A 55587-nucleotide genomic window follows, 5' to 3' on the forward strand; every position below is an offset into this window, starting at 1 on the left:
CAGGCCGACAAACAACTTGATCATGGCGTGTGATTATCCCGATGCCGCTCGCACTGCGCAGGGGTCGCGTGCAGGCACAAAAAAACCCACCGCAGGGGTGGGCCATGCAGGAGCGCGCGGCCGCGGCCGCGCTGCATCACCACATCACTTTTTCTTGCCGGCGGGCTTGGCGGGCGCGGCCGCGGGGGTCTCGGCACCTTCGGCCGATGCCTCATCAGGAATGACTTCCGGCAGCTTGATCGAGACCAGAGACGGGTTCTTGTTGGAGCCGTGGATCACCGCCTTGATGCCCACGGGCAGCTTGACGGCCTGCAGCGTGAGCACCGACTTGGATGTCAGGCCGCTGAGGTCGACGCTGATGTGTTCCGGCAGTTGCGAAGGCATGCAGACCACGTCCAGTTCGTGCAGCAGCGGCGTGACGGTGCAGCCTTCGGTGACCACGGCAGGCGATGTTTCCAGGCCTTCGAAGTGCAGCGGCACCTTCATGTGGATGCGGGTCTTGTCGTCGACGCGTTGAAAATCGACATGCAGGATCTGCTGCTTGTAGGGGTGGTACTGCACATCGCGCAGCAGCACTTTGCTGGTCTGGCCCGCAACTTCCATCTCCAGGATGGAGGAGTGAAAGGTTTCCTTCTGCATGGCGTGCCACAGCGCGTTGTGATCGAGCTCGATCATCTGCGGTTGACCGCCCGCACCGTAGACGATGCCGGGCGCACGGCCGGTAACGCGCAGACGGCGGCTCGCACCCGTGCCTTGCATGTTGCGCTCAAAAGCGACGAATTTCATGGGATGACTCCAGTAGTTGGGCGGCCGCGACCAGCCTGCCCGCCTGTTTCAAAAAAGGATGGCGTGCACCGTGCGCGCAATCCGTGCTGCCTCGAGAGCGATTAGCTGAGCTCCGAGAACAGACTCATCACCGACGCTCCACTGGCGATGCGCTGTATGGTTTCGGCAAACAGCGGCGCAACGGAGAGTTGGCGAATCTTGGTGCAACCGCGGGCGGCTTCGCTCAGCGGAATGGTGTTGGTGACGACGACTTCGTCGAGTACGTCGCCCTGGGCAATGCGCTCGATCGCCGGGCCGGAAAAAATCGGGTGCGTGCAGTAGGCATAGACCTGCTTGGCGCCACGCTCCTTGAGCGCGCTGGCGGCTTTGACCAGCGTGCCGGCGGTGTCGATCATGTCATCCATGATCACGCAGTTGCGTCCGTCGATGTCGCCGATCACGTTCATCACCTCGGAGACATTGGCCTTGGGGCGGCGCTTGTCGATGATGGCCAGATCACAGCCGAGCTGCTTGGCGAGCGCCCGCGCGCGCACCACGCCGCCCACGTCGGGGCTGACGACGATCAGGTTGTCGTGCTTCTTCTCGTTCAGGTCGCGCAGCAGCACCGGCGAGGCGTAGATGTTGTCCACCGGAATATCGAAGAAGCCCTGGATCTGGTCGGCGTGCAGGTCCATCGTGAGCAGGCGGTTCACGCCCACGGCCTGCAGCATGTTGGCAACCACCTTGGCCGAGATCGGGACGCGCGTGGAACGCGGACGGCGGTCCTGGCGGGCGTAGCCGAAATAGGGGATGACGGCGCTGATGCGCTCGGCCGAGGCGCGCTTGAGCGCGTCGACCATGATGAGCAGCTCCATCAGATTGTCGTTGGTGGGCGCGCAGGTGGACTGCACGACGAAGATGTCGCGCGCGCGCACGTTTTGCTTGATCTCGACGGTGACTTCGCCGTCGGAGAAACGCCCAACCTGCATGGCACCGAGGTTGATGCCGAGGTTTTTCGCGATCTCGGTCGCAAGGCCCGGGTTTGCATTGCCCGTGAAAACCATGAAATCGGTGTGAGAAGCTTGCACGGTCGTCTCGAATGTCTGGCGGCGGGCAGTGCAACGGGCTTGGTGGTTGGCAGGGGAGGAAGGATTCGAACCCTCGCATGCCGGAATCAAAATCCGGTGCCTTGACCAGCTTGGCTACTCCCCTACACAGGCCGCGCGCATGCTGCGCCCGGCCTTGCAATCATTCATCCCTAACCCAGCCGACCAGCGGATGAAGCCCGAGATTCTTACACACTTTGATGCTCCAGTTTGCCGGTGCATCCGCAACATCGATCGTGTGTGTCATTGGCGCAAACACTGCGCTGCCAGAGCCGGTCATGCGCCCTGCCAAACCCTTGACTGCAAGCCATTGCACGGCTTTTGCAATATCGGGGCACAGCAGCTGCGCTACCGGCTGCAAGTCGTTTCTGCCAAAACCAAACGGCTTGCGTGCCTGCTCTCCAACGAAGCCAGCGATTGTAGCAGCTTGTGTTTCACGCTGAAGCGCCGGGTGGCAAAAAATCGCTGCGGTTTCCAATCCCGCTTCCGGCTTGACGATGATGAATGGCGAGGGCACGGCCAGCGTCTCGGGCGCCAGCGCCTGCAGCTCATCGCCTATGCCCTGGACCCAGGCGTTGCGCCCGCCGATGAAAAACGGCACATCGGCGCCCAGCGACACCGCCAGCCGGTGCAAATCGGCCCGGGACAGGCGCAGATCCCACAGCCAGTTGAGCGCCAGCAGCGTGCTGGCTGCATCGGAAGAGCCACCGCCCAGGCCGGCCTGGGCGGGCAGGCGCTTTTCAATGGCGATATGCGCGCCCAGCGCGCAGCCGGTGGCGGATTGCAGCGCGCGGGCGGCGCGCAGGCACAAATCGTCTTCAGGCAACGGGGTGCCGAGGTCTTCGCGGCTGAGCTGTCCATCGCCACGGCGCTCGAAATGCAGGGTGTCGCACCAGTCAAGCAGCATGAAGACGGATTGCAGCAGGTGGTAGCCGTCAGGACGCCGTCCGGTGACATGCAGGAACAGATTGAGCTTGGCTGGTGCCGGCACATCGTGCAGGGAGATCATGGCGCGACGCTTGTCAGCCTAGAAATGGCAGTTGGATGCGCCCGCCAGTGCCGTTGGTGGCGTGCCAGGCAAGGCGCGACGACGACGCAGGCTATTGCCTGCAAGGAGAAGCAACGCCGCATGGCGCGGCAACAGTGGTGCTGACGGGTGCGTAGCGCTTTCACTCAGGCGGTGAACGCGATCGAAGCCAAAAAATTCAGCATTCATGCGGGTTGTCCAATGATGACAAGCGGTCAACTGCCGTTTCTAGGGTGAGGGTTCGAGCACGATGCGCAGCACGGCCCGGGGCAGCGGCTGCAAGCGGATGGCAACGATCCGCCCCGAGGCCAGAGCGCTCAGGTCTACGTGCCAGCCGGTGGTTTGCGTTTCGCGGCCGTGCAACCATTCAAACCATGCCGCGACCGGCAATTCGCTGCCGGTGAGCTCGCGGGTGAGCGCGGCGAGTGAAGCCGACCGGTGCTCCGCCTTGCCGTCGTTCAGGATGGCAAGCCCGGGCTGCCAGGTCAGGCGCGCCAGCACGTTGCCCAGCGGATTGAACAAGGTCAGCGCGCCGCGGCTGGCATCGCCCTGGAGCTCGAATGCGGCGGAGAACGATTGCGCGGAGCTGTCCTCCACCTGCAACGCCAGCCGCCCGCGCCAGGTGTCGTCGCCTTGGGGCAGTGTGCGCGCAGGCTGTGCGCAGGCCGCCAGCAGCAGACTGGCGCCAAGGAGCAGCCAGCGGCGCCGCTGCGCTGGTGCAGGAGCCGTCAAAGACGGACCCCGAAGCGCTTGAGGGTGCTGTTGAGCGTGGCGTTGTCGCGCTTCAGACGCAGCCCGGCGCGCCAGGCATCGCGCGCACTCGCGTGCTCGCCCAGCTTCCACAGGACCTCGCCCAAGTGGGCGGCAATTTCCGGATCGGGCTGCTTGCGCATGGCTTCACGCAGCAGTTCCAGCGCGCGCTTCGGATGGCCCAGGCGATATTCGACCCAGCCCAGGCTGTCGGTGATGAATGGATCACCCGGCGCGAGCGCGAGCGCCTGTTCGATCAGCGATTTGGCTTCCTCCAGGCGCAGGTTGTGGTCGGCCAGTGAAAACCCCAGGGCGTTGAGTGCCTGCGGGTTCTTCGGGTTGCGCGCGAGGATGGAGCGCAATTCGCGCTCCATTTCGTCCAGCCGGCCAAGCCGCTCGGCCAGCATGGCTTTGTCGTACAGATAGTCGTCATTGTCTGGCTGCAATTTCACCGCACCGGATTGCGCCTCATAGGCGCGATCGATCTGCCCAGCCTCGCGCAGCACGATGGCTTCGCTCTGCAGCTTGTCGGCGGCCTGCTTGTCGTCTGCGGCCGGCATGTTGCGCACCAGTGCCAGTGCTTCACCCAGGCGCCCCTGACGCACGAGGAGGAGGGCGCGTCGTGTCTGCACATTCAGGCGCGTACCGTCTTCGTCCGTGAGACTGAGCCAGTGCTCGGCCTGTTTCAGATCGCCACGCGACTGGGCGATCTCCGAGCGCAGCAGGTACATCTGCCGGGTTTGCGCCTGCACCTGCTCGGATGCCGGCAATTGCTGGTAGAGCTCGGCAAAATGGTTGAGCGTCGTCTCGGCGGCATCCACCTTGCCCGCCTGCAGCTCCAGCGTGCTTTGCAGCAGCCACGCCTGGGCGTTGTCGGGTTGCTCGGACGTCACCGTGCGCATCTGTACCAGCGCCTTGTCGTACTGGCTGGTCTCGGAGAGATAGCGGGCATAGCCCAGGCGGACCTCCGCCAGCGGGTGTTCGTCGAGATAGGGCTTGAGCAGTGGCTCGGCCTCGGTCACTTTTTCATCGAGCAGCTGCAACACGAATGCCGCCATGGCGTCGTTTGCGGGGTCCATCTTGTGTGCAAGCCGGGCCGCCACGAGCGCGCCCGGCTTGTCGCCCGCCGCCAGCCGCATGCGGCCGGTCGTGGTCCAGGCGTTGGCACTTGTCGCGGGCTGGTCCTGCAGTTCGGTCAGGGCAGCTTCCACCACGCGCGCAGCCAACTCCTTGTCGCTGGCGTGCGCGTAGAGCAGGGGTATGGCGTTGATGACGGCAATCTTGCTGCCTTCGGGGGCATTGGCCAGCTCGCGTGCCAGTGGCTCGCTGCTGTCCTGGATGCGATTGAGTGCCACCAGTATGCGCAGCACGAAGCGGTTGGCATCGCGTGATTCGGGATCGGCCTGATGCCAGGCTTGCGCGGCCGTCAGCGCCGATTGGGCAGAGCGCGACTGCAACGCGATCTCCGTCGCGCGGCGGTAGAGCTCGCTGCTGTGGCTGCGCCGTGCGGCGTCCAGCATGAGGGCGTAGCCCTGGCCGGGGTCACCGCCGCCCACGGCGAGCTCGCCGACCAGCACTTCGTAGAAGAGTTCGGCGGTGGCGGCGGCAGAGACGGCTTCGGCCTTCTCGGCTGCCTGCAGCGTCTTGCTGGCGTCGGGGCCTGCATCGGCGGGAACGGTCGCCCAGGCAGGTGCGGTGAACATCGCGAGCGCGGCCGCTGCGACAAGCAAGAGGGGGGATGCGAGGCGAGATGTGCGCAGCATCGGCCCATAATAATCGAAGGTTTGCACCGCTTGCGCCTGCGCCAACGCCGTGTAACGCGTTCTTTCCACTCTTGCCCTGCGGCGCTCTGCCATGCCTGAACTCCCGGAAGTTGAAGTCACCCGCCGCGGGTTTGCCGATGCGATTGCGGGCGCACGCATCGGCGCCCTGACGATGGGTAAACCCCTGCGCTGGCCGCTGGGGGTAGAGTCGGCCGTGCTGGTGGGTGAACGGGTGCTGCGGGTCAGGCGGCGCGGCAAATACCTGCTGGTGGATCTGAGTACTGGCATGTTGCTGATCCATTTGGGGATGTCCGGCAGCCTGCGCTTTGCGCCAGCATTGCCAGCGCCGGGGGTGCACGACCACTTTGAGCTGCAAACCGATCGCGGCGTGCTGCGACTGCACGATCCGCGCCGTTTTGGCGCGGTGATCTGGGTGCAGGGTGAGGACGCACCGCTGGCGCGCAAGTTGCTGGGGCATCTGGGCGTTGAGCCCTTGTCCGGCGATTTTGATGTCGTCGGCTTTGCGGCGGGTCTCAAGACCAGCCGCCAGGCGATCAAACAGGTCTTGCTCGCAGGCCATCTGGTGGTGGGCGTGGGCAATATCTACGCCAGCGAGGCGCTGTTTCGGGCGCGCATTCGCCCCACGGCGATGGCGGCGCGCTTGGGGCCGGCGCGGGTGCGCCGCCTGCATGCAGCCATCCGCGAGGTGCTGGGGGAGGCGGTGGAGCTGGGCGGCAGCACCTTGCGCGATTTTTCTGGCGTGCAAGGGCAGGCGGGGCATTTTCAGCTGGCTGCCCAAGTGTATGGCCGTGCTGGCCAGCCCTGCGGCGTATGCGGCGCGACGATTCGCCTGCTGCGACAGGGCCAGCGCAGCACGTTTTTCTGCCCGCGTTGCCAGCACCCATGAACCTGCCGCCCGGTTTTGCCCAGCGCGTGACGCGTTGGCAGCAGGCGCATGGGCGTCGGCATCTGCCGTGGCAGGGCACGCATGATCCCTATCGCGTCTGGCTCTCGGAGATCATGCTGCAGCAGACGCAGGTGGTGACGGTGCTCGGCTACTACGCGCGATTTCTCGCCCGCTTTCCCGATGTGCAGGCGTTGGCGGCGGCCACGCTTGCGGATGTGCTGGCGCTGTGGAGTGGCTTGGGCTATTACAGCCGGGCGCGCAATCTGCACCGCTGCGCCCGGGAGGTGGTGTCGCGGCACGCGGGCCGGTTTCCGGCAAGTGCCCTGGCGCTGGCGGGCTTGCCGGGCATAGGACGCTCCACCGCCGGCGCCATCGCTGCCTTCTGCTTTGGCGAGCGCACGCCCATTCTGGATGCCAATGTGCGGCGCGTGCTCACGCGGGTACTGGGGTTTGATGCCGACCTGGCGAAGGCGGCCAACGAGCGCCAGCTGTGGGAGTGGGCTGAGCAACTGTTGCCGCCCGCGGGGCGTGAGCGGGATATGCCCGCCTACACCCAGGGGCTGATGGATTTGGGTGCGACGGTATGCCTTGCGCGCAACCCCGCGTGCGAGCGCTGCCCTCTGATGGACATTTGCGCTGCACGCCTGGCGGGCAACCCGGAGCGCTACCCGGTGCGCACGCGCAAGGTGGCGCGGCGCGGCGAAGACTGGTGGCTGCTGTTGCAGATCGATGCCGGCGGACGCTGCTGGCTGGCACCACGTCCATCGCGCGGCATCTGGGCGGGCCTGCATTGCCCGCCTGTCTACACGCAGCGCGAGGCGCTGGATATGGCGTTGCAGGGAGCGCATGCCGAAACCTGGCCCAGCTTTACGCATGTGCTGACGCATCGCGAACTGCGCCTGCATCCGTTGCTGCTGCGCACCGAAACGCCAAAGGGCGAAGGCGCCTGGTTTGGCTCCGACCAGTGGCAGGCACTCGGGCTGCCGGCACCTCTGCGTAAGCTGCTGCAGCAACTGAGAATTAACTGAATTGATAGCTGAATACGCTTGCCGATATTGCGCTGCGGCACAATTCAATCCAATTCCCGGTGGCGTTTGAGTGTCGACCATTCGGCTGAAAAATACTCCGCCAATTGCTCGACCAGATAGACCGAACGGTGCTGTCCGCCGGTGCAGCCTATGGCCACGTTGACATAACTGCGGTGGTTGTGCGCCAGGGGCGCGAGCCAGCGTGCGATGAACTGCTGGATGTCCGCCTGCATCAAGCCGACCTCGGGCTGGCGCAGCAGAAAACCCATGACGGGTGCATCGCGCCCGGTGAGCGGGCGCAGCTGCGGGTCGTAGTGCGGGTTGGGCAGCATGCGGACATCAAAGACGTAGTCGGCATCCAGTGGCACGCCGCGTTTGAATGCGAACGACTGGAACACCAGCGTCAGCCGCCCCGGCGGCACGGCCATGATTTTTTTGACATAGGCCAGCAGATCCGCATTGCGCAGCGTGCTGGTGTCTATCACCAGCGATTGCTCGCGCAGGTCGGCCAGCAGTTCGCGTTCCAGCCGGATGCTTTGCACCAGGGCTTGGCGCCCGTCCTGCAGCTCTTCCTTGGAGAGTGGATGGCGTCGGCGTGTCTCGGAAAAACGGCGCACCAGGGTGTCGGTGCTGGCTTCAAGGAACAGCGACTGAATCTTCACGCCGCTCTTGCGCAGCTGCTCCAGTTGCGCGGGCACCAGCGGCAGCGCGGTGGCGCTGCGCACGTCCATCGCAAGGGCCACGCGATTGGCATGCTGCTGGTGTTCAAGCTGGGCAAATGGCAGCAGCAGTTCGGGCGGAAGGTTGTCGACGCAGTAGTAGCCGGCATCCTCCAGCGCGTGCAGTGCCAGCGATTTGCCTGAGCCGGACATGCCGGTGATAAGTACGATTTCCAGCGCCATGGCGTCAGGGCTCCACGGTGGTGCCCAGCATCTCCGTGGCGTGGGCGAGGGTGGCGGGTGAGAGCTGCTCTCCCCCCAGCATGCGGGCGATTTCCTGCGTGCGCTGCGGGCCTTGCACCGGCGCCACGCTGCTGGTGGTTTGCGCATGGGTGCTGTGCTTGGCGACCACCCAATGCTGATCACCACATGCGGCTACCTGGGGCAGGTGGGTGACGGCAAGCACCTGCCGGTCGCGGCCGAGCTGGCGCATCAGGCGCCCCACCGTTTGCGCCACGGCGCCGCCGACGCCGGAATCGACCTCGTCAAAAATGAGCGTCGGCACCTCGCCCAGCCGGCTGGTGGTGACGGCAATCGCCAGCGCGATGCGCGAGAGCTCACCCCCCGAGGCGACCTTGCCTATCGGCCGGGGCGTCATGCCTGGGTGACTGGCCACCAGAAACTGCACCTGATCCATGCCATGCGCCCCGGGTTCGGTGGCCGAGAGGGTCACTTCAAACCGCCCGCCCGCCATGCCCAGCCCTTGCATGGCCTGCGTGATGGCCGACGCCAGCAAGGGCGCGGCCTTGGCCCGGGCGCGAGACAGCGTGCGCGCAGCCTTGTCATAGGCGCTCTGATGCGTGTGCTCCGCGGCCTCCAGTGCTGTCAGATCCACTGCAGCATCGAGCTGTTGCAACGACAGCTTCCAGTCTGCCAACACACCTGGGAGCTCCTCGGGTGCACGCCGGTAGCGGCGCGCCAGTTGCAGCCACAGGGACAGGCGCTCATCGAGCTGCCGTATGCGTGCGGGATCAGGGTCGGCATGGCGCAGGTAGCCCTGCAGCTGGTGTGCCGCATCCTGCGCCTCGGCGATGCTGGAGGCGAGCGTGGTGCACAGGCTGGCAAACGCCGGCTCCACCTGCGCGTGATGCAGCACTGCCTGCTGCGCATGGGTCAGGCTGCGCAGGGCGCCACCTTCATCATCGCCGCCGTGCAAGGCCTCAAGAGCCACCTGCGCGGCGGCAAGCAATGCTTCGCTGGCGGCCAGGCGCCGGTGCTCCTGGTTGAGCTCGTCCCATTCGCCGTCAACCGGCGCGAGTTTGCCGACTTCATCGATTTGCCACTGCAGGCGCTCGCGCTCCTGCTGCAACGTGCCTTGCGCTGCCCGTGCCTGTTGCAACTGCGCTTGCGCGCCGCGCCAGGCCTTGTGCAGCAGTGCCAAGGGGGCACTGTCAACGCCCGCGTAAGCGTCCAGCAGGCCGCGCACGGCCTCGGCGCGCGTCAGGCTTTGCCACGCATGCTGGCCGTGGATATCGATCAGCATCTCGCCCAGCGCCCGCATCTGCGTGGCTGTGGCGGGCACGCCATTGATCCAGGCGCGGCTTTTTCCCTGCAGGTCTATCGTGCGGCGCAGCAGCAGGCTTTCCTCGGTCGGAAAGCCTGCTTCTTCCAGCCAGGCGGCGGGCGCGCCAGCGGGTGCATCGAATTCGGCGCTCAGGTCGGTGCGGTCCGCGCCCTCGCGGATCACGCCGGTGTCCGCGCGTGCGCCGAGCACGAGCTGCAGGGCATCGATCAGGATGGATTTGCCGGCGCCGGTCTCGCCGGTCAGTACCGTGAAGCCGTCGTTGACCTCCAGTTCAAGTGTGGTGACGATGACGAAGTCGTGCAGGGCAATGCGACGCAGTGCCATGTTCAGGCGCCTCCTTCATTCCAGCTCAATTTGTTGCGCAGCGTGGCGAAATAGCTCCAGCCCACCGGGTGCAGAAAGCACGCGCTGTAGGGTGAGCGGTGCACGACGACGCGGTCGCTGAGCTTGAGCGTGGCCAGTGATTGCATGTCGAAATTGGCACTGGCATCGCGCCCGTTCACCAGCTCGATCACCACCTCGCTGGCATCGGACAGCACGATCGGGCGGTTGGTCAGCGTGTGTGGCGCAATCGGCACCAGCACCCAGCCGGGGATGGACGGGTGCAGCATGGGCCCGCCGGCGGAGAGCGCGTATGCGGTGGAGCCGGTCGGCGAGGCGACGATCAGGCCGTCGGCCCGCTGGTTGGCGACGAAGCTGCCGTCGACTTCCACACGCAACTCCACCATGCCCGAGGTCGAGCCACGGTTGACCACCACATCATTGAGCGCCAGTGCCTCATAGACGCAATCGCGCCCCCGAAGTACGCGGCCGTGCATCAGCGGGCGCACGTCCTCTTCGTACTCGCCTGCGAGCATCGGGGCCAGGATTGCTTCGTAGTCCTGCAGCGCGATGTCGGTGATGAAACCCAACCGCCCCATGTTGATGCCCACCAGCGGTGTGCCGTGGCTCGCCAGGCGCCGGCCGACACCCAGCATGGTGCCGTCGCCGCCCATGACCAGCCCCAGGTCGCAGTGCCGCCCGATCGCATCCAGATCGCGCGTGGCGTAGCCGCGCAGGTGGGTGTGCGCCGCCGTCTCGCTTTCCACCGTCACTTCGCAGCCCTGCGCCTGGACGAAGGCCGCAATGGCGCGGATGGACTGGCACAGGTTCGCCGGCGCAGCGCGCGCGCGCGAGGCCTGGTACTTTCCGATGACCGCAACCCGACGGAAGATGGACGACATGGCGTGATTACATCATCAAGGCGGCTGCCATCAAGGTGATGGCAGCGCTGGCAATGTTACGCGTTGTCCTAGAATGTTTTCATGCTGGACGAGCGCGCAAGACTTCTGCTCAAGGCGCTGGTGGAGCGCTACATCGCCGATGGGCAGCCCGTGGGCTCGCGCACGCTCTCGCGCGCGTCGGGGCTGGAGCTTTCGCCTGCAACGGTGCGCAATGTCATGTCTGATCTGGAGGAGCTGGGCCTCATCGTCAGCCCGCACACATCGGCCGGGCGCGTGCCCACCGCCAAGGGCTACAGGTTGTTCGTGGACACCATGCTCACGGTGCAGCAAAAGGGTTTGCCCGAGCTGCAGATCAAGCCCGAGCAGCCGCAGAAGGTGATAACGCACGCGGCTCAGATGCTCTCCAGCCTGTCGCAATTCGTGGGTGTGGTGATGGCGCCGCGCCGAGCCTCGGTCTTTCGGCACATCGAGTTTCTGCGCCTGTCCGAAAAACGCGTGCTGGTGATCATCGTTTCGCCCGATGGCGACGTGCAAAACCGCGTGATCTTCACCGAATCCGACTACACCCAATCGCAGTTGGTGGAGGCGGCCAACTTTCTCAATGCCAACTACAGCGGTCTGGCCATGGAGCAGGTACGCGAGCGGCTCAAGACCGAGGTCGATAATCTGCGTGGCGAGATTGCCCAGCTGATGCAGGCGGCGGTGAGCGCCAGCAGCGAAGCGCTGAGTGCGTCGCAGGACGAAGTGGTGATCTCGGGCGAGCGCAACCTGCTGGCAGTGAGCGATTTTTCCAGTGACATGGACAACCTGCGCCGCGCGTTCACGCTGTTTGAGCAAAAGACGCAGATTCTGCGGCTGCTCGACATCTCCAGCCGTGCTGAGGGCGTGCGCATCTTCATCGGCGGCGAGAGCCATGTGGTGCCGTTTGAAGAGCTTTCAGTGGTGAGCGCGCCGTATGAGGTGGATGGCAAAGTGGTCGGCACGCTGGGTGTAATCGGCCCCACGCGCATGCCCTACGATCGCATGATCCAGATCGTCGACATCACGTCCAAACTGGTCTCCAACGCCCTGAGCCACCGCGCATAGCCTCTACAATGCGCGCGGTCCGCGGCAGGCGGGCGAGCATGCGGGCCGTTAGCTCAGTTGGTTAGAGCAGAGGACTCATAATCCTTTGGTCGTTGGTTCAAGTCCAACACGGCCTACCACCCATCCCTCTCCATGCAGGACACCGCCGCTGCGACCGCTGAAGAAACCCCTGCTCAGCAGAGCCAGGCTGGCGCTGGAGAGCTGGCGGTGCAGCTTGCCAGGGCTGCGCTGGGGCCAGTGGGTACGGAACACTACCTCAAAGCGTTTGATCGTCTGGATGCGACGGGGCGGTCGGTCCTGTCGTGGAACTGGGCAGCGGCCTTGGGCGGACCGGCGTGGCTGGCGTTTCGCGGCCTGTGGCGTTGCTTGCTCATCTATGGTTTGGTTCTGGTGGCAGTGGTTGCAGCGTTGGCGTTTGCCAGCAGCCAGGCCTTGTTGCCAAGTGCCGTTGCTGGCGGATTGACGCTGGCGATGCTGTTTGCGGGCGCCGTGGGTCTGGGGCTGAGGGCCGATACGCTGGTGCATAGCCAAGTGCAGCGACGCATTCAGTCGGCGGTGGCTGCAGCGCCCACCATCCAGCAGGCCATCGAGATGCTGGGCAAGGCGGCACCGGGCAAGGCCAGGCTGTGGCTGGTGACGCTGGTGGCCCTCGCATGCGTTGCCGCTCTGGTGCTGGCAGCCTTGGCCTGGCGTGGCGATGCCTTGGATGGGAATGCGCCGTTGCGCAGCAGCGAGTCCGTGTCCGGGCCGGTGGGCTCGCTGGTGGATGCGGCGCCGCATGCACAAGAGCCGCCGCCCAAGCCGGAGCCCGCACCTGTGGTTGCCGAGCTGCCGGAGCAGGACGAGGCGCAGGCGCAAGCGGTTCAGGACGATACGGAGGCCGTGCTGGCGGCGCTGGCCAAGCCGGATGGGGCTGCCACCGCTGCCGAATCGGCAACTGCAGCGGCGAAGGCTGCAGCGGCGGCTGCAAGCAAAGATGCGGCTGCCCGGTCGCCGGCGCGCGCGGCGGTGGCTGAAAAGCCCAAGACTGCCGCGGCCGGGAAGGAGCCTGCCCGTTCCGCCACCGTCACTGCTGCCAGCGGACGCAAGCTCTACATCAACGTGGGTATTTTTGCCGATCCGGCCAACGCCCGCCGTGCCAATGATCAGTTGCGCAAGGCAGGTTTGCCTTCTGCCGTCGATACCCTGGAGCGCCCCGACAACAAGCGCCTGCAGCGTGTGCGCGTCGGCCCGTTCACCTCGGCGGCGCAGGCCAACGAAGCGGCGGCCAAGGTCAGGTCGCTGGGCCTGGATGCCGTGCCGGCTGTGAAGTGAGAAGAAGGCTTCAATGTCATTGATCGAATTTTTCCGGCCTGTTCTGGTGGCGTTGGCTGCTGCGGCGTTGGTGGCCTGCTCTTCCGCCCCGTGGGCACCTTCGCCGCAACCCGCTCCCCTGGGCCGCGCCGATGCGCCTGCGGGCGGTGTTTGCGCTGCGGCGGCGGCGCAGGCGCTGCGCGGCAAGAGCGCCGATGCGCAAACCGTGGAGCGGGCGCGCGTGGCGTCCGGTGCCCGCAAGGCGCGGGTGCTTTACCCCGGGCAGGTGACGACCAAAGAGTTTGACGCTGAGCGGCTCAACCTCGATGTGGATGCCAAGGGTGTGATCCTGGCAGTGCGCTGCGGCTGAAGATGGCGCGATCGGTTCGCGGGGCTCCAGCGCGCCGCTGTGCGCCTGGGGCATTGCGCCGTTGCCGGATCAGCCGGGCAAGAACAACTCTTGCAGGTCGCTCAAGAAATCAAAGCCGCGTTCGGTCGGCTGGATGTGCACCAGATTGGTCTTGAGCAAGCCCCTCGCTTCGGCGGCCTTCAGGCCCTGCGTGATGGCGGTGACGGGCTGTCCGGTGCGGGTGCAGAAATCGCGCACCAGAAAGCCGTCCTTCAGCCGCAGCGCATTGAGCATGAATTCAAACGCCAGGTCCTGTTTGGAGACTTCGTGCTCCTGCGCAATGGCGTTGCCGGACAGTGCATGCTCCATGTACTGTTTCGGGTCGCGATAGCGCACCTGGCGCATCACGCGATGGGCAAAACTCAACTTGCCGTGCGCGCCCGCGCCTATGCCGATGTAGTCGCCAAACTGCCAGTAGTTGGTGTTGTGGGTGCAGCGGTGCGCCGCCTGGGCGAAGGCGGAGACTTCGTATCGCGCAAGGCCGGCCGCTTGGGTCAATGCCGTGATGCGGTCCAGCATGGCATAGGCGACATCGCCATCGGGCAGGCGCGGCGGGTATTTGGCGAACAGCGTGTTGGGCTCTATCGTCAGGTGATAGATCGAGAGGTGCGGCGGCTTGAAGCCGAGCGCCGTGCGCAGGTCTTCTTCCAGTTGCGTGAGGCTCTGGCCGGGCAGGGCGTACATCAGATCGAGGTTGAAGGTCTCGAAATTGCTGGCCACTTCCTCGGCGGCGGCGCGGGCCTGCGCCGCGTCGTGCACGCGGCCGATGGCCTTCAGATGGGCGTCGTTGAAGCTTTGCACGCCGATCGACAGGCGCGTCACACCGGCGGCGCGAAAGGCCCTGAAGCGGTCTTTCTCGAAGGTGCCCGGGTTGGCTTCGAGCGTGATTTCGCAACCGGCTTCGAGCATCAGTCGCGCGCGGATCATCGCGATCAGGCGGTCGATTGCCTCGGGTGAAAACAGGCTGGGCGTGCCGCCGCCGATGAAGATGCTGCTGACCGTGCGGCCCCAGACCAGCGGCAGCACGGCTTCCAGATCGGCGGTGAGTGCGGCGATGTAGCGTGCCTCGGGCGCGCCTTCGCCGTGCTTGAGGGCATGCGAATTGAAGTCGCAGTAAGGGCACTTCTTCAGGCACCAGGGGATGTGCACGTAGAGGGAGAGCGGCGGCAGGCTGGGCAGGCGCAGTGGCCCGGGGCCGATGTAGCGCTGCACGTCCTGCAGTGCAGTGGTGTCGTGGTTCATGGGCGTTTATTCCTGAAACAATAGCTGTCAGCGCTTGCCCAGCATGCGCCAGAGCCAAAAATGACTTGAAACCTGAGCTGTGTCCGGCTCAGAACCAGCATTCCCGCATGAGCGCAAGCATCTGCTGTGCCGCACGACCGCGGTGGCTATGGGTGTTCTTGACGTCCGTCGGCAGCTCGGCAAAGGTCTTCCCCAATGGTGGCAGAGCCATCACCGGGTCAAAGCCGAAGCCGCCGCTGCCCCGTGGCGCGCGCGTGATTTCGCCGTGCACGCGCCCGACGGCGATCAGCGGCTCGGGGTCTTCGGGGTTGCGCAGGGCCACGAGGGTGCTGACCATGCTGGCGCGCCGGTCGTCGATGTTCGCCATCTGCTCAAGCAGCGCGCGCACGTTGTTGGCATCGCCCTTCGCGTAGCCAAAGCGCGTGGCAAAGGTGGCGGTCTGCACGCCTGGCTCGCCGCCAAAGGCCTGCACGCACAGGCCGGCGTCGTCGGCCAGGGCGGGCAGCCCGGTGGCGCGGCTGGCATGGCGCGCTTTCACCAGTGCGTTCTCGACGAAGGTATGAAAAGGCTCTTCGGCTTCGGCCACCCCCAGAGCGCCCTGGGTGAACAGTTCCACGCCCAGCGGCATCAGCAGGGTCTGCAGCTCGGCGAGCTTGCCCTGGTTGTGAGATGCAAGAACGAGTTTCATGAAAAAACGGGCTGTAGCGCCCTGTGGTAAAGCGTTGAACGCTCTTAGTTTGAGAGTGATTGCTGCTGCAGCGCCAGCAATTGCACGATGCCGATCTCGCCGAGCTGCAGCAGCCGGTCGAGCTCGCTGCGCGAGAACGTGGCGCCTTCGGCCGTACCTTGCAGCTCCACGTACTGCCCGGCGCCGGTCATCACGATGTTCATGTCGGTGTCGCAGGCCGAGTCCTCGACGTATTCCAGATCGAGCAGCGGCGTGCCCTGCACGATGCCGACCGAAACCGCGGCGACGGCGCCGGTGAGCGGGCTTTCGCTGAGCGCGCCGCTGGCCAGCAGCGTGGCTACTGCATCGTGCGCCGCCACCCAGGCGCCGGTGATGGCGGCGGTGCGCGTGCCGCCATCGGCCTGCAGCACGTCGCAGTCGAGCGTGATGGTGCGCTCGCCGAGCTTCTTCAAGTCAAAGACGGCGCGCAGGCTGCGGCCTATCAGGCGCTGGATTTCTTGCGTGCGCCCGCTCTGCTTGCCCTTGGCGGCTTCGCGCGCTCCGCGCGTGTTGGTGGCGCGCGGCAGCATGCCGTATTCGGCCGTGACCCAACCTTCGCCGCTGCCGCGCTTGTGCGGCGGCACTTTTTCCTCGACTGAGGCGGTGCACAGGACGTGCGTGGCGCCGAACTCGATCAGCACCGCGCCTTCCGCGTGCATGGTGTAGTGGCGCGTGATGCGCACGGGGCGTAGCTGGTCGGCGGCGCGGTTGCCGCTGCGGCAATAAGAGGTCATGGGTCTTCTCTGCTGGATGGGACCGCCTCGGGCGGTCGCGGAACGGGGGCGATGTCAGCCTTGCGCCTTGCGCGCGGCGGTGCGCCGGATGGTTTCGTTGATTTCGGCGATGGAACGCTCGATCGCCTTGTCGTCCAGCACTTCGTCTGCCGGATCGAAATCGTCGGTCTGGATGGTAGAGGCAAACCCGTCTTCGGTGCCGGTGTCTATGCCATCGTCCTTGTCCGCGTCGGGGATGATGGGCGTATCCCATTGCAGCGCAAGCGCGGTGACGTTGTCGCTGGCACTGCCGGCGTTGCGCAGGGCCAGATCCACCAGCATGGGCACGGCATCGGCGACGCGCTGGCGCGAGAGGATCTGCACGATGGCTTCATCGCTCACGGCATCCCACAGCCCATCCGAACACAGCAGCAGGCGATCGCCCGCATCCAGCAGCACGGCATTGGAGACGTCGTACAACGGGCGCACGGGCGAGCCCAGACAGGTGAAGAGCACGTTGCGGTTGACCGGCTCGGCGCCGAGGGCGCCCTGCAGCTCGCGGTAGGAGTGGTCGCGCGTGCGTGCCAGCAGCGCGCCGCCGCGTACCAGATAGGCGCGCGAATCGCCGCAGTGGGCCCAGCGCACCTGGCCATCCTGCACCAGGGCCACCACCAGCGTGGTGCGCGGCGCGTCGGGCATGGAGCGTGACTTGGCATAGGCAAGAATGGCATCGTGCGCGGCGATCACGCTGGCGGAGAGAAACAGCGCCACATCCTCCAGCGCCGGCTTGGCTTCGCGCTGAAAGCGCAGGGCCACGGTCTGGATCGCGATCTGCGCCGCGACTTCGCCTTGCGGATGGCCGCCCATGCCGTCTGCCAGCACGAACAGACAGGCTTCGCGCGTGTAGGCGTAGCCCATGCGATCTTCGTTGTTGGCGCGTCCGCCCTGGCGGCTGAGCTGAAAGACCGAGAATTTCATTTGGGCCGCATTCCTGTGGCAGCCGGCACTGTCGGCTTGATGATGGTTTTCTTCGCGTCGCTGACGAAGGTGTCGAGTTGCAAGCGCATTTTTTCCGCCATCGACAGGCGGGTGTAGCGGCGTTCGCCTTCGCGTGAAAGCTCTTTTTGCAGCGCGAACACCGATTGCGGGCGGTCCAGCGGGTTCAGCGCCATGCACCATTCCACCAGCTCGATCAGGTTGTCCGAATAGACACCGCGCAGTTTCTGCAGCGACAGCGCCATCTTGTCCTTGGTCTGGCGCTGTGGCGCCTCGGTCGGCGGATAGCCGTGCATGCAGGCGAACATGCAGGCGCCGATAGCGTAGATGTCCGTCCAGGGGCCGAGTGCCGAATCGCGCCGGTACATCTCCGGCGCGGCGAAGCCCGGCGTATACATCGGGCGGGTGAAGTTGCCTTCCTTGGACAGCACCTCGCGCGCCGCGCCGAAATCGATCATCACCGCGCGGTTGTCGTCGGTAACGAAGACATTGGCCGGCTTGATGTCCAGGTGCAGCATCTTGTGCTGATGCACCACCCGCAGACCGCGCAGAATTTCGTCGAACAGAGAGCGGATCGTGGATTCGCGAAACACCTTGTCCTGCTTCAGGCTTCTGGCGGTGACGATGAACTCCTGCAGCGAAGCGCCCTCCAGGTAGTTCATCACCATGTAGACGGTGTCGTTCTCGCGGAAAAAATTGAGCACCGTCACCACGGACGAGTGCGCAATCTGCGCCAGCGCGCGCCCCTCTTCGAAGAAGCTCTTGAGCCCGAGGCGGTAGAGCGAGAGCTTTTCCGGTGCCACCTGCGGCTGCAGCTCACCCTGCGCGCGCGTCGCCAGCGATGCGGGCAGGTATTCCTTGATGGCCACCTGCTGACCATCGCGGTCCAACGCCAGATAGACGACGCCGAACCCCCCGGCGGCGAGGCGCCGCATGATGCGATATCCGCCTATGGATGTGTCTTCAGGCAGCGGTGCAGGCTTGGCCTTGGGCGATGACATGGCGCTGGATCAATACGGTCATGTGATCGACACAGGATAATCCTGGCATCGCAGCGCATCAATCACGGAAAGCTTCATGGCAGTTTATAGCATGACCGGCTACGCCAGCGTCCAGCAGGGCGCCGCCAAAACGCAGGGCAGGGACGATGGCGCCAGGCTCGGAGTGGAGGTGCGTTCGGTCAACAGCCGCTTTCTTGATGTGAGCCTGCGTCTGGCCGATGAACTGCGCCAGCATGAATCGGCGCTGCGCGCGCTGGTGTCGCGCCAGCTCAAGCGCGGCAAGGTGGAGTTGCGTGCGTTTGTGGTCGGGCCGGATGCAGGCGCGCTGCACGCGCCGGATGCGGCCACGCTGCAACGCATGGCGGCGCTGCAGGATGGCGTGCGCGCCTGGCTGCCGGAGGCACGGCCCCTGTCCGTTGCGGACATCCTCCGCCTGGGCGCGACGCTGGGCGCGCCCCAGGCCGAGTGGGGCGATGTGCTGCTGGAGCTGGCGCGGCAGGCCTTGCAAGGGCTTTGCGCAGCGCGCGAACGCGAGGGCGAGCGCCTGGTGCAGATGCTGCTCGAGCGCGTGCAGCAGTTGCGTGCGCTGGCGCTGCAGGCCGGGCCGCTGGTGCCGCAGCTGGTGCAGCAGCAACGCCAGAAATTTCTTGATCGCTGGCAGCAGGCGCTGCAGGCGGCCGAGGGCAGCCCCGTGCCCGAGACGGCGCAGGAGCGAGCGCTGGCCGAGGCGACCGCCTTTGCCTTGCGCATCGACGTGGCCGAAGAGGTCACTCGCCTGCAGTCGCATCTGGATGAAATCGAGCGTTTGCTGCAACAGGGCGGTGAGGTTGGCAAGCGACTGGACTTTCTCATCCAGGAGTTGCACCGCGAGGCCAACACCCTGGGTTCCAAATCCGCCAGCATCGAACTCACGCGCATCAGCGTCGACATGAAGGTGCTGATCGAGCAGATGCGTGAGCAGGTGCAGAATATAGAGTAGTCAAAACAATAGCTGTTAGCGATTACCCACTATGGATTACCCAGGAAATTTATATGTAGTCTCGGCGCCCAGCGGTGCAGGCAAGTCGAGCCTGGTCAACGCGCTGATGGAGCTCGATGCGCAGGTGCGTCCATCAATTTCGCACACCACCCGCGAGCCGCGCGGGCAGGAGATGGATGGGCGCGAGTACCACTTCACCACCGTGCAAGCGTTTGATGCGATGGTGGCCGCCGATGCCTTTGTCGAATGGGCCAACGTGCACGGCAATCGCTATGGTACCTCGCGGCGCGCCATCGAGGAGCGCATTGCCCAGGGCGGCGACGTGATTCTGGAAATCGATTATCAGGGCGCCGAGCAGATCAAGCGCGCGTTTGCCAATGCGGTGCTGGTGTTCGTGTTGCCGCCGAGCTGGGACGAGTTGCGTGCCCGGCTGCTGCGCCGGGGTGAGGATAGCGCCGAGATCATCGACAAGCGCCTGGCCAATGCCGCGCAGGAGATGGATCAGGTGGAAAAATTCGACTTCGTTATAATCAATGAGGTCTTTGAGCGCGCACTTTTCGACTTGAAAACCATCGTTCATGCCCAGCGCCTGAAGGTGGCTGCGCAGCGCAGAGCCCGCGCCGATACTTTCAAGTCGCTGCGCCTCGCTTAAGAATCCCACCGGAGAATTTCACATCATGGCCCGCATTACCGTGGAAGACTGCCTCGAGCACATTCCCAACCGCTTCCAGCTTGTGCTAGCTGCCACTTACCGTGCCCGTATGCTCAGCCAGGGGCATGCGCCCAAGATCGAAAGCCGCAACAAGCCTGGCGTCACCGCGCTGCGCGAGATCGCCGCGGGAAAGGTGGGTCTGGAGATGCTGAAAAAAGTCCCGGGCTGACATTACGTCACGCATTTGACACAAAAAGCACCGCAAGTCGGTGCTTTTTTGTTGCCTGCAAAGACTGGAAAGCTGGGTACCGCTACAGTCGGGGGATGGGTGAAGGCTCGAAATTGCAGTTGGCTGACGATGTCGCCGTGCAGGATGCACCGGCGCGCGCGGCTGCGGCTGCCGGTCCAGCCCTGGACGCCGCGGCGGCGCAGTTTGCCGCGCTGGAGCAAAAGCTTCACTATCTGGATGAGGCGGCCAGCGAACGAGTGCGCCAAGCCTATCACTACGCCGATCAGGCGCACCTGGGGCAGTTGCGCAACAGCGGTGAGCCCTATATCACCCATCCGATTGCGGTCGCCAGCCTGTGTGCGGACTGGAAGCTGGACGCCGAGGCGCTGATTGCCGCGCTGCTGCACGATGCGCTCGAAGACTGCGGTGTCAGCAAGACCGATCTGATCGAGCGGTTCGGCGCACCGGTGGCCGATCTGGTCGATGGACTGACCAAGCTCGACAAGCTGCAGTTCAACACCCGCGAAGAAGGTCAGGCGGAATCGTTTCGCAAGATGCTGCTGGCGATGGCGCGCGATGTGCGCGTGATCCTCATCAAGCTGGCCGACCGTACGCACAACATGCGCACCCTGGGCAGTGCGCCGCGCAGCAAATGGCACCGCATCGCTTCGGAAACGCTGGAGATTTACGCACCGATTGCGCACCGACTGGGCCTGAACCAGACCTATCGGGAGCTGCAGGATCTGTCGTTTCGCCACCTGCACCCCTGGCGCTATGAGACGCTGGCCAAGGCGGTGGCGCGCTCGCGCGGGCGCCGCCGGGAGGTGGTGCAGAAGGTGCAGGCCGAGGTTGAGGCGGCCTTTGCCCGCCAGGGCATGCCGGTGCGCCTGTCCAGCCGCGAGAAGACTTTGTACGGCATCTACCAGCGCATGCAGGGACGGCACCTGAGTTTTGCCCAGGTGGTGGATCTGTCCGGCTTTCGCGTGGTCGTGCCGTCCATTACCGATTGCTACACCGCCATCGGCGTGCTGCACCAGCTCTACAAACCGGTTCCGGGCAAATTCACCGACCACATTGCGATCGCCAAGGCCAATGGCTACCAGTCGCTGCACACCACGCTGGTGGGGCCCGCCAGCCTGAACATCGAATTCCAGGTGCGAACCGAGGAGATGCACATCGTCGCCGAGGCCGGGGTGGCGGCGCACTGGCTCTACAAGGCGCAGCACAAGGGCGGGGCTGAAGCACAAAAGCTGGGCACACGCTGGCTGCAGTCGCTGCTGGACATCCAGAACGAGACGCACGACGCGACCGAATTCTGGGAGCACGTCAAGGTGGATCTGTTCCCGGATGCGGTCTATGTCTTCACGCCGCGCGGGCAGATCATGGCACTGCCCAGCGGAACGACGGTGGTGGATTTTGCCTATGCCATTCACAGCGATGTGGGCGATCGTACGGTGGCGGCGCGGGTGAACCATGAGCAGGTGCCGCTGCGCACCGTGCTCAAGACCGGCGATGTCGTTGAAGTCATGACGGCGCCCGAGGCCGAGCCCAATCCCGCATGGCTGGGCTTTGTGAAATCCGGCCGTGCGCGCTCCAAGATCCGGCTCTACCTCAAGACACTGGCGCAAAAAGAATCCGTGGGGCTGGGCGAGAAGTTGCTGGCGCAGGCGCTGCGCGCCGAGGGTGTGCAACAGCTGCCGAGCGAGCAGGAGCATGCAGCGCTGTGGGACAAGCTGCTGCGCTTTACCGGCCACCGCACGCGCGATGAACTGCTGACCGACATTGGCTTGGGCAAGCGCGTGGCGCGTATCGTGGCACGGCGCATCGTCGCGCTGCTCTCCGAAGGCGGCCTGCGCCCGGATGTGCTGCTGCTCACGCGCGAGCGCTACAACGCCGAAGACAGTCTCTCGCAAGGTGGCGTGCTGCTCGATGGCAGCGAGCGCGCCACCGTGCAATACGCCAAATGCTGCCATCCGGTGCCGGGCGATCCCGTGGTTGGCTACCTGGAGCGCGGCGAAGGCCTGATAGTGCACCATGCGCAGTGCGACGTGGCGCGGGAGCTGCAGCGCAAGGATGGCGAGCGTTTTCTGAGTGTGGATTGGGCCGATGAGCCGACACGCGCTTTCGAGGTAGCGATCACGGTGACGGTGAACAACCACAAGGGCGTGCTGGCGCGCGTGGCCACCGAGCTGGCGAGCTGCGAGGCCGACATCGTGCACATGGACATGGACGACGCCACCGGCACCACGGCCGATCTGCGCTTTACCGTGGCGGTGCGCAATCTGGCGCATGTCGAATCCATCCTGCGCAGCCTGCGGCGCATGAATGTGGTGCTCAAAGTCGAGCGGGTGTTTTCCGTCAGTGCTTGAGCTGGCTCAGCGCTGGTGCCGGATGGCGCTCTTGGGCCTGAAGGCTTTGCAGACGGAATCGACGGTTTCGAGGTAGGGCCCGCCAATCAGGTCGATGCAGTAGGGCACGGCGGCAAAAATGCCGGGCACGAGCGCGCTGCCATCGGCGTTCTTCAACCCCTCCAGAGTTTCCGCGATCGCCTTGGGCTGGCCGGGCAGGTTGATGATGAGGCTTTGCCCACGGATCACCGCCACCTGGCGCGAGAGGATGGCAGTCGGCACGAAGTGCGCGCTGATGCGCCGCATCTGCTCACCAAAACCGGGCATCACCTTGTCGGCCACGGCCAGTGTGGTCTCGGGTGTGACGTCGCGGGGTGCCGGGCCTGTGCCGCCGGTGGTCAGAATGAGCGAGCAGCCGCGTTGCGCCAATTCGACCAACGTTGTGCTGATGCCTGCCTGCTCATCCGGGATCAGGCGTTGCTCGAAGGTAATGGGATTGAGCAGCGCGCGCGTGAGCCAGTCCTTGAGCGCCGGGAGTCCCTTGTCCTCGTAGACGCCGCTGCTGGCGCGGTCGCTGATCGAGACCAGGCCTATCGTGACGGCTTCGGGTGCGGGCAGGCTGGTGTCATTCATGGTGGTCATTCGTATCCTCGGATGTGCCAAGTACCTGCGCGCGCAATACCTGGAACAGTTCGCGGTAGGCGCGGCTCCTGCGTGGTGCGGCGCCCTGCGACACCTCGTTGGCGGTGAGCGGCGGGTTGTCCTTGCGTGCCTGGCGGATCAGCGTGCGCAGGCGCTGGATGTCGCTGCCCGGATACTCGTCCAGCCAGGCGCCCAGTGCCTCATCGCCGGCCAGCAGGCGCTCGCGCCATTGCTCGGCCTGGTGCAGCGCCAGCACTTGCTGCTGATGGCCCGCGCCATCACTGGCAATGCTTTCGCGCACCCTGGTCAGGGTGTCTTCGTCCAGCTTGCGCATCAGTTTGCCTACCAGCTGCATTTGCCTGCGCCGCCCCTCATGCGCGGTGATGCGCCTGGCTTCTGCCAGGGCTTCGAGCAGTTTTTCAGGCAGCTGCAGGCCATCCAGGCGATTCGCGCCCAGGGTGAGCAGCGCTGCCCCCAGTTCTTGCAGCTCGGTGCTCTCGCGTTTCAGGTCGGTTTTGCTCTGGCCGGCCGTGCCGCGCAACTCGGCCTTGAATTGTTCGTCGAGCTCGCTGCCTTCGGCGATGAACTGGCCTTTGACGTAGTAGCCTCGGGTGGGTTTGCGTGGCATTGCGGTGGTGGGAAATTTGCGTGTAAAGGCGGCCCGCGGATGGGCGCCGGGTATCATAGCCGCCGCCATGAAAACCACTGCCAACGCGACGCCCGAAGCGGGTTTCAGCTATTCGCGCCCTTTCTTTGAAGACCTGGTGGATCAGGCCCTGGCGCATGCCCGCAAGCTCGGTGCAACCGATGCTGGCGCCGACGCGTCCGAGGCCTGCGGCCTGTCGGTGGGCGTGCGCCGCGGGCAGCTGGAAAGCGTGGAGCGCAACCGTGACAAATCGCTGGGTGTGACGGTCTACATCGGCCAGCGCCGCGGCAACGCCAGTACGTCCGATTTTTCCGCCCAGGCGGTGCGCCAGACGGTGCAAGCGGCCTACGACATCGCGCGGTTTACCGCCGAAGACCCGGTGGCCGGGCTGCCCGATGCGACGGATATCGCGCCAGAGGCTTCACACCGGGATCTGGATTTGTTTCACCCTTGGGCCGTCACCAGCGAAGAGGCGGCGCGCATGGCACTGGAATGCGAGCAGGCCCGCGCAGCAAAGCCATTTTTTCAGCGCGCACACGCACGGCTTTCGCGGCGGCTATGCGAGCTCCCGCCACAGCCTGTCGGTGGCGCCGATCGCTTCGCTGCCGGGCAGAAACGGGCAAATGCAGCGCGATTCCTGGTACAGCTCGGAGCGCGACGCAGCGCATCTGGCCACCCCCGAGGCCGTGGGGCGCTATGCGGCCGAACGTGCGCTCTCGCGCCTGGGCGCGCGCAAGATCGCGACGACCGAGTGCCCGGTGCTCTTCGAGTCGCCGCTCGCGGCGGGCCTGCTCGGCAGTTTCGTGCAGGCCGTGAGCGGCGGCGCGCTGTATCGCAAAAGCAGTTTTCTCGTCGATTCGCTGGGCACGCAGGTCTTTCCCAGGCACATCGACATTGCCGAAGATCCGTTTGTCCTGCAAGGCAAGGGCAGCTCGCCGTTTGACGACGAAGGCGTGCGCGTGGCCCCGCGCAAGGTGGTGGAGGGCGGGCGCGTGGCGGGCTATTTCCTTTCGAGCTATTCGGCGCGCAAGCTCGGCATGCGCACGACGGGAAACGCAGGCGGCTCGCACAACCTCACGCTGCTCTCCCACCGCACACGCCCCGGGGACGATCTGAACGCCATGCTCAAAAAACTGGGCACGGGCCTGTTCGTGACCGATCTCATGGGCCAGGGGGTGAACTATGTCACGGGCGACTATTCGCGCGGCGCCGGCGGTTTCTGGGTGGAAAACGGCGAGATCGCCTACCCGGTGCAGGAGATCACCATCGCCGGCAATCTCAAGGCGATGTTCAAGGCGATCGCGGCGGTAGGCGCCGATGCCTATGGCTACGGCGCCAAGACCGTGGGATCGATTCTGATCGAGCGAATGACCGTCGCCGGCAGTTGAACACCGGCGCGCCGACGCATCAGCGCTTGCGCTGGTTCTTGCCGACCTCGTTGCCGATCAGTGCCCCTGCCGCGGCGCCTCCTATCGTGCCCACGGGGCCGCCAAACAGCACGTTGCCCGTGGCGCCGCCGACAACCGCACCGACGGCGGTGCCGATCTGGGCGTTGGTGGGAGGTGTGGAGCAGCCGGCACTGACAAGGGCGGCCGCCAGCAGGGCAGCGGCAGTCAGGGCGCGGGCGGGACGTTGCTTGTGCGAGATCATCATCGTTTCTATGGACGGAACCAAAACCTCATCATCGTCGCATTGCCCACTTGCAATGTCACAAGACGAAGCCTGACGACGCTCGGCAAATGGCAGCCTGCTTCGCGCAGCCCCCCGTGCACTCGTCCTTGAGGCAGCAAGCAGGGGTGCCGCCCGCTCTACGTGTTGTCACGTCGGTTACGCGCACGGGCCACGCTGTATCAGCGTACCGCAAGCTGCCGCGCGATCGCTTCGCCCACCTCGGTCGTGCGGGCGCTGCCCCCCAGATCGGGTGTGCGCGGGCCGCCCTGCAGCACGGTTTCGATGGCGGCCACGATGGCGTCGTGTGCCGCCCGGCCCGCGCCCTGGCCCCGGGTGAGGAAATCCAGCATCAGCGCACCCGACCAGATCATCGCGATCGGATTGGCGATGCCCTTGCCGCAGATGTCGGGCGCCGAGCCGTGCACCGGCTCGAACAGGCTGGGAAACGTGCGTTCGGGATTGAGATTGGCCGAAGGCGCGAGGCCGATGGTGCCGGTCGTGGCGGGGCCGAGGTCGGAGAGGATGTCGCCGAACAGGTTGGTCGCGGCCACCACGTCGAAGCGTTCGGGCCGCAAGACGAAGCGCGCGGCGAGGATGTCGATGTGGTGCTTGTCCCAGGCCACCTGCGGATACTGCGCCGCCATGGCCTCGGCCTGCCGGTCCCACCAGGGCATGCTGATGGCGATGCCGTTGCTCTTGGTGGCCAGCGACAAATGCTTTTTCGTGCGGCTTTGCGCGAGTTCGAACGCGTATTTCAGCAGCCGCTCGGCGCCCAGGCGGGAATAGACCGATTCCTGCACCACGATCTCGCGCTCGGTGCCCTCGAACATCACGCCGCCGAGTGCCGTGTATTCGCCCTCGGTGTTCTCGCGCACGACGAGGTAGTCGATGTCGCCGGGCTTTTTGCCCGCGAGCGGGCAGGGCACGCCCTCGAACAGGCGCACCGGGCGCAGGTTGATGTACTGGTCGAACTCGCGGCGGAATTTGAGCAAGCTGCCCCAGAGCGAGATGTGGTCGGGCACGGTCGCAGGCCAGCCGACGGCGCCGAAGTAGATCGCGTCCATGCCGGCGAGCTGCGTCTTCCAGTCGGTGGGCATCATCTCGCCGTGCCGGGCGTAATAGTCGCAATGCGCCCAGTCGAAGGCGTACAGCGCCAATTCGATGCCGAAGCGCTGCGCGGCGGCCTGCACCGCGCGCAGGCCCTCGGGCATCACCTCGCGGCCGATGCCGTCACCGGCGATCACGGCGATCTGAAATGGTTTTGGCATAAAAACGGCCTCCAACGCAGTGTGGACAAACGCGAGCAGCTATTCTTCCAATAGTTGATCAATGAGACAGTGCGGCCTTGACGGCGCTGGATACCATGCCCATGTCCGCCTTGCCCGCGAGCTGCTTCTTGGCCGCGCCCATGACCTTGCCCATGTCGGCAGGGCTGCTCGCGCCCAGCTCGGCCACCAGAGCCTTGACGGCGGCGATGACTTCGGCCTCGGACAGGCGCGCGGGCAGGTAGGCCTCAAGCACCAGCATCTCGGCCTTTTCCTTGTCCGCGAGGTCTTGCCGGTGTGCGGCTTCGTAGGCGGTGATGCTGTCCTTGCGCTGCTTGATCAGCTTGTCGACGATCGCGACGACGGCGGTGTCGTCCAGCACCACGCGCTCGTCCACTTCCTTCTGTTTCATCGCCGCGAGCAGCAGGCGGATGGTGCCCAGGCGCTCGGTTTCGTGGGCGCGCATCGCGCTCTTCATGTCTTCGGTGATCTGTTCCTTGAGGGTCATTTTTTGCTCCTGAAAAAACAAAACCCGCGCCTGGCGTCCCTGGCGCGGGTTGATGTGGCCAAGCCGACTGGATCAGTACAGCTTCTTGGGCAGCTGCATGCTGCGCACGCGCTTGTAGTGGCGCTTGACGGCGGCGGCCTTCTTGCGCTTGCGTTCGGCGGTGGGCTTTTCGTAGAACTCGCGCGCGCGCAGTTCGGTCAGCAGACCGAGCTTTTCGATGGTGCGCTTGAAGCGGCGCAGCGCCACGTCAAAGGGTTCGTTTTCTTTTACACGGATGGTTGTCATCAGCCAAAAATTTCCAGATATGTACCGCCAGAGGGTTGATCGGGAAGATCGGGCCCGGCCAATCGTGTGCGGCGATGTCCCCGTCTGTTAACTAGTATGGCCGACGGGGCTGATGCCATGAAACCGGCGATTATAACGAACGCGGCTTGGCAGGGGCATGGGCAGAGGCTGCCGTTTGGCGATCGACCTACTGAATCTTGAAAATTTCTTTCAGAAAGCCAAGCGCCGCGTCGGCCGCCTGGTCGCGCGCCTTGGTGTTGCCCTCGACGCTGGCGCCGGTGGCATGGCAGGCCTTGAGCGCATCACCATAGGCCTTGCCCTGCAGGCGCGTGCCGGCGCTGGCGTCGTAGGCGTACAAGGTGTCGATGTCGACTTCGAGCGGGCAGTCGGGCCTGGTGCGCGCCACGCTGCCCAACTGGTGGAGTTGCTGGTCGTCGGAATCGAACTTGTGCCGTGCGCCGGCGATGGTGACGAACCGTACCGGCGTGCCCGCCTTGCCGATCTTGTCGGCGTAGTCCAGGCAGGCACTGATGGGGGTGTAGTCGTCGGCATCGCCGTGAATGAACAGCATCGGGGCTGGCGTGAATACCCCCGGCTTGACGGCCAGCCGGAACACACCGGCGCAGCCTCCGGCGTAGGTCGGGATGAAGGCGGCGTAGTGCAACCCGTCGGGCAGTTTCTGCGAAGCGATGATGCGCGCCACGTTGGCGCGCAGGGTGGCAGTGCCGCCGCGAGAAAAGCCCATCAGCGCAATGCGGCTGGGGTCGATGCGTGGATGCGTGGCCAGCAGCTTGAGCGCCGCGAAGGTGTCGGCCACGTCGGCTGAGAAGGGAACGGCCGACTGGTCATCCGCCGTGCTCTTGACGCCGCGCGGGCCGAACATGTCGAGCACGAAGGCAGCCATGCCGGCGTCATTGAAGCGTTTGGCCCAGAAGTTCAACTCGGCGTCGTAGATGCCGCCCGAGCCATGCACCAGCACCACGGCCGGCACCTTGGCGTCCCCCGGCGGCAGCAACAGGTGGCCGCTGGAATGGGTGGCGTCACCGGCGCCCTTGAGCAGGTCTGACAGGGTCTTGGGGCTGGAGCTGGCGAAGGTGTAGATCCCGTTGCCCGGGCCATTGGCCAGGCTGGTGATGCTCTCCTGGGCCAGGGCGTGGTGCGGCGCCAGCATGGCAAGCAGCGCACCCAGCAGCCACGGGGTGATTCGCCTCACTGCATGGAGCCGGGAAATGCAAAGCATGCTTCATCCCCTCTCGTTGCCGGGAGACGCAATTTACGCTGGTGTTTGCACTTGCGCTGTAGCTTTTTGTAGCTTGCCCGAGTCGGTTGGGTCAAGTCCGGTTCGGATGCGCGACCGGCCCATGTGCCGTGGCGCGCTCACTGGGTCGTCTGGCGCATGAGGTCGAGAAAATCCGCGCGGCCTGCCTCGGACAGGGGTTGCAGGATGTCGTCCTGCACCTGTCTGACGATGGGCAGCAGTTCGCCGTGGATGCGCGCGCCTTCTTCGGTCAGCGACAGCTCGCGCGCCCGACGGTCCTTGGCGCTGACGACGCGGCGCACCCAGCCCTTTTGCTCCAGCCGCTCGATGACACCGCCTATGGTGGCGCGGTCGTAGGCGATCAATTCTGCGATGCTCGCCTGGTCGGATGCCGGATGCGCCTGAATGGCATCGAGTGCGGCGAACTGGACGGAAGTCAGGTCAAAGCCGGCGGCCTGGGTGCGCAGCGCGAAAGCCTGCGTGGACCGCTGGTGCAGGCGGCGTATCAGGTGACCGGCCATGTCGAGGGATTCCATCACGGCGCTCCTTCCAATTCGGGGCGAGCCACGCATCGCTCCAGAAAAATATTGTCGATAAGCATACATACTGACTTGACGGCAAATAGTAAGTATAGATATTATTTGCGGGTATCACGGCGGCATTGAACGGTGCGCGCCAAACACCAGGAGATTTCCGCATGCAGTATTACAAGGATGGTTTTCGGGGTGGCAATCCCGATGTCAAGCAGGCCGCGCCCAACCGCCGCAGCCGCGGGCCGAACGAGCCTTTGCCGGAAAAAGTCGATGTGCTGATCGCCGGCACGGGGCCGGCGGGTTTGTGCCTGGCGGCGCAGCTGGCGCAGTTCCCGGAGATCGACACGCTGATCGTCGAGCGCATGCCGGCCAACATCATCAAGGGCAAGGCCGACGGCATCAACACGCGCACCATGGAGATGTTCCAGGCCTTTGGTTTTGCCGAAAAGGTCAAGCGCGAGACCTATTGGGTCAACCAGACCGCGTTCTGGATGCCCGACCCGCAGCGGCCCGAGCACATCCACCGCGTCGGCCGGGTGCAGGATGTGGCCGACGACAGCTCGGAGATGCCGCACATCCTGATCAACCAGGCGCGGCTGCATGAGCTGTTCCTTGAAGTCATGCGCAATGCCCCGTCGCGGCTGGAGCCCGACTACGGCTGGGAGGTGGTCGGCGTGGCGATCGACGAGACGACCGACGATCACCCGGTGACGGTGACCCTCAAGGACGCCAGCGGCATCCACTGGTGGGCAACCAAAACCGTGCGCGCCAATTACGTGGTGGGCTGCGATGGCGCGCATTCGGCGGTGCGCAAGGCGATCGGCGGCACGCTGCACGGCGACGCGGCGCACCAGGCCTGGGGCGTGATGGATATCCTGGCCAACACCGACTTCCCCGACGTGCGCCAGAAATGCCTGGTCTCCTCGGCCAGTGAAGGCAACGTGCTGATCCTGCCGCGCGAGGGAGGCTACATCTTTCGCATGTATGTGGAGCTGGACAAGCTCAGGCCGGACGAGAAGGCGGCGAGTCGCAAGCTCAATCAACACGACATGATCGCGGCGGCCAACCGCATCCTGCGCCCCTATGTGCTGGACGTGAAGGAGGTGGTCTGGTGGTCGATCTACGAGATCGGCCACAGCATCACCGACAAGTTCGACGACGTGCCTGCCGGCAGCGAGCGCAACCCGCGCGTGTTCACCGCCGGGGATGCCTGCCACACGCATTCGCCCAAGGCCGGGCAGGGGATGAACGTCTCGATGCAGGACACCTTCAATCTCGGCTGGAAGCTGGCCCATGTGCTGCAGGGGCGCGCGCCCGCAAGCCTGCTGCGCAGCTATTCCAGGGAGCGCATGGCAGAGGCCAAGCGGCTGATCGATACCGACCACGCCTGGGCGCGCACCATGTCCGCGCCTACCACCCAGGCCGAGCGCGACGGCACCGAGGAGCCGCGCATCATCCGCCAGTTCAAGGCCAACCTTGAATTCACCGGCGGCACGGCAGTGAAGTACGACCCGTCGTATCTGTTCGCTGCGCCCACGCACCAAGCACTGGCCCGGGGCGAGGTGATCGGGCGGCGCTTTCACTCGGCGCCGGTGGTGCGTCTGGCAGATGCCAAACCGATGCAGCTGGGCCACGTGGCGCAGGCCGACGGCCGCTGGCGCATCTACGCCTTTGCCGGCAAGGGCGACGGCGCGGGCCCGGGTTCGCCCATGCGCCAGCTGGCCGATTGGCTGGAGCGTGATCCGGCATCGCCGGTGCTGCGCCACACGCGCGCGGGCGAGGACATCGACGCGGTGATCGATGTGCGCGCGGTGTTTCAGCAGACCTTCGACCAGCTCGCCTGTGAGCACATGCCGTCGCTGCTTCGGCCGTGCACCGGCAGGCTGGGCCTGCAAGACCATGAAAAGATTTTTTGCGTCGACCACAAGGGCGCAGGCGACATCTTCGACATGCGCGGCATCGACCGTGAGCGCGGATGCATGGTGGTGGTGCGCCCGGACCAGTACATCGGCCATGTGCTGCCGCTCGATGGCCGTGCGGAACTGTCGGCCTATTTTGCAGGCATCTTGTGCTGAAAATGGTATGAAAAGCGGCTGCAGCGCATGCTGGATGGGCGCTGATCGCTCTTGAATTGAAAGCGCATGGCCAGGCTAGAGCGCCTGCGCACAGGCCGCCGCGCTGGCCCAGGCCCACTGAAAGTTGTAGCCGCCCAGCCAGCCGGTGATGTCGACCACCTCGCCGATGAAGTGCAGGCCGGGCTGGGTGGTGGCTTCCAGCGTTTGTTGCGAGAGCGCGCGGGTGTCGACGCCGCCCAGCGTGACTTCGGCCTTTTTGTAGCCTTCGGTGCCGCTGGGGCTGATGCGCCAGGCGCCCAGTTGTTCGGCCAGTTGGGCCAGCGCCTTGTCGCTCGCCTCGTTCACCGGGCGTTGCCATTCGGGCCTCTGGCGGGCCCAGGCGTCGGCCAGCCGCGTGGGCAGCCACTGCGCGAGGATGCCGACGATCTGCTTGCGCTCATGCGCCTTGGCGTGTGCCAGTTCGGCGGGCAGATCGACGCCCGGCGCGAGGTTGATCGCGAGTGGTTCGACCGGCTGCCAGTAGCTTGAAATCTGCAACACCGCCGGGCCTGAGAGGCCGCGGTGGGTGAACAGCAGGTCTTCATCAAACGCCATGCGCTCTTTAGCGTTGCCGCTGCGTATCTGCACCGGCAGCGACAGACCGGATAGCGGCGCGAACGCGGCCCAGGCTGCACCGTCGAAGGTGAGCGGCACGAGGCCCGGGCGCTGGGCAACCAGGGGAATGCCGAACTGGCGCGCGATGCGATAACCGAAGTCGCTCGCGCCGATCTTCGGGATGGACAGGCCGCCGGTGGCGACAACCAGGCGCGTGGCGGTGACAGGCCCGCGCGTGGTGTGGAGCCGATAGCCACTGTTTTGATAGCTGCCAGCGCTTTCCTTTTGGGCGTTGGAGCTGAAAAAGTCTATGGAATTCACGCTGCACGGCTGCCAACGCTCGACGCAGCCATCGGCGCATTCGGCAAGCAGCATGTCGATGATCTGGCCGCTCGCGCCATCGCAAAACAGCTGGCCCTTGTGCTTTTCGTGAAACGCGATGCCGTGGCGCTTGACGAGGGCGATGAAATTTTCGGGGGTGTAGCGCGAGAGGGCTGAACGGGCGAAGCGCGGGTTGGCACCCAGATAGTGGCGGTGCGGCGCGCGCGGGTCTAGCTCGCGGTTGGTGAAGTTGCAGCGCCCGCCGCCGGAGATGCGGATCTTCTCTGCCACTCGGGCCGCGTGGTCGATGAGCAGCACCCGGCGCCCGCGCTGGCCCGCCAGCGCCGCGCACAAGAGCCCGGCCGCGCCCGCGCCGAGGATCACCGCGTCAAAGTGGAGTGTTGCCATCGGCCTCGCGCCCACGCCCGCGCACGAAGAGCTTGCGGATCACGAGGAAAAACACCGGCACGAAGAAGATGCCCAGCAAGGTGGAGAACACCATGCCGCCGAGCACCGCGGTGCCGATCGCGTTGCGCCCGGCCGCGCCCGCGCCGGTGCCCAGCGCCAGCGGCATCACGCCAAAGCCGAACGCGAGCGAGGTCATCAATATGGGGCGCAGGCGCTGGCGCGCGGCGTGCACCGTGGCTTCGATCAGGCTCATGCCGCGCTCTTGCAACTGCATCGCAAACTCGACGATCAGGATGGCGTTCTTGGACGCAAGACCCACGGTGGTGAGCAGCCCCACCTGAAAGTACACGTCGTTCGCCAAGCCGCGCCCGTAGGTGGCAATGAGCGCGCCAATCACACCCAGCGGCACCGCCAGCATGACCGAGGCGGGCACGCTCCAGCTCTCGTACAGCGCCGCCAGGCACAGGAAGACGAAGAGGATGGAAACGGCGTAGAGCAGCGGCGCCTGCGAGCCGGACTGGCGCTCCTGCAGCGAGGCGCCGGTCCATTCGATGCCGATGCCGGGGGGCATGGTGCCCATGATGCGCTCGACCGCCGCCATCGAGTCGCCCGAACTTGCGCCCGGGGCGGTGTTGGCCTCCATCTCCATCGCCGGGCTGCCGTTGTAGCGCATGAGCTGCGGCGAGCCGGCGGTCCAGCGGGTGCTCGAAAAACTCCCGAAGCGCACCATCTCGCCGTTCTTGTTGCGCACCGACCATTTGGCGATGTCCTGCGGCAGCATACGGTCGGGTGCGTCGCCCTGGATGTAGACACGCTTGACGCGGCCCTGGTTGATGAAGTCGTTGACGTAGCTGCCGCCCAGCGCGCTGGAGAGCGTGCTGTTGATGTCGGCCGTGGCAATGCCGAAGGCCGCGGCCTTGCGGTCGTCGACCACCACCTCCAGCTCCGAGGTGTCGTCAAAGCCCGTGGTGCGCATGGCAGCGAGCGCGGGCTCATGCTGCGCGGCGGCGATCATGTCATCCTTGGCCTTCATCAATGCCTCGTGGCCCAGGCCGTTGAGATCTTTCAGGATGAAGTTGATGCCGGCGCTCGAACCCAGCCCGCGCACCGGCGGCGGCAGCACGGCGAAGATGCGCGCATCGCGGATGCGGCGCAGCGCCTGGTTGGCCTTGCGTGCAATCGCCTCGGCCGATTGCTCGGGCAGCGGGCGCTCGTCCCAGCTGGTCAGACGCACGAACATGCTGCCCGAGTTCTGGTTGCCATTGAAACCGTAGATCGCGCTGGTGCTGCGGATTTCCGGCATGTCCTTGAAGTACAGGCGGATGTCTTCCATCACATCCTGCAGCCGGGCGTCGGTGGCTCCTGAAGGCAGGGTGACGTTCACGCGGATGAAGCCCTGGTCCTCATTGGGCAGGAAGGACGTGGGTAGGCGGTGGAACATCCAGGCCACGGCGGCGAGCACGACTGCAAACAGCACCATCATGCGCAGCGCGCGCGCAAGCAGCCGGCCAACGCTGCTCTGGTAGCGGTTGGCACTGCTGTCAAAGTGGCGGTTGAACCACTGGAAGAACCGGTCGGCCAGCCCACGCAGGCCGGGCCGCGGCGCATGCCCCGGCTGCGCGTGCGCCGTGGGCTTGAGCAGGCTGGCGCACAGCGCGGGCGTGAGTGTGAGCGCTATGAAGACCGAGAGCGCCATCGCCGCGACGATGGTGATGGAAAACTGGCGGTAGATCACGCCGACCGAGCCGGGAAAGAACGCCATCGGCACGAACACCGCCGACAGCGTGAGGCCGATGCCGACCAGCGCCGGCGTGATCTCGCGCATGGATTCGCGCGTCGCTTCCTTGGGCGAAAGCCCCTGTTCGTGCATCACGCGTTCGACGTTCTCGATCACCACGATGGCATCGTCCACCAGCAGCCCGATGGCCAGCACCATGGCGAACATCGTCAGCATGTTGATCGAGTAGCCCATGACATTGAGCACGCCCAGCGTGCCCAGCAGCACCACCGGCACCGAGATCATGGGGATGAAGGTGGCGCGCCAGTTCTGCAGGAAGACGAACATGACGAGGGCCACCAGCACCATGGCTTCTGCCAGCGTCTTGAGCACCTCCTTGATCGAGGCGCGCACGAAGGGCGTGGAGTCCGAGCTGACGAAGGCGGTGATGCCATCGGGAAAGTAGGGTGCCAGCTGCGCCAGCTTCTTCGCCACGTCGTCGGCCACCTTGGTGGCATTCGCGCCATCGGCCAGGATGATGCCCAGGCCTGCACCTGGTTTGTCGCCCAGCGTGGAGCGCACGGTGTAGAGGTCGGGCGCCAGTTCGACACGGCCGATGTCGTCCATGGTGACCAGCGAGCCGTCGGGCAGGGCCTTGAGCACGATGTCCTTGAACTGCTCCACCGTTTGCAGCTTGGTGCGCGCGGTGATCGTGGCGTTGAGCATCTGGTCCTTCACCGCCGGCAGTGCGCCGAGCTGCCCGGCCGAGACCTGCGCGTTCTGCGCGTTCAGCGCGTTGACCAGATCCGACGGCATCAGCGCGTACTTCTCCATCAGCGCCGGGTTCATCCAGATGCGCATGGCGTAGGGCGTGCCGAAGACGAAGATGTCGCCCACGCCGTCGATGCGCGCCAGCACGTCGACCACGTTGGAGCTGAGGTAGTCGCCGATGGTCACCTGCGACACGTTCGGGTCGGGCGAGGTGAAGACGTAGGTGACGAGGAAATCCTGCCCGCCCTTGTTGATGAACACGCCGCGGCTCTTGACCTGATCGGGCAGGCGATTCATCGCGCCCTGCATCTTGTTTTGCGCCTGCACCTGGGCGACGTCGATATTCGCGCCGGGCGCAAAGGTGAGTGTGGTGCGCGAGCGCCCGGCCGAGTCGCTGGTGGACTGCATGTAGAGCAGGTTGTCCAGGCCCTTGAGCTGCTGCTCTATCACCTGCGTGACCGAGTTTTCCACCGTCTCGGCCGACGCGCCGGTGTAGGTGGTGTTGATGGTCACGCGCGGCGGCGCGATCTCGGGGTACATCTCCAGCGGCAGCGTGACGACGGAAAACGCCCCCGCCAGCATGATCATGATGGCGATCACCCAGGCAAAAACCGGGCGGTTGATGAAGAACTGCGCCATCGCTCAGCCCTTCGCGTTGCGGGTGTCGTCCGTGTTGCTCTGCTGTGCCGGCGGCTGCACCGCCACGGGCTTGACCTTGTCGCCCGCCTTGGCGCGCAGCGAGCCGTCGATCAGGATGCGCTCACCCGCCTTCAGGCCCGCATGCACCTCCCAGCGGTTGCCGACCGCCGCGCCGGTGGCGATGCGGCGGCTCTCCAGCGTGTCGTCGTCCTTCACCACCAGCACGCGCGCGACACCGGCCGGGTCGCGCGTCACGGCCTGCTGCGGCACCAGCAGGGCGTTCTCGCTCACGCCCTCCTGCAGCCGGGCGCGCACATACATGCCGGGCATCAGCAAGCCCTCGGGGTTGGGCACCGTGGCGCGCAGCGTGATGGCGCCGGTGGCGGGGTTCACTTGCACGCCGCTGAATTGCAGCGTGCCGGGGTGCGCGTACGGGCTGCCGTCGTCCAGCACCAGCGTGATGCGCGCCGCGCCTTTCTCATCCTGCGTCAGCTGGCCATCGGCCAGCTGCTTCTTCAGCCGCAGCACCTCGGTGGTCGATTGCGTGATGTCCACGTACAGCGGGTCGGTTTGCGTGATGGTGGTAAGCAGCTGGGCCTGGTTGGCGGTGAGCAGCGCGCCGGGGGTGACGGTGGATGCACTCGTGCGCCCGGTGATCGGCGCCTTGATGCGGGTGTAGTCGAGGTTGAGCGTGGCCGCGCGCACCGCTGCCCTGGCGGCGGCAATGTCCGCTTGCGACTGCGCGAGCGCGGTCTGGCTGTCGTCGTACTGCTGCTGGCTGATGGCTTTCGACTGGATCAACTCGGCATTGCGCGCGGCATTCACTTGCGCGGCCCGCTGATTGGTCTGCGCTTTCGCCAGCTGCGCCTGCGCGGTGGCCAGCTGAACTTCAAGACTGGCCGGGTCGATCTGGTACAGCGCCTGTCCGGCCTTGACCATGGCGCCTTCGGTGAACAGACGCTTTTGCAGGATGCCGCCGACCTGCGGGCGCACTTCGGCGATGAGGAAGGCGCTGGTGCGCCCGGGCAGCTCGGTGGTGAAGGTGTGCGGCTCGGTTTGCAGCGTCATCACGCCGACTTCGGCGGGCCCGCCGCCGCCTGCCGCAGCGATCTTTTTCTCGCCGCAACCGGTAAGTGCCAATGCCAGCGCCACGCCGCACAGGGTGAGCGTGGGTGACAGGCGGGGCAGGGCGTGAACGGCGGGCGCAGGATGAAGCGCAAGAAAGCCGCGGCAGCAGCGTGGCGCGAGGGTCATGGAATCCGGGAGGTCGTGGTGAGAGAGCACGCGCATTGTCGCAACGAATGGTGCGACTGTCGCACATGCCGCGCCCTTGGATACGGTGCGCAGCGGGCTCTTCATGTTTCTTTACGCGCCGGGGCGCTGGTCACGCGCGCGCAGCAGTCCCCAGGCGGCTGCCCTCGTGCCACTGATTGACCACCAGCCCCGTCAGCACCACCGCCGTGCCCAGCCACTGCCAGCGCGTGGGCTGCTCGCCCAGCAGCGCCACGCCCGCCCACAGCCCGACGATGGGCACCAGCAGCGAGAATGGCGCCACCTCGCCCGCCGGGTGGCGCTGCAAGAGCCGCGTCCACAGGCTGTAGGCGGCGAGCGTGGAGAGCAGCGCCAGGTACAGCACCGCGCCGATCGCCAGCCAGCCCATGTCGGCCAGTTCCCGCGCCATCCGCTCTGGCCCATCCAGCCAGGCCGAAAGCGCGAAGAACGGGACTATCGCCACCACGCCGCTCCAGACAATAAAGGGAAAAGGCTGGTAAACGCATACCTGACTTGCGCGTCTAGCTACGATATTTGAAGCCGCCCACATCGCCGACGCGCCGGTGGTCAACACGAAGCCGGCCAGTGTCATCTGCCCTGGCGCGTCGCCGTGCGCGCTGGCGATCGCCAGCAGCCCGGCCATCGCCACCGCCAGCCCCAGCCACTGCGCCGGGCGCACGCGTTCCTTGAGCCAGGGCGCGGCCGCCAGCGTGAAAAAGACCTGCATCTGCATCACCACCGAGGCCATGCTCGCCGTCATGCCCAGGCGCAGGCCGAGGAACAGCAGGCCGAACTGCCCCACGCCTTGCGCCAGGCCGTAGCCGACGACGAAGCGCCAGGGCAGCGTCGGCGGGCGCACAAAGAGCAGGAAGGGCAGCGACGCGGCGCAGTAGCGCAGCGCGCCCAGCAGCATCGGGCTGACGTCGCGCAGCCCGAGCTTCATCACGACGAAGTTCAGCCCCCAGATGACGACGACGGCGAGCGCCCGCGCCCAGTCGCCGCGCGAGAACGACGCGCGTGCGCTCATGCCGTCACCGGCCGGCCCTGCGCGGCGCGCGCGGCGATGAAGGCGTCGAACGCCTGCGCGCTGGTCTTGGCCGGTACGTAGCCAAACACCTCTTTCAGCGCGGTGTTGAGCAGCACCGGCCGGTAGCGCAGAAAGTCGAGCTGCTCCGGGCCGTAGCGGCTGATGCCGAGTTTGGCGCCGATCGTGAGCAGCGCCTTCAGCAGCCCGGCGGGGAAGTCGGTCGTGCGCTTGCCCAGCCGCGCGGCGATCTGGTGGATGGTGAGCGCCCCGTCGCCCGCCAGGTTGTAGCAACCGGGCCGCGCCCGGCCCGAGAGCGCGTGCAGCATGGCGCCGCGCACGTCCTCGTCCCAGATGAAGACAAAAGGGCTGTCGCTTCCCTTGATCGCGATGAGGCGCGGCTTTTCGAACAGCGCGGTGATCTGGTTGTCCACCCGCTCGCCGAGGATGGTGCCGATCCGCAGCACGGTCTGCGCCAGCTCGGGGTGGCTGCGCCGGTGCTCGGCCAGCATTTCTTCGACCAGGCGCTTGTGGTGTGCGTAGGCAAAGACTTCGTTGCCGCGCAGCGGCATGTCCTCGGTCAGCCAGGGCGCGTTATCCACGTGGTAGCCGTAGGCTGCGCCGCTGGACGAGACGACGATGTGGCGCACGCCGCTGGCAAGACACGCCGCGAGCACGTTGCGCGTGCCGCCAACGTCCACTGCGTATTCGAATTCGCGCGTCATGCCCTTGCCCGGCGTGACGATGGAGGCCAGGTGCACGACGGTGTCGGGCGCGAAGCGCGCAAACTGTGCGGCTAGGTCTGCGGCGCGCACGTCGAGCACGGCGTACTGCACGCCGGCGAGTTGCCGCTCGGCCGGCACGGCGCGCACGTCACAGGCCAGCACCGCGTCGATCATCCCCTGTGCAAGCTGGGCGCCCAGCGCCGCGATGATGCCGCGGCCGACGAAGCCGTCGGCGCCGGTGACGAGCACGCGCCGCGCGGCCGGGGTGTGGGAGGTGTTCATGCGTGGCCTTGCGTGGCGGCGACGGGCGTGCTGCGGCGCGCCCAGAGGCTCGCCAGCACCAGGCCGGCGATGATGTCCCAGAAGCCCCAGACGCCGGCGACCACCGCCATGCCGCCAAGGCCGCCGAAGAAGCTGAAGACCAGCACCAGGCCCAGGCCCGCGTTCCTGATGCCGACCTCGAAGGTGATGGCGCGCCGGTCGTAGTCGGGCACGCGAAACAGCCGCGCACAGCCGTAGCCGGTGGCCAGCGCCAGCGCGTCGTGCAGCGCCACGGCCAGCAGCACCTCGCCGGTGTAGTCGATGAAAAAGCGCCAGTTGCCGACGATCGCCCCGATGATGAAGCCGATCAGCGCGAGAAAACTGACGATGCCCACCGGCCGCTTGACGCGCGCCGTGATGCGCGGCCAGCGGTGCGCGATGAAGATGCCGATGACAAAGGGCACGCCGATGATGGCGATGATGTGGCCCATCATCTCCCAGGGGCTGAGCGCGATGCGCTGAAACAGCGGCGCAGCCGTTGGATGCAGGTGCGCCCAGAAAGCGAAGTTGACCGGCATCAGCACGATGGACAGCGCGTTGGAGACGGCGGTCATCGACACGCTCAGCGCCACATTGCCCTTGGCCTGGTGCGTCAGGATGTTGCTGACGTTGCCCGGCGGGCAGCAGGCCACGAGGATCATGCCGAGCGCGATGCTGGGCTCGACGCGCAGCAGCAGCGACAGCGCGAAGGTGATGGCCGGCAGCACCAGGAACTGCGCCGCGATGCCGACGCCAAAGGCCAGCGGCATCTTGAGCACGCGGCGAAAGTCCTCGACGCGCGTATCGAGCGCGATGCCGAACATCAAAAAGCCCAGCACCCAGTTCAGCAGCACGAGCGATGCCGGGTTGAAGTTCAGCCGAATCTCGTCGATGGGCAGCATGGCGGGCCTTTCAAAACGATCACACGAACGCCTGCGCGGCCTGGCGCACCGCGGTGCGGTACACGTCCTTGTTGACGTAGTAGGCCATGCGCGGCAGTTTCAGGAAGTGGTAGCCGCCGGACAGGTCGGGCGTCGGCCCGGCCTTGGCCTGGGTCAGCGCCTGGCCTGCGGCGCTGCCGTCTTGCAGCGCCTTGAAGTAGCGCGCCATCAGCTCCGCCTGCTCGTAGCGGCCCTGCCAGCCCAGGCCGCTGGCCTCGACCATGCCCAGCACCGCCAGGCGCGAGTAGCGCGGCGAGAAGATGTTCAGGTACAGCCGCGGCGCCATGCCCTGCCAGTTCAGCAGCGCGTCGTCGATGAAAGGGTAGTGCAGCTGGTAGCCGGTGGCGCACAGCACCATGTCGTACTCACCGCTGCTGCCGTCCTTGAAATGCACGGTTCGGCCATCGAGCCGTGCCACGTCGGCGCGGATGCGCGCGTCGCCGTGGCCCAGGTGGTAGAGGATGAGCGAGTTCACCACCGGGTGCGACTCGTACATCTTGTATTCCGGCTTGGGAAAGCCAAAACGCACCGGGTCGCCGGTGAACCACTTCAGGATGGTGCTGTCGATCTTCTGCTTGAGCCAGGGCGGCAGGCGCAGCTTGCCGCCGACGATGTCGGCCGGCACGCCGAACACGTACTTGGGCACGAAGTAGTAGCCGCGGCGCACCGACAGGTCGATGCTTTGCGCGTAGTGCACCGCATCGACCGCGATGTCGCAGCCCGAGTTGCCCGCGCCGACGATCAGCACGCGCTTGCCCGTGAATTGCGTCGGCGACTTGTAGGCGCTGGTGTGCAGCAGCTCGCCGTCGAACTGGCCGTCGAATTTCGGCAGGTTGGGCTCGGCCAACGTACCGTTGGCGATGACCACGCCCTTGTACTCGGCTGTTTCCTCGGCGCCGCCCGCGGCCTGCACCGTCACGCGCCACAGCGTGTCGGGCGCGTCGCTCACGGGCTCAACCTTGAGCACGCGCGTGCCGAAGCGAAAGTGCTTCTTCAGCCCGAAATGCTCGGCATAAGCGCGAAAGTACTGCAGCAACGCGGCATGGCCGGGGTAGTCGGGCGTGCCCGCGGGCATGGGGAATTCGCTGAACTCGGTCGTCGTCTTGCTGGAGATCAGGTGCGCTGACTCGTACACCGTCGAGCGCGGGTTCTCGATGTTCCACAGGCCCCCGACGTCGCTCCAGGCCTCGAACCCCTGGAAGGCGACGCCCGCCTTTTGCATGGCGCGTGCGCCCGCCAGGCCCGAGGGACCGGCGCCGATCAGCGCGATCTGTTCTTGCGTGTTCATGGTCGATGTGTCTCTTCGGTTTTGGTGAGTCCGGGGATCGGCGTCGCGCCCGCTTCGCCCGCGCGCGGCTTGCGCGGCTGGCGCAGCAAGAGGGCGTCGTGCCAGCGCGCGGGCAGCAGGCCGAGCGCCCGCGCCAGCCAGCCGGTGCGCCGCGGCAGCACGATGTGCTCGCGCCCGGCGGCCACGCCCGCCAGCAGCAGGCGCGCGGCGGCATCGGGTTCGAGCAGCCCCGGCATCGCGAAGCGGTTGCCGACCGTGAGCTGCGTGCGCAGGTAGCCGGGGCTGACGGTGTGCACCGTCGCCCCTGTGCCGCGCAGCTCGGCGCGCAGGCTTTGCAGGTAGGCGATCAAGCCGGCCTTGCTGGCGCAGTAGGCGCCATTGCCCGGCAGGCCGCGCCAGCCGGCGATGCTGGCGACGCCGACGAGCGCCAGCGGCGGCCCGGGCCGGGCGCGCGCGGCGGCGACGAAGGGCTGGAAGGTGGTGGCCACGCCCAGCAGGTTGATCTCCAGCATGCGCCGCAGCACCGCCAGGTCTTCGGCGCGCGCGGTATCGAACCCTCCGGCCACGCCGGCGTTGGCGATCACCAGGTCGGGCAGGCCGTGGCGCGCCATCGCGTCGCGCGCCATGGCCTGCATGGCGGCGGAGTCGCTGACATCGGGCGTATGGACGGTCGTGCGCTCCGGCGCCAAGTCAGACAGGGATTGCAGCACCTCGCGCTGCAACCCCACCAGCGCCACCGTGCAGCCCTGTGCCAGCAGGGTGCGCGCCAGCGCTTGCCCGAGGCCGCCGCAGGCGCCGGTGATGATGGCGTGGTGAAAGCGAAGAGTCATGGCGCAGGCAGGTGGGTGAGTGGCTCCGAATGTAGATGCGTATAAAATTTGTCTCTGAAATTTGTATTGAAACGTCTCAAAAAATGAGATTTATTCAAAATGACAGACGAATTTACCGCCAGCAAGCCCGCGCTGCGGCAGTTTGAACTGTTGGAGGTCATGGCGCGCGAAGCACGCCCACTGACGAGCGCTGAGTTGGTGGCGCTGCTCGCCTGGCCCAGGCCATCGGTCCACCGGCTGCTGGTGCAGCTGGAAGCCGCCGATCTGCTGCGTCGCGAGCCGGACAGCCACCGTTTTGCGCTGGCGCCGCGCCTGCTGCGCTTTGCCGACAGTGTGCAGGCCGCCAGCATTCCGCAAGGCGTGCGCCATGCCGTGCTGCGTCAATTGGTGGCGCAGGTGGGCGAGAGTTGCAATCTGACCGCGCTTTCGGGTGCCCAGGTGCACTACCTCGATCGGGTGGAGTCGGCCTTTCCGCTGCAGATGGAACTGCGCCCCGGCACGCGTGTGCCCTTGCATTGCTCGGCCAGCGGCAAGCTGTTTCTTGCATCGCTTGCGCCAGCGAAGCGGGAGCGCCTGTTGCAAACCTTGCCATTGACGGGATATACGCCGACCACGCTGACCGAACGCAAGGCACTGGACGCGGAACTGCTCGGCATTGCGCGCCAGGACTACGCCGTTGATGCGCAAGAGTTTGTCCAGGGGCTGGTGTGCGTGGCGGTGCCGGTGCGCATACCGGCGCAGAAGGCCGTGCGCTGCGCGGTGGCGCTGCAGGCGCCCGTGGCCCGCATGTCGCTGGCGCAGGCGCTGCAGCATTTGCCCCATTTGCGCCAGGCCGCGGCGGCACTGGCGCGGACCTGGGGTTGACTCACGTGGGTCTTCTCAGATCAACCCTTCGGCCTTCATCGCGCGCTGCACCGCCGGACGGGCGGCCATGCGCTCGCGCCATGCCACCACATTGGGATAGAGCGAGAGGTCGATGTTCATCGGCTTGGCCCAGTTGGTGACCGTGAACAGGTAGGCGTCGGCCACGGAAAAATCCGGGCCCATGAGGTAATTTTTTCCTGCCAGTTCGCCATCCACCCACTTCAGCCGGGCAGCAATTTTTTCCTTGGAGAGCTCTTTGGCGGCGTCGGGCATGCCAGGCTGGAACAGGGGTGCAAAGCTCTTGTGCACCTCGGTGGCGATGAAGTTCAGCCAGCTCATCAGCGCATAGCGGGCGCGCGTGCCATTGGCGGGCGCCAGATTTTTCTCTGGCGCCTGATCGGCGATGTATTGCACGATGACGGCGCATTCACGGATGCCGCTGCCATCGTCCAATGTCAGATAGGGCACGTAGCCGAGCGGATTGACCTTGCGGTAATCCGAGCCGTCAGGCAGCGCCTTGGTCTTGGTCGGGGCGGAAATGGCTTCGTACGGCAGACCGCTTTCTTCCAGAACGATGTGAGGCGCGAGCGAACAGGCGCCCGCCGAGTAGTAGAGCTTCATGGGGTTTCCTTGCGAATGAACAGTGGTCCATGCGACGCATGGGCTGCGGCGCAGCAGCCTAGCAGAAAGCGGATTTTTCAGCTGTCGCAGGGCTTGTTGGCCATGAGGAATTGGGGCAAGGCCTGATTGCGAGCTACCATCGCATGTGCTCATATGGCACCGGTGTTGTGCCTCACATTGCCCGAAAGAGAGGTTTGCTATGGCGACGGTTGCAGAAATTCTCCGCTCCAAGATCGGCTCTGAGGTGTATCGCGTCGCGCCGACCGATTCTGTGTTGCATGCGCTGCGCATGATGGCGGACAAGGAAGTTGGGGCGCTGATGGTGCTGGATGGCGAAAAAATCGCCGGCATTTTCACCGAGCGCGACTATGCCCGCAAGGTGGCGCTGGAGGGGCGCAGCTCGGGCGATACGCCGGTGAGCGAAATCATGACGCGGGCGGTGCGCTTCGTGCATCCGGAGCAGACGACGGAAGAGTGCATGGCCCTGATGACGGAGCACCGCCTGCGCCATCTGCCAGTGGTTGATGGCGAGCGACTGGTCGGTCTGGTATCCATAGGCGACCTGGTCAAGCAGGTGATCTCGCAGCAGCAGTTCGTGATAGCACAAATGGAGCAATACATCACCGGCGGTTGGTAGTCCTGCCTGCCGCGCTGGTGGCGCGGCGGCCGCATCACCCCGCGACCACCCGGTTCTTGCCGGCCCGCTTGGCCAGGTACATGGCCTGGTCGGCACGTTTGAGCGCCTGCTCGCTGGTTTCATTGGATGCAAGCTGTGCCACCCCCGCGCTGAAGGTGATGAGCACATGCTCGTTGTTGCTGATGAAATAGTGCGTGGTGAGCTCGCGCTGCAGGCGCTTGATGGCGTCCACGCCTTGCTCCAGGGCCGTATTGGGCAGCACGATGACGAATTCCTCGCCGCCGTAGCGCGCCAGCTGGTCCTGCGGACGCATGGCGGCGCGCGCCGTTGCGGCCAGGTGCACCAGGGCGGCGTCGCCGGTGGCATGGCCCAGCCTGTCGTTCAGCACCTTGAAATTGTCCAGGTCCAGCAATGCCACGCACAGCGGGGCGTCGCTGCGCAGCGACAACGAGATTTCCCGCTCCAGGGCCTCGTCCAGACCCTTGCGATTGAGTGACCCCGTCAGGGGATCGTGGCGTGCCTGGGCGCTGGTGAGTTCCAGTTCCTTGCGCAAGCGCTCGATTTCGCCATGAGCGGTGTCGGCACGTTCACGCAGGCTGTGCAGCTCGGTGCGCATGGCGCTGCTCTTTTGCGACATCGCCTGCGTGGCCGCCATGACTTCCTGCAATACCGGTTGCAGCTCCTGCAGGCTGCTGGCGTGCCCGATGCGCTCGGCGCAGCCCGAGAGTTGCTCATGGAATGCGGCACTGTTTTCGTCCATCTGCGCCAGGCGATCGATGAAGGTGGCCAGCAGCTCGCGCATCTGCTGCTGGGCCGCGACCGCACGTTCCTTGGCTTCGGCCTGCTTGAACACCACATCCTTGAGCCGACGCTGCACATCGTCCAGGCGCCGCAGCGTGAGTGGGGGTGTGGCGGCGTCACGCAGGGCCTGTGCCTGACCCTGCAGCCATGCGTCGTCCGCGCTGAGCACGGCGATGTTCTCAAACACCAGCTGCAGCAGCATCAGCAGCCCGCTGCGTATTGCGGCCTGGTCTTCGGCGGCAAACGATAGCCGGTAGCTGAAATTGGACAGGAGCTTTTCCGTTTCGGCCAGTGCCGGCATGGGCTGGCGCAGCCAGGCGATCAGCTCTTGACCGAGCGCCTGCATGCGGTCGTCATCCTCTCCGACGGCTGGAAGAATGTTGTCTACCAGCCGCGCCAGGTGTTCCGCGAAAACGGTATTCAGCGTACGCGGCATGGGCACACTGTCCGCCATTTCGGCAGAAACAGGCTTCAATCCGAGCGTGGCGTAACCGACCAGCGTGTTTTGCAGCGCGGTCCAGTCCTGGCTTTCGATCGCAGCGCTGAACTGGTCCAGCAGGCGCTTTTGGCCAGCCGTTTGCGCGGGTAGGATGCGCGCGATCTGGCGCAGGCGCATGTCCGGAAAGGCGGGTTGGCTGATCTGCCCCGAGATCTCGTCATAGATGGCCTGGTAATTGTCCGGCGTGGGCTGCAGCTTGCGGATGGCAAGCTGCTTGAGGGTTTCGCGGGCAAATTCCGAAACGGACTTGGTGGTCATGGCAAGCGGGGCAAAGCGTTGCAGCAAGGCGTAATTGTCACTGGTTCGTGGCACGCCGTGCCTCTTCAGGGAGTATTCACCAGCACCAGCTTGCCCTGGATGTCGCGTGCCGCCATCCGCGCGTACGCCGCCGGCAGCTCCTGCATCGGAAGCTGGCGGTCAATGACCGGCTTGATCTTGCCGCTGGCGTACCACTCGGTCAGTTCTTTCAGCGTGGCTGCATTGGCCTGAGGCTCGCGCTTGGCGTAATCACCCCAGAAAACGCCCACGATGGAAGCGCCCTTGAGCAGTGTCAGGTTCATCGGCAGGCTGGGGACGGGTCCGGCGGCAAAGCCCACGATCAGGTGGCGCCCGCGCCAGGCAATGGAGCGAAAAGCCGCCTCGGTGAAGTCCCCGCCCACTGGGTCGTAGATCACGTTCGGGCCACGGCCTTCCGTCAGCGCCTTGATGGCGTCGCGCAGGTTTTGCGCCACGTAATTGATCGTCGCGTCCGCGCCCTGTGCGCGGCAAACGGCGCATTTTTCATCCGTGGATGCCGCAGCGATGACACGAGCGCCCGCAGCCTTGGCGATCTGGATGGCGGCCGTGCCTACGCCGCCGGCCGCGCCGAGTACCAGCACCGTCTCGCCAGAGCGCAGCGCAGCGCGATCGATCAGCGCGTGGTGCGAGGTCGCGTAAATCATCATGAATGCCGCCGCATCCGCATGCGGAAAGCCTTTGGGCAGCGGCATGCACAGCTGGGCAGGCGCGAGCGCGTGCGTGGCAAAGCCGCCGGTGCCGGAAAGGCAGGCCACGCTTTGTCCGACCTGCAGATGCTTCACCCCTGCTCCGATCGCGCGCACGATGCCAGAGTATTCCGAACCGGGCACAAAGGGCAGCGGTGGCTTGAATTGGTATTTGTTCTGCACGATGAGCAGATCGGGGAAATTCAGACTGGCCGCGCGGATCTCGATCAGCACCTCGCCGGATTGCGGTTCGGGTGTCGGCAGTTCGGTCCATGTGAGCGCCTCGACGCCGACGGGATTGCTGCAAAGCCAGGCATGCATCGTGTGCTTCCTCAACGGTGGAAAGCGGATCATCATAGGGGCTGCGCCGGGCACAGCTTTGTCCCTCTTGCGACCATCGGTGATCGTGGGACCGGCACCCTACAATGCTGCACTTTTTTACAGATCGTGATGCGCATTCTTCTGAGCAATGACGACGGCTACCAGGCACCAGGCTTGGCGGCGCTGCACGCAGTGCTGGCGCCCATCGCCGATGTGCAGGTGATTGCGCCAGAGCACAACAACAGTGCCAAATCCAATGCACTCACGCTCAATGCGCCGCTGTACGTGCATACCGCGCACAACGGCTTTCGCTATGTCAATGGAACGCCCGCCGACTGCGTGCACATTGCGCTGACGGGCTTGCTGGAGCAGCGTCCCGATCTGGTGATCTCGGGTATCAACAACGGTGCCAACATGGGAGACGACACGCTGTATTCAGGCACCGTGGGCGCGGCCATGGAGGGCTACTTGTTCGGTATTCCTGCGCTTGCGGTGTCGCAGGTGGACAAAGGCTGGCTCGAGCTGGATGCCGCTGCGCAGACTGTGCGCAACCTGGTGGCGCAGATGCAGCAGCAGAATCTGGTCGGCAGCCTGCCGTGGATCTTGAATGTGAACATTCCCAATCTGCCGCTGGCGGCGCTGCGGTCGCCCAAGCTGTGCCGCCTCGGGCGCCGCCATGCGGCGCAGGGTGCAATACGGCAGGAGAATCCGCGCGGCGAGACCATGTACTGGATCGGTGCGGCGGGCCAGGCGAAGGACGCCAGCGAAGGGACGGATTTCCATGCCACGGCGCAGGGCCATGTATCAATCACGCCGCTGCAGGTGGATATGACGGACCACCAGCATTTGAGTTACTGGGCGCAGACGATGGCGCGCCTGGCTGCAGCAGACGGACAGATATGACTACTTCGCGCAAGCCCGGCTTTCCTGTCCGGCTGGGCGGCGGGGCCAAACCCGCCGGCAATGCATCGGGCGCTGCGCGTGCGGCTGCCCGGCCAGCGGCCACGGCGCAAGGCCTGGGCATGGATTCCGACGCTGTGCGCCAGCGCATGGTGCGGCGCCTGGCGGATGCAGGTATCCGGCGCGTCGAGGTGCTTCAGGCGATGGGCAGCGTGCCACGGCACCTGTTTGTCGAGACGGCTCTGGCGGCGCAGGCCTATGAAGAGACCAGCCTGCCGATCGGCTGGGGCCAGACGATATCCAAGCCGGCGGTGGTGGCGCGCATGGTGGATTTGGTGCTGGGCGCGCCGGGCATGCAAACCCCGGGGAAATTGGCACGCGTGCTGGAAATCGGCACTGGTTGTGGCTACCAGGCGGCAGTGCTGGCCCAGCTCGTGCGTGAGGTGTATACGGTGGAGCGCCTGCGCGCGATGCATGAGCGTGCCCGGGATCGCCTGCGCCCGCTGCGCCTGGCCAATGTGCATTTGATCCTGGGCGATGGCATGTTGGGCTATGCGCCGGGTGCGCCGTATGCCGGCATCATCGCGGCAGCGGGCGGTGCACAGCTGCCCGCTGCCTGGTGCGAGCAGCTCGCCGTCGGCGGGCGATTGGTTGCGCCCGTCGTCGGTGCCGGAGGTGCTCAGGCGCTGATGGTGGTCGACCGAACGGCGCAGGGCTTTGTGCAAAACGTTCTCGAGGCGGTGCACTTCGTCCCTCTAAAATCGGGCGTGGCGTAATCAACGAAACGCAGGTTCGGGTATGAGGCAAGCGATAGCGGTGGGGTTGTGGGCGGTAGTGCTGGGGGTGGCGCTGGTGTTGCCGGGGTGCGGCACCTCTGTCAACCAGGCGCCGGTCGAAAGCCGCGGCACCGCTGCGACGGGTGCCGCCGATCCGTCCCAGACAGCGGCCACGGCAGCACCAGCCACTGCGCCGTTGCCGGGGGCGGAGAACGCCGGCAAGCCGGGCTATTACACCGTCAAGCCCGGGGACACGTTGATCCGCATCGGACTCGACCATGGGCAAGCCTGGAAGGACATCGCCCGGTGGAACCAGCTGGACAACCCCAACGTCATCGAAGTCGGGCAGGTGTTGCGCGTGGTGCCGCCCGACAGTGCGACGGCGGCAGCTGCAGTGGCTGCTGACAAGGGGGTGGTGACGCGCCCGGTGGCCAGCAATGGCACCGCCGGTCCTGCGCCTGCGCCGACTGTCGTGGCTGCTGCGCCCAATCCTCCTGCTGCCGCTGCGGCGGTGCCGACCGCGCCCAGTGGGGCCATTGCGTTTGCCTGGCCTGCGTCGGGGACGGTACTGACCGGTTTTGACGAGGCGCGCAACAAGGGAGTGGATATCGGGGGCAAGGCGGGCGATCCGGTGCTGGCTGCGGCTGATGGGAGGGTGGTCTATGCCGGTGCCGGCCTGCGCGGCTATGGCAATCTCATCATCCTGCAGCACAACAAGACGTTTCTGACGGCCTATGCGCACAACCAGAAGCTGCTGGTCAAGGAGGATCAGACGGTGCAGCGTGGCCAGAAAATTGCCGAAATGGGCAGCTCGGATGCCGATCGCGTAAAGCTGCATTTCGAGATCCGCCGCGAAGGCAAACCGGTGGATCCCTTGAAATACCTGCCTGCGCGGTGAAGCCAGCAGCCTTGCCAGCAGAGGATTCGGGCGAATTTCAGCCGCTGGAAGATCAGGCTGAATGGGAGCAGCGCCGCGCCACGGTGTCCGCTGAGGTGCACGGCTGGCGTCTGGACAAGGCGCTGGCGCATCTGGTGCCGGAGTTCTCTCGAAGCTACCTGCAGCAACTGCTGGAGCAGGGTGCCATAACGCTCAACGGTGCGCTGAACGTCAAGGCTGCGCACAAGGTCGGCATTGGCGATGTGCTGCTGGTGCAGATGCGCCCCACCGAGCAAAGCCAGGCGTTTCGCCCGGAAACGATGGCGCTCGATATCGTTTACGAGGACGCACATATTCTGGTGGTGAACAAGCCTGTCGGGCTGGTGGTGCATCCTGCTGCCGGGCACTGGAGCGGTACCTTGCTCAATGGTTTGCTCGGGCGCGACGCTGTGGCGGCGCAATTGCCGCGTGCCGGTATCGTGCACCGGCTGGACAAGAACACCAGCGGGCTCATGGTTGTGGCCCGCACCCGCATGGCGATGGATGCCTTGACGCGCGCGATCGCAGCGCGCGAGGTGGGGCGCAAATACCTGGCCCTTGCCTGGGGGCGCTGGGAGCCGGGCGCAACGCGCTGTATTGAGGCCGCCATTGGGCGCGATCCGCGCAACCGGTTGCGCATGGCGGTGGTCGACCTTGCTCTGCATGCGGGCAAGAGCGCGCGCACGGATGTGCAGGCGCTGGCCAGCGACGGGCGCACCACGCTGCTGCGCTGCACCCTGCACACGGGCCGCACGCACCAGATTCGGGTGCACCTTGCCTTCATTGGCCACCCTCTGGTCAGTGATGGGCTGTACGGTGGCGCCTCGGCTGGCGGGTTGGAGAGGCAGGCCTTGCATGCCTATTCGCTGGCGCTGGTCCATCCTGCCACGGGTGAGGGGATGGCGTGGCAATCCCCGCTGCCGCAGGATATGTCTGACGCGCTTGACCATTGGGGCATGCACTACAATGAGGCATAGAGTGCTGCCGCCGTTTCTTCAGGCGGCAGTGGCATGAAGGCGCAGCGGTATGCCGCTGTCAGCGCCTCATGGTGCTTCTGAATGAAGCCAAGTCCCATCCAATTGCAACGGTTTGACGGGTCTCGTCGCCAACGCGGCGGTCGGTCGCACATGCCAGGCCATGAATACGGTAGACGCCAGAAAGGTACTGGAGACTGCGTTGATCTGCGCGGCGCAGCCGCTCACGTTGCGCGAGCTGCGTGCGCTGTTCGATGATGCGCTGGGTGCTGATACCGTGAAGCTGTTGCTTTTGCAGCTGCAGGACGCATGGAGCCAGCGTGGTGTGGAATTGGTACAAGTGGCTTCCGGTTGGCGTTTTCAGAGTCGCCCGCAGATGCGGCCCTACCTGGATCGGCTGGTGCCGGAGAAACCAGTGCGCTACAGCCGGGCGACACTGGAGACGCTGGCCATCATCGCGCATCGTCAGCCAGTGACGCGCGGTGATATCGAGGACATACGCGGCGTCACCATCAACAGCCAGATTTTGAAACAGCTCGAAGACCGGGGCTGGATTGAGGCGGTGGGGCACCGGGAAACCGTGGGCCGCCCGACCCTGTTTGCGACCACGCGGCAGTTTCTTGATGATCTGGGGCTGGCTTCGCTGACAGACCTGCCGCCATTGCAGGAGCGCGCGCTCGGCCAGGGTGAGGATTCGCACAGGCCGATGCCCCAGGTGACTTTGCCGCTGCCAGTGCAGGAAGTGAACGGCGTTGAAACGGGGTACGAACCCGTGGGAAGTGATGATGAACGAAGAACCGATTGAAATGCCGGCCGAACCGGCAGCGCCAGCCACTGACGCCAAGCAGACACCGCAGCCGGACGCCGAGCCAAGGAGTCGCGGACCGCGCAGGCGCGGCATGCGCAGGCTTTCGGAGGACGGCTCGCCGCGCCCGCGGGCCGAGCCGCCGCCGCGCGAGCAGGTCTATGCGTTCGCCGATGTCGTCGCCGGCCAGCTCGATGAGGACGAGAACAATGCCGAACTGGCGCCGCCCAAGCGCGTGCTGCAACCACTGCCAGAGACCCCCAAGCTGCACAAGGTGCTGGCACAGGCCGGGATGGGTTCGCGCCTGGAGATGGAGCAGCTCATCCTGGAAGGGCGCATCTCGGTCAACAACGAGCCTGCGCACATTGGGCAGCGGGTGCAGTTCGGTGATCAGGTCAAGGTCAATGGCAAGCCCATCCGCTTTCGCATCGAGCCGCCCGCTGCGCGCGTGCTGGCCTACCACAAGCCCGCCGGCGAAGTGGTGACGATGGACGATCCGGAGAACCGGCCGACGGTGTTCCGCAAGCTGCCCCGGCTGCCGCAGGGCAAGTGGCAATCCGTGGGACGGCTGGACTTGAATACCGAAGGCTTGCTGCTGTTCACCAGCTCTGGCGATCTGGCCAACCGCCTGATGCACCCGCGATTCGGCATGGAGCGCGAATATGCGGTCCGCGTGCTTGGCGCCCTGAGCAACGAGGAGAAGCAGCAGTTGCTCGATGGCGTCACGCTCGACGATGGGGTGGCGGCGTTTGGCGCCATTGAGGATGGCGGAGGCGAAGGCGCGAACTGCTGGTACCGCGTCACGATCGCGGAAGGGCGCAATCGGGAGGTTCGACGCATGATTGAAGCCGTCGGCCATGCCGTAAGCCGCTTGATCCGCATCCGCTACGGAGCGATGGTGCTGCCGCGCGGACTCAAGCGCGGCACCTGGATGGAGCTGGATGAGCGCGACATCCGGGCGTTGACACAGGCCGCGGGCATGCCGCAGGTTGCTGCCGCGCGCGGTGAGCGCAAGTCCGGTGGCGGGCAAGCCAATGGCCGCAGAGGATCGGGCAAAAAAGCCCAGGGGCCTGGCCGCGACAGCGGTACTGCGCAGCCGGATCCGATGAAAACGTCCGTGGGCTACATCGGTGCCGACAGCTTTGCGCGCCAGCGCCGCGAACGACAAAACCCCGGGCCGCGCCGCTCCGGTCGGCGCTTCTGAAGGAACATCGTAAAATCAACGGCTTTGCGTACTGCGCGAAACCACACTTTCATTGCACTCAGGAACATACAACCATGGCCATTGAACGCACCCTCTCCATCATCAAACCGGATGCCGTTGCCAAGAACGTGATTGGCCAGATTTACGCCCGCTTTGAAGCGGCAGGCCTGAAGGTGGCTGCCGCGCGCATGATTCACCTCTCGCGCGCCCAGGCCGAGCAGTTTTATGCGGTACACAAAGAGCGCCCGTTTTTCAAGGATCTGGTGGATTTCATGATTTCAGGCCCGGTCATGGTGCAGGTGCTTGAAGGCGAAAATGCCGTCCTCAAGAACCGCGAGCTCATGGGTGCGACCGATCCCAAGAAGGCCGCGGCCGGCACGATTCGCGCTGATTTCGCCGACAGCATCGATGCCAATGCAGTGCATGGCTCCGATGCCGCCGAGACCGCCGCTGTGGAAGTGGCATTTTTCTTCCCCGGCTGGGCCGTTTACGCGCGCTGAGCGCTGCGCCGCTGCCTCTGCGCTCAGAGGGGCGGCGCGGGTGAGACCATGCTGACCAATCTCCTCGACCTCGACAGAGATGCGCTCGTGGCGTTTTGCGGCGGGTTGGGGGAAAAACCGTTTCGTGCAACGCAATTGTTTCGCTGGATCCACCAGCGTGGTGTGCAGGATTTCGACCAGATGACCGATCTGGCGAAGTCCTTGCGTGAAAAGCTCAAGGATTGCGCCTATATCGTTGCGCCGCCGGTGGCAAAAGAGCATGTCTCTGCCGACGGAACCGTCAAATGGCTGTTTGACGTTGGCCGCAGCAACGCGATCGAGACCGTCTTCATTCCCGAGGATGACAGGGGCACGCTGTGTGTCTCGAGCCAGGCGGGCTGCGCGGTTGGCTGTCGTTTTTGCTCCACCGGCCACCAGGGCTTCAGCCGGCATTTGACGGCTGGCGAGATCGTCGGGCAACTCTGGTGGGCCGAGCACGCGTTGCGCAAGCGCCTGGGGTCGCAGGAGCGGGTGATTACGAACGTGGTGTTCATGGGCATGGGCGAGCCCATGCACAACTACCCGGCGCTGGTGCCGGCACTGCGCACCATGCTCGATGATCATGCCTATGGTCTGTCGCGCCGGCGAGTGACGGTGTCCACATCGGGTGTCGTGCCGATGATTGACCGGCTGGCGGCAGACTGCCCGGTGGCGTTGGCGATCTCGCTCCACGCTCCGGGTGATGCGTTGCGTGACACCCTGGTGCCGCTCAACCGCAAATACCCGCTGGCAGAGCTGATGGGCGCTGCCCGGCGGTATCTGGATGCGGCCCCGCGTGATTTCATCACCTTCGAATACTGCATGCTCGATGGCGTCAACGACCAGCCGGAGCATGCGCGGCAATTGATCGAACTGATCCATGACAAGCGCTGGGCAGGGCTGTCCTGCAAGCTCAACCTGATCCCGTTCAATCCGTTCCCGCAGTCCGGCCTGCGGCGATCGCCCGATGCGGCCATCGCTGCATTTGCCAAGGTGCTGCTGGATGCAGGTATCGTCACCACCGTGCGCAAGACGCGCGGCGATGACATCGATGCCGCCTGTGGTCAGCTGGCCGGAGAAGTGCAGGATCGCACGCGTGTGAATGAACGCATGGCCAAGCTGCGCGTGAGTGCGCCACAGGCCACATGATGAATGGGCATGTCGTGACGAAAGGGGCGAGCATGGTGTGGAACCGTTGGTTCAGAGGTCGGTCGCCCAGGTGGTTGGCAGCCATGCTGCTGGGCACGGCACTGCTGGTTTTGCAAGGCTGCGCGCACCAGCCGCCGCCGGACGATGGCCATGCCGCAGTGGGCACGGAGAACCCGGACGCGCGCAAGCGGGCGCATATCCGTTTGGAGCTGGCGGCGAACTATCTGCAACTGGGCAAGACGGATGTGGCGCTGGAAGAGACACGCCAGGCGTTGGCGGCAGACCCCGGCTATGCCGATGCCTACCACATGCGCGGCCTGGTTTATATGGCCATGCAGGACTGGACCAAGGCGCAGGCCAGCTTGCAGCGCGCGCGCGAGCTCAAGCCCAACGACGCGGACATCCTGCACAACTTTGGCTGGCTGCAATGCCAGCAGCAGCACTGGGACGAGGCCGACGTCTTGTTCAAGCAAGCGCTCGCCGTTCCCGGCTATGCATCGAGAACCAAGACGCAAACGGCGCAGGGCATCTGCTATGAACGCGCAGGGCACTTGAAATTGGCGGAGCAGACATTGCTGCACGCCTATGAGTTCGATGCGCGCAACCCTGCGGTCGGCTACCACTTGGCGTCGGTGATCTTTGCCCAGGGCGATGCCCAGCGGGCGCAGTTCTACATCCGGCGTGTCAACAATGGCGAGTTCTCCGATGCGGCTTCGCTGTGGCTGGGCATCAAGGTGGAGCGTGCGCTCAAGGATGGCCAGGCGATGAGTCAGCTGGGTGAGCAATTGCACCGGCGCTACCCCGAATCCAAAGAAGCCTTGGCCTTGAGCCGAGGGGCGTTTGATGAGTGACGCTGCCAATATTGCTTCGCAAGAGTCGGCGGCAGCCAGCGGGACGGCACCGAATGCCACGACGGCTGGCAGGCTGATTGCGGCTCGGCGTGTACAGGCGGGCATGCACCTCGCGGCGGTTGCTGCAACGCTGAAGGTGCCGATGCACAGACTGGAAGCACTGGAGGCCGATCGCTACGATGCGTTTCCGGATACGGTGTTCCTGCGTGCGCTGGCGTCCAGTGTCTGCAGGGTACTCAAGAGCGATCCGGCGCCGGTTTTGGCCCTGTTGCCGCAGCTTCCGCCGGCAGCGCTCGAGAGCCGGCCCGATCTGAATGCTCGCTTCAAGGAGGGTACTGCCGCAGGGGGCGGTGCCAGCAGCCTGCCAATGTCTCGCGCGATGGCGTTCACGGTGATCGTTCTGCTGGCGGCTGCACTGGTATTGGCGTTCTTGCCACGCGATGGCGCGCAGGTGCCACAGCCTGAGCCAGATTCGGCAGAGCCGTTGCAGGCGCCTGCGAACGCAGTGTCCGTCCCAGCTCCAGCGCCTGAAGAAAACGAGGCGCCAGCGGCGGAAGCTGCCGCATC

Annotated in this window: 54 protein-coding genes, 2 tRNA genes and 2 pseudogenes (2 of these 58 only partly in view); 24 read left to right on the forward strand and 34 right to left on the reverse strand. The window is 65.4% G+C overall.

The genetic code is table 11. The annotated features are described in order from the left end of the window. The 7 genes from pth to ABS45_RS04980 form a co-directional block, all read right to left on the reverse strand. Positions 1-24 carry the 5' end (the start) of an aminoacyl-tRNA hydrolase gene (gene pth / locus ABS45_RS04950; RefSeq protein WP_291553626.1) on the reverse strand. It extends 552 nt beyond the left edge of the window, so the window shows 24 of its 576 coding nt (coding positions 1-24); its start codon is at positions 22-24; its stop codon lies beyond the left edge, outside the window. Between the two features lie 120 nt (positions 25-144). After that, positions 145-786: a 50S ribosomal protein L25/general stress protein Ctc gene (locus ABS45_RS04955; RefSeq protein WP_291553628.1), complete on the reverse strand. Its 642-nt coding sequence runs from the start codon at positions 784-786 to the stop codon at positions 145-147. Between the two features lie 101 nt (positions 787-887). Further along, positions 888-1853, reverse strand: a complete 966-nt coding sequence (locus ABS45_RS04960; protein WP_291553631.1) for a ribose-phosphate pyrophosphokinase — start codon at positions 1851-1853, stop codon at positions 888-890. Between the two features lie 47 nt (positions 1854-1900). Continuing rightward, positions 1901-1977 (reverse strand) — tRNA-Gln (locus ABS45_RS04965). 36 nt (positions 1978-2013) lie between these two features. Further along, on the reverse strand, positions 2014-2880 hold the full coding sequence (ispE, locus tag ABS45_RS04970; RefSeq protein ID WP_291553633.1) for a 4-(cytidine 5'-diphospho)-2-C-methyl-D-erythritol kinase: 867 nt from the start codon (positions 2878-2880) through the stop codon (positions 2014-2016). 246 nt (positions 2881-3126) lie between these two features. Continuing rightward, positions 3127-3630 carry a lipoprotein insertase outer membrane protein LolB gene (locus ABS45_RS04975; protein ID WP_291553636.1) on the reverse strand — a complete coding sequence of 168 codons (504 nt, stop codon included), beginning with the start codon at positions 3628-3630 and terminating at the stop codon, positions 3127-3129. Beyond that, the gene (locus tag ABS45_RS04980) at positions 3627-5378 is read right to left on the reverse strand and encodes a tetratricopeptide repeat protein (protein ID WP_291553639.1); all 1752 of its coding nucleotides are present in this window, start codon (positions 5376-5378) and stop codon (positions 3627-3629) included. Before ABS45_RS04980 ends, ABS45_RS04975 begins: the two co-directional genes overlap by 4 nt. 124 nt (positions 5379-5502) lie before the next feature. Here ABS45_RS04980 and mutM point away from each other — a divergent pair, with 124 nt between their 5' ends. Then, positions 5503-6318 (forward strand): bifunctional DNA-formamidopyrimidine glycosylase/DNA-(apurinic or apyrimidinic site) lyase, encoded by an 816-nt coding sequence (mutM, locus tag ABS45_RS04985; RefSeq protein ID WP_291553641.1) that lies wholly within the window; start codon positions 5503-5505, stop codon positions 6316-6318. Then, entirely contained in the window at positions 6315-7346 is a 1032-nt protein-coding gene (mutY, locus tag ABS45_RS04990) for an A/G-specific adenine glycosylase (protein WP_291553643.1), read from the forward strand. Before mutM ends, mutY begins: the two co-directional genes overlap by 4 nt. 44 nt (positions 7347-7390) lie before the next feature. Here the strand turns inward: mutY and rapZ are convergent, their stop codons facing one another. Genes rapZ through ABS45_RS05005 form a run of 3 tightly spaced genes read right to left on the reverse strand, consistent with a single transcriptional unit; the run spans position 7391 to position 10813 of the window. Next, the gene (rapZ, locus tag ABS45_RS04995; RefSeq protein ID WP_291553645.1) at positions 7391-8248 is read right to left on the reverse strand and encodes an RNase adapter RapZ; all 858 of its coding nucleotides are present in this window, start codon (positions 8246-8248) and stop codon (positions 7391-7393) included. Between the two features lie 4 nt (positions 8249-8252). Continuing rightward, on the reverse strand, positions 8253-9914 hold the full coding sequence (recN, locus tag ABS45_RS05000) for a DNA repair protein RecN (protein WP_291553647.1): 1662 nt from the start codon (positions 9912-9914) through the stop codon (positions 8253-8255). Positions 9915-9916: 2 nt separating this feature from the next. Further along, positions 9917-10813 (reverse strand): NAD kinase, encoded by an 897-nt coding sequence (locus ABS45_RS05005; protein WP_291553649.1) that lies wholly within the window; start codon positions 10811-10813, stop codon positions 9917-9919. An 81-nt stretch (positions 10814-10894) separates the two neighbouring features. Between ABS45_RS05005 and hrcA the strand changes: the two genes are divergently transcribed. The 4 genes from hrcA to ABS45_RS05025 all read left to right on the forward strand — a co-directional run bounded on the left by hrcA (position 10895) and on the right by ABS45_RS05025 (position 13562). Further along, positions 10895-11899 (forward strand): heat-inducible transcriptional repressor HrcA, encoded by a 1005-nt coding sequence (hrcA, locus tag ABS45_RS05010; protein ID WP_291553650.1) that lies wholly within the window; start codon positions 10895-10897, stop codon positions 11897-11899. 42 nt (positions 11900-11941) lie between these two features. Continuing rightward, positions 11942-12018, forward strand: a tRNA-Ile gene (locus ABS45_RS05015). Between the two features lie 13 nt (positions 12019-12031). Further along, on the forward strand, positions 12032-13213 hold the full coding sequence (locus tag ABS45_RS05020) for an SPOR domain-containing protein (protein ID WP_291553651.1): 1182 nt from the start codon (positions 12032-12034) through the stop codon (positions 13211-13213). A gap of 13 nt (positions 13214-13226) precedes the next feature. Beyond that, positions 13227-13562 carry an I78 family peptidase inhibitor gene (locus tag ABS45_RS05025; protein ID WP_291553653.1) on the forward strand — a complete coding sequence of 112 codons (336 nt, stop codon included), beginning with the start codon at positions 13227-13229 and terminating at the stop codon, positions 13560-13562. Positions 13563-13631: 69 nt separating this feature from the next. Here ABS45_RS05025 and hemW read toward each other — a convergent pair whose 3' ends face one another. The 5 genes from hemW to ABS45_RS05050 form a co-directional block, all read right to left on the reverse strand. Next, complete coding sequence (hemW, locus tag ABS45_RS05030; RefSeq protein WP_291553655.1) at positions 13632-14843, reverse strand: radical SAM family heme chaperone HemW; 1212 nt, start codon at positions 14841-14843, stop codon at positions 13632-13634. Between the two features lie 88 nt (positions 14844-14931). Further along, complete coding sequence (gene rdgB, locus ABS45_RS05035) at positions 14932-15531, reverse strand: RdgB/HAM1 family non-canonical purine NTP pyrophosphatase (protein ID WP_291553658.1); 600 nt, start codon at positions 15529-15531, stop codon at positions 14932-14934. Positions 15532-15575: 44 nt separating this feature from the next. Continuing rightward, on the reverse strand, positions 15576-16304 hold the full coding sequence (gene rph, locus ABS45_RS05040) for a ribonuclease PH (protein WP_291553660.1): 729 nt from the start codon (positions 16302-16304) through the stop codon (positions 15576-15578). A 54-nt stretch (positions 16305-16358) separates the two neighbouring features. Further along, complete coding sequence (locus ABS45_RS05045; protein WP_291553662.1) at positions 16359-17261, reverse strand: PP2C family serine/threonine-protein phosphatase; 903 nt, start codon at positions 17259-17261, stop codon at positions 16359-16361. Continuing rightward, on the reverse strand, positions 17258-18280 hold the full coding sequence (locus tag ABS45_RS05050; RefSeq protein WP_291553665.1) for a serine/threonine-protein kinase: 1023 nt from the start codon (positions 18278-18280) through the stop codon (positions 17258-17260). The genes ABS45_RS05045 and ABS45_RS05050 overlap by 4 nt, the downstream gene beginning before the upstream one ends. Positions 18281-18356: 76 nt before the next feature. Between ABS45_RS05050 and ABS45_RS05055 the strand changes: the two genes are divergently transcribed. The 4 genes from ABS45_RS05055 to ABS45_RS05070 all read left to right on the forward strand — a co-directional run bounded on the left by ABS45_RS05055 (position 18357) and on the right by ABS45_RS05070 (position 22509). Continuing rightward, the gene (locus tag ABS45_RS05055) at positions 18357-19259 is read left to right on the forward strand and encodes a YicC/YloC family endoribonuclease (protein ID WP_291553667.1); all 903 of its coding nucleotides are present in this window, start codon (positions 18357-18359) and stop codon (positions 19257-19259) included. 31 nt (positions 19260-19290) lie between these two features. Then, on the forward strand, positions 19291-19911 hold the full coding sequence (gene gmk / locus ABS45_RS05060; RefSeq protein ID WP_291553669.1) for a guanylate kinase: 621 nt from the start codon (positions 19291-19293) through the stop codon (positions 19909-19911). A gap of 25 nt (positions 19912-19936) precedes the next feature. After that, positions 19937-20140, forward strand: a complete 204-nt coding sequence (rpoZ, locus tag ABS45_RS05065) for a DNA-directed RNA polymerase subunit omega (protein ID WP_024539647.1) — start codon at positions 19937-19939, stop codon at positions 20138-20140. Positions 20141-20235: 95 nt separating this feature from the next. Further along, positions 20236-22509: a bifunctional (p)ppGpp synthetase/guanosine-3',5'-bis(diphosphate) 3'-pyrophosphohydrolase gene (locus tag ABS45_RS05070; RefSeq protein WP_291553671.1), complete on the forward strand. Its 2274-nt coding sequence runs from the start codon at positions 20236-20238 to the stop codon at positions 22507-22509. 6 nt (positions 22510-22515) lie between these two features. Here the strand turns inward: ABS45_RS05070 and mog are convergent, their stop codons facing one another. After that, entirely contained in the window at positions 22516-23121 is a 606-nt protein-coding gene (mog, locus tag ABS45_RS05075) for a molybdopterin adenylyltransferase (RefSeq protein WP_291553672.1), read from the reverse strand. After that, positions 23114-23758 carry a ribosome biogenesis factor YjgA gene (gene yjgA, locus ABS45_RS05080; protein ID WP_291553674.1) on the reverse strand — a complete coding sequence of 215 codons (645 nt, stop codon included), beginning with the start codon at positions 23756-23758 and terminating at the stop codon, positions 23114-23116. Before yjgA ends, mog begins: the two co-directional genes overlap by 8 nt. Before the next feature lie 67 nt (positions 23759-23825). Between yjgA and pmbA the strand changes: the two are divergent. After that, positions 23826-25164, forward strand: a pseudogene (gene pmbA / locus ABS45_RS05085) (metalloprotease PmbA). A 19-nt stretch (positions 25165-25183) separates the two neighbouring features. Here pmbA and ABS45_RS05090 read toward each other — a convergent pair. The 6 genes from ABS45_RS05090 to ABS45_RS05115 form a co-directional block, all read right to left on the reverse strand. Beyond that, positions 25184-25426 (reverse strand): glycine zipper domain-containing protein, encoded by a 243-nt coding sequence (locus tag ABS45_RS05090; RefSeq protein WP_291553743.1) that lies wholly within the window; start codon positions 25424-25426, stop codon positions 25184-25186. 200 nt (positions 25427-25626) lie between these two features. Further along, the gene (locus ABS45_RS05095; protein WP_291553676.1) at positions 25627-26715 is read right to left on the reverse strand and encodes a tartrate dehydrogenase; all 1089 of its coding nucleotides are present in this window, start codon (positions 26713-26715) and stop codon (positions 25627-25629) included. A gap of 58 nt (positions 26716-26773) precedes the next feature. Next, positions 26774-27220: a GatB/YqeY domain-containing protein gene (locus ABS45_RS05100; RefSeq protein ID WP_291553679.1), complete on the reverse strand. Its 447-nt coding sequence runs from the start codon at positions 27218-27220 to the stop codon at positions 26774-26776. Positions 27221-27292: 72 nt separating this feature from the next. Further along, positions 27293-27505, reverse strand: coding sequence for a 30S ribosomal protein S21 (rpsU, locus tag ABS45_RS05105; RefSeq protein WP_012346814.1), 213 nt, complete (start codon positions 27503-27505; stop codon positions 27293-27295). Positions 27506-27692: 187 nt separating this feature from the next. Continuing rightward, a complete protein-coding gene (locus ABS45_RS05110; protein WP_291553682.1) occupies positions 27693-28718 on the reverse strand; it encodes a prolyl oligopeptidase family serine peptidase in 1026 nt (341 codons plus the stop codon). A 164-nt stretch (positions 28719-28882) separates the two neighbouring features. Beyond that, on the reverse strand, positions 28883-29299 hold the full coding sequence (locus tag ABS45_RS05115; protein WP_291553683.1) for a MarR family transcriptional regulator: 417 nt from the start codon (positions 29297-29299) through the stop codon (positions 28883-28885). A 161-nt stretch (positions 29300-29460) separates the two neighbouring features. Between ABS45_RS05115 and ABS45_RS05120 the strand changes: the two genes are divergently transcribed. Beyond that, entirely contained in the window at positions 29461-31371 is a 1911-nt protein-coding gene (locus ABS45_RS05120; protein WP_291553685.1) for an FAD-dependent monooxygenase, read from the forward strand. 75 nt (positions 31372-31446) lie between these two features. Here the strand turns inward: ABS45_RS05120 and ABS45_RS05125 are convergent, their stop codons facing one another. From ABS45_RS05125 to ABS45_RS05160, 8 genes are all read right to left on the reverse strand, one after another. Next, a complete protein-coding gene (locus tag ABS45_RS05125) occupies positions 31447-32694 on the reverse strand; it encodes an aminoacetone oxidase family FAD-binding enzyme (RefSeq protein WP_291553686.1) in 1248 nt (415 codons plus the stop codon). Next, complete coding sequence (locus ABS45_RS05130) at positions 32675-35821, reverse strand: efflux RND transporter permease subunit (protein WP_291553687.1); 3147 nt, start codon at positions 35819-35821, stop codon at positions 32675-32677. Before ABS45_RS05130 ends, ABS45_RS05125 begins: the two co-directional genes overlap by 20 nt. Positions 35822-35824: 3 nt before the next feature. Further along, positions 35825-37075, reverse strand: a complete 1251-nt coding sequence (locus tag ABS45_RS05135) for an efflux RND transporter periplasmic adaptor subunit (RefSeq protein ID WP_291553689.1) — start codon at positions 37073-37075, stop codon at positions 35825-35827. Between the two features lie 130 nt (positions 37076-37205). Beyond that, positions 37206-38120, reverse strand: coding sequence for an EamA family transporter (locus ABS45_RS05140; RefSeq protein WP_291553691.1), 915 nt, complete (start codon positions 38118-38120; stop codon positions 37206-37208). Then, on the reverse strand, positions 38117-39124 hold the full coding sequence (locus tag ABS45_RS05145; RefSeq protein ID WP_291553693.1) for an NAD-dependent epimerase/dehydratase family protein: 1008 nt from the start codon (positions 39122-39124) through the stop codon (positions 38117-38119). Before ABS45_RS05145 ends, ABS45_RS05140 begins: the two co-directional genes overlap by 4 nt. Further along, positions 39121-40044: a bile acid:sodium symporter family protein gene (locus ABS45_RS05150; RefSeq protein WP_291553695.1), complete on the reverse strand. Its 924-nt coding sequence runs from the start codon at positions 40042-40044 to the stop codon at positions 39121-39123. The genes ABS45_RS05145 and ABS45_RS05150 overlap by 4 nt, the downstream gene beginning before the upstream one ends. A gap of 19 nt (positions 40045-40063) precedes the next feature. Then, entirely contained in the window at positions 40064-41371 is a 1308-nt protein-coding gene (locus tag ABS45_RS05155; protein WP_291553696.1) for an NAD(P)-binding domain-containing protein, read from the reverse strand. Next, positions 41368-42201, reverse strand: coding sequence for an SDR family oxidoreductase (locus ABS45_RS05160; protein WP_291553698.1), 834 nt, complete (start codon positions 42199-42201; stop codon positions 41368-41370). Before ABS45_RS05160 ends, ABS45_RS05155 begins: the two co-directional genes overlap by 4 nt. 99 nt (positions 42202-42300) lie before the next feature. On the opposite strand from ABS45_RS05160, the gene ABS45_RS05165 reads away from it, so the two are divergent. Continuing rightward, positions 42301-43065 carry an IclR family transcriptional regulator gene (locus ABS45_RS05165; protein WP_291553700.1) on the forward strand — a complete coding sequence of 255 codons (765 nt, stop codon included), beginning with the start codon at positions 42301-42303 and terminating at the stop codon, positions 43063-43065. A gap of 15 nt (positions 43066-43080) precedes the next feature. Here the strand turns inward: ABS45_RS05165 and gstA are convergent, their stop codons facing one another. Further along, positions 43081-43686 (reverse strand): glutathione transferase GstA, encoded by a 606-nt coding sequence (gstA, locus tag ABS45_RS05170; protein WP_291553703.1) that lies wholly within the window; start codon positions 43684-43686, stop codon positions 43081-43083. Positions 43687-43885: 199 nt separating this feature from the next. On the opposite strand from gstA, the gene ABS45_RS05175 reads away from it, so the two are divergent. Then, positions 43886-44323 carry a CBS domain-containing protein gene (locus ABS45_RS05175; protein WP_291553706.1) on the forward strand — a complete coding sequence of 146 codons (438 nt, stop codon included), beginning with the start codon at positions 43886-43888 and terminating at the stop codon, positions 44321-44323. Between the two features lie 34 nt (positions 44324-44357). Here ABS45_RS05175 and ABS45_RS05180 read toward each other — a convergent pair whose 3' ends face one another. Next, positions 44358-45881 carry a GGDEF domain-containing protein gene (locus tag ABS45_RS05180; protein WP_291553745.1) on the reverse strand — a complete coding sequence of 508 codons (1524 nt, stop codon included), beginning with the start codon at positions 45879-45881 and terminating at the stop codon, positions 44358-44360. Positions 45882-45946: 65 nt separating this feature from the next. Then, positions 45947-46927 (reverse strand): NADPH:quinone oxidoreductase family protein, encoded by a 981-nt coding sequence (locus tag ABS45_RS05185; protein WP_291553708.1) that lies wholly within the window; start codon positions 46925-46927, stop codon positions 45947-45949. 129 nt (positions 46928-47056) lie between these two features. Between ABS45_RS05185 and surE the strand changes: the two genes are divergently transcribed. The 10 genes and pseudogenes from surE to ABS45_RS05235 all read left to right on the forward strand — a co-directional run. Then, positions 47057-47830, forward strand: a complete 774-nt coding sequence (surE, locus tag ABS45_RS05190) for a 5'/3'-nucleotidase SurE (protein WP_291553711.1) — start codon at positions 47057-47059, stop codon at positions 47828-47830. A 119-nt stretch (positions 47831-47949) separates the two neighbouring features. After that, entirely contained in the window at positions 47950-48603 is a 654-nt protein-coding gene (locus tag ABS45_RS05195) for a protein-L-isoaspartate(D-aspartate) O-methyltransferase (protein WP_291553746.1), read from the forward strand. Between the two features lie 22 nt (positions 48604-48625). Then, a complete protein-coding gene (locus tag ABS45_RS05200; RefSeq protein WP_291553713.1) occupies positions 48626-49501 on the forward strand; it encodes a peptidoglycan DD-metalloendopeptidase family protein in 876 nt (291 codons plus the stop codon). A gap of 44 nt (positions 49502-49545) precedes the next feature. Continuing rightward, positions 49546-50496, forward strand: a complete 951-nt coding sequence (locus ABS45_RS05205) for an RluA family pseudouridine synthase (protein ID WP_291553748.1) — start codon at positions 49546-49548, stop codon at positions 50494-50496. Between the two features lie 160 nt (positions 50497-50656). After that, positions 50657-51163 (forward strand): annotated as a pseudogene (scpB, locus tag ABS45_RS05210) (SMC-Scp complex subunit ScpB); the annotation flags it as partial. A gap of 115 nt (positions 51164-51278) precedes the next feature. Further along, positions 51279-52502 (forward strand): pseudouridine synthase, encoded by a 1224-nt coding sequence (locus ABS45_RS05215; protein WP_291553750.1) that lies wholly within the window; start codon positions 51279-51281, stop codon positions 52500-52502. A gap of 74 nt (positions 52503-52576) precedes the next feature. Beyond that, positions 52577-53002, forward strand: coding sequence for a nucleoside-diphosphate kinase (gene ndk, locus ABS45_RS05220; protein WP_291553714.1), 426 nt, complete (start codon positions 52577-52579; stop codon positions 53000-53002). A gap of 48 nt (positions 53003-53050) precedes the next feature. Then, the gene (gene rlmN, locus ABS45_RS05225) at positions 53051-54169 is read left to right on the forward strand and encodes a 23S rRNA (adenine(2503)-C(2))-methyltransferase RlmN (protein WP_291553716.1); all 1119 of its coding nucleotides are present in this window, start codon (positions 53051-53053) and stop codon (positions 54167-54169) included. Between the two features lie 83 nt (positions 54170-54252). Further along, positions 54253-55020, forward strand: coding sequence for a type IV pilus biogenesis/stability protein PilW (pilW, locus tag ABS45_RS05230; RefSeq protein ID WP_291553718.1), 768 nt, complete (start codon positions 54253-54255; stop codon positions 55018-55020). Further along, positions 55013-55587, forward strand: the 5' portion of a protein-coding gene (locus ABS45_RS05235) for a RodZ domain-containing protein (RefSeq protein WP_291553721.1). The gene runs 319 nt beyond the window's last position; 575 of the gene's 894 nt are visible here — the first part of the coding sequence; the start codon lies at positions 55013-55015; the stop codon falls past the right edge of the window. The genes pilW and ABS45_RS05235 overlap by 8 nt, the downstream gene beginning before the upstream one ends.

Source organism: Comamonas sp. SCN 65-56, from assembly GCF_001724135.1.
Lineage (GTDB): Bacteria > Pseudomonadota > Gammaproteobacteria > Burkholderiales > Burkholderiaceae_C > Comamonas_C.

Coding starts and splice junctions, on each gene's coding strand:
- ABS45_RS05180 (WP_291553745.1), bottom strand. CDS start 45,881: ATGACCACCAAGTCCGTTTCGGAATTTGCCCGCGAAACCCTCAAGCAG.
- mutY (WP_291553643.1), top strand. CDS start 6,315: ATGAACCTGCCGCCCGGTTTTGCCCAGCGCGTGACGCGTTGGCAGCAG.
- rapZ (WP_291553645.1), bottom strand. CDS start 8,248: ATGGCGCTGGAAATCGTACTTATCACCGGCATGTCCGGCTCAGGCAAA.
- ABS45_RS05100 (WP_291553679.1), bottom strand. CDS start 27,220: ATGACCCTCAAGGAACAGATCACCGAAGACATGAAGAGCGCGATGCGC.
- ABS45_RS05070 (WP_291553671.1), top strand. CDS start 20,236: ATGGGTGAAGGCTCGAAATTGCAGTTGGCTGACGATGTCGCCGTGCAG.
- yjgA (WP_291553674.1), bottom strand. CDS start 23,758: ATGCCACGCAAACCCACCCGAGGCTACTACGTCAAAGGCCAGTTCATC.
- ABS45_RS05045 (WP_291553662.1), bottom strand. CDS start 17,261: ATGAAATTCTCGGTCTTTCAGCTCAGCCGCCAGGGCGGACGCGCCAAC.
- ABS45_RS05140 (WP_291553691.1), bottom strand. CDS start 38,120: ATGAGCGCACGCGCGTCGTTCTCGCGCGGCGACTGGGCGCGGGCGCTC.
- ABS45_RS05165 (WP_291553700.1), top strand. CDS start 42,301: ATGACAGACGAATTTACCGCCAGCAAGCCCGCGCTGCGGCAGTTTGAA.
- ABS45_RS05115 (WP_291553683.1), bottom strand. CDS start 29,299: ATGGAATCCCTCGACATGGCCGGTCACCTGATACGCCGCCTGCACCAG.
- ispE (WP_291553633.1), bottom strand. CDS start 2,880: ATGATCTCCCTGCACGATGTGCCGGCACCAGCCAAGCTCAATCTGTTC.
- ABS45_RS05120 (WP_291553685.1), top strand. CDS start 29,461: ATGCAGTATTACAAGGATGGTTTTCGGGGTGGCAATCCCGATGTCAAG.
- rlmN (WP_291553716.1), top strand. CDS start 53,051: ATGCTGACCAATCTCCTCGACCTCGACAGAGATGCGCTCGTGGCGTTT.
- hemW (WP_291553655.1), bottom strand. CDS start 14,843: ATGAACCACGACACCACTGCACTGCAGGACGTGCAGCGCTACATCGGC.
- ABS45_RS05215 (WP_291553750.1), top strand. CDS start 51,279: ATGAACGAAGAACCGATTGAAATGCCGGCCGAACCGGCAGCGCCAGCC.
- mutM (WP_291553641.1), top strand. CDS start 5,503: ATGCCTGAACTCCCGGAAGTTGAAGTCACCCGCCGCGGGTTTGCCGAT.
- ABS45_RS05020 (WP_291553651.1), top strand. CDS start 12,032: ATGCAGGACACCGCCGCTGCGACCGCTGAAGAAACCCCTGCTCAGCAG.
- ABS45_RS05135 (WP_291553689.1), bottom strand. CDS start 37,075: ATGACCCTCGCGCCACGCTGCTGCCGCGGCTTTCTTGCGCTTCATCCT.
- rpoZ (WP_024539647.1), top strand. CDS start 19,937: ATGGCCCGCATTACCGTGGAAGACTGCCTCGAGCACATTCCCAACCGC.
- ABS45_RS05005 (WP_291553649.1), bottom strand. CDS start 10,813: ATGTCGTCCATCTTCCGTCGGGTTGCGGTCATCGGAAAGTACCAGGCC.
- ABS45_RS05200 (WP_291553713.1), top strand. CDS start 48,626: ATGAGGCAAGCGATAGCGGTGGGGTTGTGGGCGGTAGTGCTGGGGGTG.
- recN (WP_291553647.1), bottom strand. CDS start 9,914: ATGGCACTGCGTCGCATTGCCCTGCACGACTTCGTCATCGTCACCACA.
- gmk (WP_291553669.1), top strand. CDS start 19,291: ATGGATTACCCAGGAAATTTATATGTAGTCTCGGCGCCCAGCGGTGCA.
- ABS45_RS05130 (WP_291553687.1), bottom strand. CDS start 35,821: ATGGCGCAGTTCTTCATCAACCGCCCGGTTTTTGCCTGGGTGATCGCC.
- surE (WP_291553711.1), top strand. CDS start 47,057: ATGCGCATTCTTCTGAGCAATGACGACGGCTACCAGGCACCAGGCTTG.
- hrcA (WP_291553650.1), top strand. CDS start 10,895: ATGCTGGACGAGCGCGCAAGACTTCTGCTCAAGGCGCTGGTGGAGCGC.
- ABS45_RS05095 (WP_291553676.1), bottom strand. CDS start 26,715: ATGCCAAAACCATTTCAGATCGCCGTGATCGCCGGTGACGGCATCGGC.
- rph (WP_291553660.1), bottom strand. CDS start 16,304: ATGACCTCTTATTGCCGCAGCGGCAACCGCGCCGCCGACCAGCTACGC.
- rpsU (WP_012346814.1), bottom strand. CDS start 27,505: ATGACAACCATCCGTGTAAAAGAAAACGAACCCTTTGACGTGGCGCTG.
- ABS45_RS05125 (WP_291553686.1), bottom strand. CDS start 32,694: ATGGCAACACTCCACTTTGACGCGGTGATCCTCGGCGCGGGCGCGGCC.
- ABS45_RS05145 (WP_291553693.1), bottom strand. CDS start 39,124: ATGAACACCTCCCACACCCCGGCCGCGCGGCGCGTGCTCGTCACCGGC.
- ABS45_RS05090 (WP_291553743.1), bottom strand. CDS start 25,426: ATGATCTCGCACAAGCAACGTCCCGCCCGCGCCCTGACTGCCGCTGCC.
- ABS45_RS04955 (WP_291553628.1), bottom strand. CDS start 786: ATGAAATTCGTCGCTTTTGAGCGCAACATGCAAGGCACGGGTGCGAGC.
- ABS45_RS05150 (WP_291553695.1), bottom strand. CDS start 40,044: ATGCTGCCCATCGACGAGATTCGGCTGAACTTCAACCCGGCATCGCTC.
- ABS45_RS05155 (WP_291553696.1), bottom strand. CDS start 41,371: ATGAACACGCAAGAACAGATCGCGCTGATCGGCGCCGGTCCCTCGGGC.
- ABS45_RS05055 (WP_291553667.1), top strand. CDS start 18,357: ATGGCAGTTTATAGCATGACCGGCTACGCCAGCGTCCAGCAGGGCGCC.
- pilW (WP_291553718.1), top strand. CDS start 54,253: ATGCTGCTGGGCACGGCACTGCTGGTTTTGCAAGGCTGCGCGCACCAG.
- rdgB (WP_291553658.1), bottom strand. CDS start 15,531: ATGAAACTCGTTCTTGCATCTCACAACCAGGGCAAGCTCGCCGAGCTG.
- ABS45_RS05050 (WP_291553665.1), bottom strand. CDS start 18,280: ATGTCATCGCCCAAGGCCAAGCCTGCACCGCTGCCTGAAGACACATCC.
- ABS45_RS05185 (WP_291553708.1), bottom strand. CDS start 46,927: ATGCATGCCTGGCTTTGCAGCAATCCCGTCGGCGTCGAGGCGCTCACA.
- ABS45_RS05195 (WP_291553746.1), top strand. CDS start 47,950: ATGGATTCCGACGCTGTGCGCCAGCGCATGGTGCGGCGCCTGGCGGAT.
- ndk (WP_291553714.1), top strand. CDS start 52,577: ATGGCCATTGAACGCACCCTCTCCATCATCAAACCGGATGCCGTTGCC.
- mog (WP_291553672.1), bottom strand. CDS start 23,121: ATGAATGACACCAGCCTGCCCGCACCCGAAGCCGTCACGATAGGCCTG.
- ABS45_RS05025 (WP_291553653.1), top strand. CDS start 13,227: ATGTCATTGATCGAATTTTTCCGGCCTGTTCTGGTGGCGTTGGCTGCT.
- ABS45_RS05160 (WP_291553698.1), bottom strand. CDS start 42,201: ATGACTCTTCGCTTTCACCACGCCATCATCACCGGCGCCTGCGGCGGC.
- ABS45_RS05175 (WP_291553706.1), top strand. CDS start 43,886: ATGGCGACGGTTGCAGAAATTCTCCGCTCCAAGATCGGCTCTGAGGTG.
- gstA (WP_291553703.1), bottom strand. CDS start 43,686: ATGAAGCTCTACTACTCGGCGGGCGCCTGTTCGCTCGCGCCTCACATC.